At 68.8% G+C, this 56,284-nt stretch carries 55 protein-coding genes, 1 tRNA gene and 1 pseudogene (2 of these 57 cut by a window edge); 28 read left to right on the forward strand and 29 right to left on the reverse strand.

Features of this window, described 5'->3' with window-relative positions:
* A protein-coding gene (locus NRB56_RS21740; RefSeq protein WP_319943327.1) for a metal-dependent hydrolase crosses the window boundary here: on the reverse strand, window positions 1–262 show its beginning. The gene continues 665 nt to the left of window position 1, outside the view; the window shows 262 of its 927 coding nt (coding positions 1–262); its start codon is at window positions 260–262; its stop codon lies off the left edge, out of view.
* Window positions 263–427: 165 nt separating this feature from the next.
* Here NRB56_RS21740 and NRB56_RS21745 point away from each other — a divergent pair, with 165 nt between their 5' ends.
* Window positions 428–1,042, forward strand: coding sequence for a TetR/AcrR family transcriptional regulator (locus tag NRB56_RS21745; RefSeq protein ID WP_319943328.1), 615 nt, complete (start codon window positions 428–430; stop codon window positions 1,040–1,042).
* 6 nt (window positions 1,043–1,048) lie between these two features.
* Here NRB56_RS21745 and NRB56_RS21750 read toward each other — a convergent pair whose 3' ends face one another.
* Complete coding sequence (locus tag NRB56_RS21750) at window positions 1,049–2,773, reverse strand: class I adenylate-forming enzyme family protein (protein ID WP_153344981.1); 1,725 nt, start codon at window positions 2,771–2,773, stop codon at window positions 1,049–1,051.
* A 152-nt stretch (window positions 2,774–2,925) separates the two neighbouring features.
* A complete protein-coding gene (locus tag NRB56_RS21755) occupies window positions 2,926–3,528 on the reverse strand; it encodes a TetR/AcrR family transcriptional regulator (RefSeq protein ID WP_153344983.1) in 603 nt (200 codons plus the stop codon).
* A 136-nt stretch (window positions 3,529–3,664) separates the two neighbouring features.
* On the opposite strand from NRB56_RS21755, the gene NRB56_RS21760 reads away from it, so the two are divergent.
* The 10 genes from NRB56_RS21760 to NRB56_RS21805 all read left to right on the forward strand — a co-directional run bounded on the left by NRB56_RS21760 (window position 3,665) and on the right by NRB56_RS21805 (window position 13,908).
* Window positions 3,665–5,032 carry a flavin-containing monooxygenase gene (locus NRB56_RS21760; RefSeq protein ID WP_153344985.1) on the forward strand — a complete coding sequence of 456 codons (1,368 nt, stop codon included), beginning with the start codon at window positions 3,665–3,667 and terminating at the stop codon, window positions 5,030–5,032.
* The gene (locus tag NRB56_RS21765; RefSeq protein WP_319943329.1) at window positions 5,029–5,958 is read left to right on the forward strand and encodes an alpha/beta hydrolase; all 930 of its coding nucleotides are present in this window, start codon (window positions 5,029–5,031) and stop codon (window positions 5,956–5,958) included. Before NRB56_RS21760 ends, NRB56_RS21765 begins: the two co-directional genes overlap by 4 nt.
* Entirely contained in the window at window positions 5,955–6,728 is a 774-nt protein-coding gene (locus tag NRB56_RS21770) for an SDR family NAD(P)-dependent oxidoreductase (RefSeq protein WP_153344986.1), read from the forward strand. The genes NRB56_RS21765 and NRB56_RS21770 overlap by 4 nt, the downstream gene beginning before the upstream one ends.
* A 112-nt stretch (window positions 6,729–6,840) precedes the next feature.
* Entirely contained in the window at window positions 6,841–7,887 is a 1,047-nt protein-coding gene (locus NRB56_RS21775) for an NAD(P)-dependent alcohol dehydrogenase (protein ID WP_153345276.1), read from the forward strand.
* Window positions 7,888–8,202: 315 nt separating this feature from the next.
* Window positions 8,203–10,221, forward strand: a complete 2,019-nt coding sequence (locus tag NRB56_RS21780; protein WP_194290926.1) for a hypothetical protein — start codon at window positions 8,203–8,205, stop codon at window positions 10,219–10,221.
* A complete protein-coding gene (locus NRB56_RS21785) occupies window positions 10,218–10,808 on the forward strand; it encodes an ATP-binding protein (RefSeq protein WP_153344990.1) in 591 nt (196 codons plus the stop codon). The genes NRB56_RS21780 and NRB56_RS21785 overlap by 4 nt, the downstream gene beginning before the upstream one ends.
* A complete protein-coding gene (locus NRB56_RS21790) occupies window positions 10,805–11,347 on the forward strand; it encodes a dCTP deaminase (RefSeq protein ID WP_153344992.1) in 543 nt (180 codons plus the stop codon). Before NRB56_RS21785 ends, NRB56_RS21790 begins: the two co-directional genes overlap by 4 nt.
* Window positions 11,344–11,901: a dCTP deaminase gene (dcd, locus tag NRB56_RS21795; RefSeq protein WP_153344994.1), complete on the forward strand. Its 558-nt coding sequence runs from the start codon at window positions 11,344–11,346 to the stop codon at window positions 11,899–11,901. The genes NRB56_RS21790 and dcd (NRB56_RS21795) overlap by 4 nt, the downstream gene beginning before the upstream one ends.
* Entirely contained in the window at window positions 11,888–12,472 is a 585-nt protein-coding gene (gene dcd, locus NRB56_RS21800) for a dCTP deaminase (protein WP_194290927.1), read from the forward strand. Before dcd (NRB56_RS21795) ends, dcd (NRB56_RS21800) begins: the two co-directional genes overlap by 14 nt.
* Before the next feature lie 242 nt (window positions 12,473–12,714).
* Window positions 12,715–13,908, forward strand: coding sequence for a fatty acid desaturase family protein (locus NRB56_RS21805; protein ID WP_153344998.1), 1,194 nt, complete (start codon window positions 12,715–12,717; stop codon window positions 13,906–13,908).
* Between the two features lie 31 nt (window positions 13,909–13,939).
* Here the strand turns inward: NRB56_RS21805 and NRB56_RS21810 are convergent, their stop codons facing one another.
* From NRB56_RS21810 to NRB56_RS21820, 3 genes are all read right to left on the reverse strand, one after another.
* Complete coding sequence (locus NRB56_RS21810) at window positions 13,940–14,077, reverse strand: hypothetical protein (RefSeq protein WP_194290928.1); 138 nt, start codon at window positions 14,075–14,077, stop codon at window positions 13,940–13,942.
* A gap of 138 nt (window positions 14,078–14,215) precedes the next feature.
* Window positions 14,216–15,841 (reverse strand): DEAD/DEAH box helicase, encoded by a 1,626-nt coding sequence (locus NRB56_RS21815; protein ID WP_153345000.1) that lies wholly within the window; start codon window positions 15,839–15,841, stop codon window positions 14,216–14,218.
* A 645-nt stretch (window positions 15,842–16,486) separates the two neighbouring features.
* Window positions 16,487–17,092, reverse strand: coding sequence for a TetR/AcrR family transcriptional regulator (locus NRB56_RS21820; protein ID WP_319943330.1), 606 nt, complete (start codon window positions 17,090–17,092; stop codon window positions 16,487–16,489).
* Window positions 17,093–17,240: 148 nt separating this feature from the next.
* Between NRB56_RS21820 and NRB56_RS21825 the strand changes: the two genes are divergently transcribed.
* Window positions 17,241–18,179: an alpha/beta hydrolase family protein gene (locus NRB56_RS21825; protein WP_153345004.1), complete on the forward strand. Its 939-nt coding sequence runs from the start codon at window positions 17,241–17,243 to the stop codon at window positions 18,177–18,179.
* Here the strand turns inward: NRB56_RS21825 and NRB56_RS21830 are convergent.
* Window positions 18,176–19,072, reverse strand: coding sequence for a LysR family transcriptional regulator (locus tag NRB56_RS21830; protein WP_153345007.1), 897 nt, complete (start codon window positions 19,070–19,072; stop codon window positions 18,176–18,178). The two genes, NRB56_RS21825 and NRB56_RS21830, sit on opposite strands and share 4 nt — an antisense overlap.
* Before the next feature lie 79 nt (window positions 19,073–19,151).
* On the opposite strand from NRB56_RS21830, the gene NRB56_RS21835 reads away from it, so the two are divergent.
* Window positions 19,152–20,360 (forward strand): MFS transporter, encoded by a 1,209-nt coding sequence (locus tag NRB56_RS21835; protein ID WP_153345009.1) that lies wholly within the window; start codon window positions 19,152–19,154, stop codon window positions 20,358–20,360.
* A gap of 431 nt (window positions 20,361–20,791) precedes the next feature.
* Window positions 20,792–21,007, forward strand: a complete 216-nt coding sequence (locus NRB56_RS39175) for a hypothetical protein (protein WP_227838206.1) — start codon at window positions 20,792–20,794, stop codon at window positions 21,005–21,007.
* Window positions 21,008–21,139: 132 nt separating this feature from the next.
* Here NRB56_RS39175 and NRB56_RS40525 read toward each other — a convergent pair.
* From NRB56_RS40525 to NRB56_RS21895, 12 genes and pseudogenes are all read right to left on the reverse strand, one after another.
* Window positions 21,140–21,616: pseudogene (locus tag NRB56_RS40525) on the reverse strand (acyl-homoserine-lactone synthase); the annotation flags it as partial.
* Between the two features lie 276 nt (window positions 21,617–21,892).
* Window positions 21,893–22,285 (reverse strand): hypothetical protein, encoded by a 393-nt coding sequence (locus NRB56_RS21845; protein ID WP_153345013.1) that lies wholly within the window; start codon window positions 22,283–22,285, stop codon window positions 21,893–21,895.
* Between the two features lie 52 nt (window positions 22,286–22,337).
* Window positions 22,338–23,150 (reverse strand): alpha/beta fold hydrolase, encoded by an 813-nt coding sequence (locus NRB56_RS21850; protein ID WP_153345014.1) that lies wholly within the window; start codon window positions 23,148–23,150, stop codon window positions 22,338–22,340.
* Between the two features lie 154 nt (window positions 23,151–23,304).
* Window positions 23,305–23,844: an AAA family ATPase gene (locus NRB56_RS21855; protein WP_153345016.1), complete on the reverse strand. Its 540-nt coding sequence runs from the start codon at window positions 23,842–23,844 to the stop codon at window positions 23,305–23,307.
* Between the two features lie 44 nt (window positions 23,845–23,888).
* Window positions 23,889–25,712 (reverse strand): tetratricopeptide repeat protein, encoded by a 1,824-nt coding sequence (locus NRB56_RS21860; RefSeq protein WP_227838183.1) that lies wholly within the window; start codon window positions 25,710–25,712, stop codon window positions 23,889–23,891.
* A gap of 266 nt (window positions 25,713–25,978) precedes the next feature.
* Complete coding sequence (locus NRB56_RS21865) at window positions 25,979–26,425, reverse strand: chromosome partitioning protein (RefSeq protein ID WP_153345020.1); 447 nt, start codon at window positions 26,423–26,425, stop codon at window positions 25,979–25,981.
* A gap of 65 nt (window positions 26,426–26,490) precedes the next feature.
* On the reverse strand, window positions 26,491–26,964 hold the full coding sequence (locus tag NRB56_RS21870; RefSeq protein ID WP_319943331.1) for a MarR family winged helix-turn-helix transcriptional regulator: 474 nt from the start codon (window positions 26,962–26,964) through the stop codon (window positions 26,491–26,493).
* A 79-nt stretch (window positions 26,965–27,043) separates the two neighbouring features.
* Complete coding sequence (locus NRB56_RS21875; RefSeq protein WP_153345024.1) at window positions 27,044–27,409, reverse strand: DoxX family protein; 366 nt, start codon at window positions 27,407–27,409, stop codon at window positions 27,044–27,046.
* A 20-nt stretch (window positions 27,410–27,429) separates the two neighbouring features.
* Window positions 27,430–27,873, reverse strand: a complete 444-nt coding sequence (locus NRB56_RS21880) for a nitroreductase family deazaflavin-dependent oxidoreductase (protein WP_153345026.1) — start codon at window positions 27,871–27,873, stop codon at window positions 27,430–27,432.
* Between the two features lie 740 nt (window positions 27,874–28,613).
* Window positions 28,614–28,814 (reverse strand): sigma factor, encoded by a 201-nt coding sequence (locus tag NRB56_RS21885; protein WP_153345028.1) that lies wholly within the window; start codon window positions 28,812–28,814, stop codon window positions 28,614–28,616.
* A 133-nt stretch (window positions 28,815–28,947) separates the two neighbouring features.
* Window positions 28,948–29,316, reverse strand: coding sequence for a histone-like nucleoid-structuring protein Lsr2 (locus NRB56_RS21890; RefSeq protein ID WP_153345030.1), 369 nt, complete (start codon window positions 29,314–29,316; stop codon window positions 28,948–28,950).
* A 360-nt stretch (window positions 29,317–29,676) separates the two neighbouring features.
* The gene (locus NRB56_RS21895) at window positions 29,677–30,411 is read right to left on the reverse strand and encodes an alpha/beta fold hydrolase (protein ID WP_319943332.1); all 735 of its coding nucleotides are present in this window, start codon (window positions 30,409–30,411) and stop codon (window positions 29,677–29,679) included.
* A gap of 46 nt (window positions 30,412–30,457) precedes the next feature.
* Between NRB56_RS21895 and NRB56_RS40530 the strand changes: the two genes are divergently transcribed.
* Window positions 30,458–31,123 carry a DUF2199 domain-containing protein gene (locus tag NRB56_RS40530; protein ID WP_406603514.1) on the forward strand — a complete coding sequence of 222 codons (666 nt, stop codon included), beginning with the start codon at window positions 30,458–30,460 and terminating at the stop codon, window positions 31,121–31,123.
* Here NRB56_RS40530 and NRB56_RS38405 read toward each other — a convergent pair.
* Window positions 31,025–31,573 (reverse strand): nuclear transport factor 2 family protein, encoded by a 549-nt coding sequence (locus tag NRB56_RS38405; protein WP_194290942.1) that lies wholly within the window; start codon window positions 31,571–31,573, stop codon window positions 31,025–31,027. The genes NRB56_RS40530 and NRB56_RS38405 overlap by 99 nt on opposite strands.
* Between NRB56_RS38405 and NRB56_RS40535 the strand changes: the two genes are divergently transcribed.
* Entirely contained in the window at window positions 31,528–32,034 is a 507-nt protein-coding gene (locus NRB56_RS40535) for a LysR substrate-binding domain-containing protein (RefSeq protein ID WP_194290930.1), read from the forward strand. The two genes, NRB56_RS38405 and NRB56_RS40535, sit on opposite strands and share 46 nt — an antisense overlap.
* Window positions 32,035–32,465: 431 nt before the next feature.
* Here NRB56_RS40535 and NRB56_RS21910 read toward each other — a convergent pair whose 3' ends face one another.
* Together NRB56_RS21910 and NRB56_RS21915 are read right to left on the reverse strand one after the other, a co-directional pair.
* Window positions 32,466–32,954: a hypothetical protein gene (locus NRB56_RS21910; RefSeq protein WP_227838108.1), complete on the reverse strand. Its 489-nt coding sequence runs from the start codon at window positions 32,952–32,954 to the stop codon at window positions 32,466–32,468.
* Between the two features lie 228 nt (window positions 32,955–33,182).
* Window positions 33,183–33,267 (reverse strand) — tRNA-Leu (locus tag NRB56_RS21915).
* Between the two features lie 384 nt (window positions 33,268–33,651).
* Between NRB56_RS21915 and NRB56_RS21920 the strand changes: the two genes are divergently transcribed.
* On the forward strand, window positions 33,652–42,999 hold the full coding sequence (locus tag NRB56_RS21920) for a type I polyketide synthase (protein WP_153345034.1): 9,348 nt from the start codon (window positions 33,652–33,654) through the stop codon (window positions 42,997–42,999).
* Between the two features lie 138 nt (window positions 43,000–43,137).
* Entirely contained in the window at window positions 43,138–43,560 is a 423-nt protein-coding gene (gene acpS / locus NRB56_RS21925; protein ID WP_319943333.1) for a holo-ACP synthase AcpS, read from the forward strand.
* Between the two features lie 71 nt (window positions 43,561–43,631).
* Here acpS and NRB56_RS21930 read toward each other — a convergent pair whose 3' ends face one another.
* Window positions 43,632–44,258: a TetR family transcriptional regulator gene (locus NRB56_RS21930; protein ID WP_227838190.1), complete on the reverse strand. Its 627-nt coding sequence runs from the start codon at window positions 44,256–44,258 to the stop codon at window positions 43,632–43,634.
* A 230-nt stretch (window positions 44,259–44,488) separates the two neighbouring features.
* On the opposite strand from NRB56_RS21930, the gene NRB56_RS21935 reads away from it, so the two are divergent.
* Window positions 44,489–45,808: a hypothetical protein gene (locus NRB56_RS21935; protein ID WP_153345038.1), complete on the forward strand. Its 1,320-nt coding sequence runs from the start codon at window positions 44,489–44,491 to the stop codon at window positions 45,806–45,808.
* Window positions 45,809–45,844: 36 nt separating this feature from the next.
* Here the strand turns inward: NRB56_RS21935 and bcp are convergent, their stop codons facing one another.
* Window positions 45,845–46,318, reverse strand: coding sequence for a thioredoxin-dependent thiol peroxidase (bcp, locus tag NRB56_RS21940; RefSeq protein WP_153345040.1), 474 nt, complete (start codon window positions 46,316–46,318; stop codon window positions 45,845–45,847).
* Between the two features lie 122 nt (window positions 46,319–46,440).
* On the opposite strand from bcp, the gene NRB56_RS21945 reads away from it, so the two are divergent.
* Window positions 46,441–46,665: a DUF3618 domain-containing protein gene (locus tag NRB56_RS21945; protein WP_319943334.1), complete on the forward strand. Its 225-nt coding sequence runs from the start codon at window positions 46,441–46,443 to the stop codon at window positions 46,663–46,665.
* A gap of 80 nt (window positions 46,666–46,745) precedes the next feature.
* On the opposite strand, the gene NRB56_RS21950 is transcribed toward NRB56_RS21945, so the two are convergent.
* Both NRB56_RS21950 and NRB56_RS21955 read right to left on the reverse strand, forming a co-directional pair.
* Complete coding sequence (locus tag NRB56_RS21950) at window positions 46,746–47,057, reverse strand: excalibur calcium-binding domain-containing protein (protein WP_153345042.1); 312 nt, start codon at window positions 47,055–47,057, stop codon at window positions 46,746–46,748.
* A 186-nt stretch (window positions 47,058–47,243) separates the two neighbouring features.
* Window positions 47,244–48,221, reverse strand: coding sequence for a pirin family protein (locus NRB56_RS21955; protein ID WP_153345044.1), 978 nt, complete (start codon window positions 48,219–48,221; stop codon window positions 47,244–47,246).
* A 59-nt stretch (window positions 48,222–48,280) separates the two neighbouring features.
* Between NRB56_RS21955 and NRB56_RS21960 the strand changes: the two genes are divergently transcribed.
* Window positions 48,281–48,742, forward strand: coding sequence for a MarR family winged helix-turn-helix transcriptional regulator (locus NRB56_RS21960; protein ID WP_153345046.1), 462 nt, complete (start codon window positions 48,281–48,283; stop codon window positions 48,740–48,742).
* Between the two features lie 263 nt (window positions 48,743–49,005).
* Here the strand turns inward: NRB56_RS21960 and NRB56_RS21965 are convergent, their stop codons facing one another.
* Window positions 49,006–49,344: a hypothetical protein gene (locus NRB56_RS21965; protein ID WP_227838110.1), complete on the reverse strand. Its 339-nt coding sequence runs from the start codon at window positions 49,342–49,344 to the stop codon at window positions 49,006–49,008.
* 68 nt (window positions 49,345–49,412) lie between these two features.
* On the reverse strand, window positions 49,413–49,859 hold the full coding sequence (locus tag NRB56_RS21970; protein WP_194290931.1) for a MarR family winged helix-turn-helix transcriptional regulator: 447 nt from the start codon (window positions 49,857–49,859) through the stop codon (window positions 49,413–49,415).
* A gap of 81 nt (window positions 49,860–49,940) precedes the next feature.
* Between NRB56_RS21970 and NRB56_RS21975 the strand changes: the two genes are divergently transcribed.
* The 3 genes from NRB56_RS21975 to NRB56_RS21985 all read left to right on the forward strand — a co-directional run bounded on the left by NRB56_RS21975 (window position 49,941) and on the right by NRB56_RS21985 (window position 52,160).
* On the forward strand, window positions 49,941–50,315 hold the full coding sequence (locus NRB56_RS21975; protein ID WP_153345049.1) for a cupin domain-containing protein: 375 nt from the start codon (window positions 49,941–49,943) through the stop codon (window positions 50,313–50,315).
* An 83-nt stretch (window positions 50,316–50,398) separates the two neighbouring features.
* Entirely contained in the window at window positions 50,399–50,992 is a 594-nt protein-coding gene (locus tag NRB56_RS21980; RefSeq protein ID WP_153345051.1) for an RNA polymerase sigma factor, read from the forward strand.
* A gap of 457 nt (window positions 50,993–51,449) precedes the next feature.
* Entirely contained in the window at window positions 51,450–52,160 is a 711-nt protein-coding gene (locus NRB56_RS21985) for a Rieske (2Fe-2S) protein (RefSeq protein WP_319943335.1), read from the forward strand.
* 173 nt (window positions 52,161–52,333) lie between these two features.
* Here NRB56_RS21985 and NRB56_RS38415 read toward each other — a convergent pair whose 3' ends face one another.
* Window positions 52,334–52,663 (reverse strand): hypothetical protein, encoded by a 330-nt coding sequence (locus NRB56_RS38415; protein ID WP_194290943.1) that lies wholly within the window; start codon window positions 52,661–52,663, stop codon window positions 52,334–52,336.
* On the opposite strand from NRB56_RS38415, the gene NRB56_RS21990 reads away from it, so the two are divergent.
* The 4 genes from NRB56_RS21990 to NRB56_RS22005 form a co-directional block, all read left to right on the forward strand.
* Entirely contained in the window at window positions 52,656–52,895 is a 240-nt protein-coding gene (locus NRB56_RS21990) for a cupredoxin domain-containing protein (RefSeq protein ID WP_319943336.1), read from the forward strand. The two genes, NRB56_RS38415 and NRB56_RS21990, sit on opposite strands and share 8 nt — an antisense overlap.
* 14 nt (window positions 52,896–52,909) lie before the next feature.
* Window positions 52,910–53,818 carry a metallophosphoesterase family protein gene (locus NRB56_RS21995; RefSeq protein ID WP_153345290.1) on the forward strand — a complete coding sequence of 303 codons (909 nt, stop codon included), beginning with the start codon at window positions 52,910–52,912 and terminating at the stop codon, window positions 53,816–53,818.
* A gap of 123 nt (window positions 53,819–53,941) precedes the next feature.
* Window positions 53,942–55,195, forward strand: coding sequence for an amidohydrolase family protein (locus NRB56_RS22000; protein WP_319943337.1), 1,254 nt, complete (start codon window positions 53,942–53,944; stop codon window positions 55,193–55,195).
* Window positions 55,196–55,213: 18 nt separating this feature from the next.
* Window positions 55,214–56,284, forward strand: partial view of an NADH-ubiquinone oxidoreductase-F iron-sulfur binding region domain-containing protein gene (locus tag NRB56_RS22005; RefSeq protein WP_153345053.1) — the 5' portion only. Its footprint extends 219 nt past the window's final position; only the first 1,071 of its 1,290 coding nucleotides appear in the window; its start codon is at window positions 55,214–55,216; its stop codon lies off the right edge, out of view.

Below are 56,284 nucleotides of genomic sequence, written 5' to 3' on the forward strand. Positions count from 1 at the left end.
GCCCGGCGACGTGCTGGCGATGCGCGGTCGAATGCTGACCCTCCTGACGCACGAACGCCTCGGCCTCCTCGGCGATCGCCGGATCGGTGAAGCGCGGCTTCGCCTCGCGGATCATCTGCACGATCATCTTCTCGAATCCGATGGCCAGGAACGACACCGCGTTGGCCATCGAGGAGAACGCGGGATTTTCCTCGTTCCACCGGAACGGAACGTCGTGGTCCGCGAAGGCGAAGCGCATCTTCCGGATTTGCAAATCGGTCACCCTGCTGTACCTCCCTCGGCCCGGCCTGCACCGCCGGTCGAGACGATCATACAGACAGATGTATGTTCGTATGATCGCTTCCGCGATCCGGCCCATCCGGCGGCGGCATGCGGCGATCCGGCCGTAAGATCCCTGCGGGGGCAGCCGATCCGAGGAAGCAGGCACGTGGCACGACGACGGGGTTGGGGCGGAAGCCCGCCGGGCAGCGACGAGGAGGCCTCCCGTCGCATCGTCGCGGCCGCCGTCGACCAGATCGCGCGGACCGGCTCGGAGGTCAATGTCGCCGAGGTGGCCGAGTCGCTCGGCGTCATCCGGCAGACGGTGTACCGGTATTTCCCCAGTTCGGATGCCCTGATGCGCGCGGCCGCGCTGGCCTCGGTGGACGAATTCCTCGATCGCCTGACCGAGCGGGTCGCCGGGATCACCGATCCCGCCGACGCGATGACCCAGGGCGTCGTCTACACCCTGAACGAGGTGACCCGGATCCCGCATCTCGGAATCCTGTTGTCCCGCAGCTATTCCGATCGCCTGCCGGACGGCCTCACCTCCGACGAGGCCCGCGCGTTCGGCCTGACCATGATCCGGCGGTTCGACGTCGACTGGGAGCGGTACGGCTACGACGACGCGGCACTGGCCGAACTCGTCGAATTCCTGCTGCGCATCATGCAGTCGTTCCTCCTCTCCCCGGGTGATCCGCCGCGCACCGACGCGGAACTCGAACGGTATCTCCGCCGCTGGATGGGCACCGCGATCCTCGCCCAGGCCGGCTACGACGCCTGACATCGCTCAGGACGCGGTATCGCGGGCCAAGTAGCGTGCGCGCAGTTCGCGTTTGAGCAGCTTCCCGGTGGCGTTGCGCGGCAAGGGACTCAGGTCGAAGCGGATCTCGGTGGGGAGCTTGTAGGCGGGCAGGCTGCGCCGGGCCGACTCCACAATCTCCGCCGCGGTGCGGGATACGCCCGCGCGCAGCGTGACCGCGGCGACCACGCGTTCGCCGAGCCGCCGGTCCGGCACCCCGAACACCGCCACCTCGGCGAACTCGTCGGTCGCGGCCAGCACGGATTCGACCTCGAGGCAGGAGATGTTCTCGCCCGCCGCGATGATGATGTCCTTGCTGCGATCCACGATGTAGACCAGCTCGTATTCGTCGAGGTAGCCGAGATCGCCGGTACGCAGCCAATGGTCGTGGAACACCGCGGAATCCGCGCCGGGCCCGAGGTATTCGGCCGCGACCAGCCCACCGTGCAGTTCGAGTTCGCCGATCTCCCCGGCCGGCACCGGGATTCCGGCGGCGTCGACGACCCGCACGTCCATCGTCGGGCTCATCGGGCCGAGCGTGTCCGGGAACGCGGCGAGCAGCACGCCCCCGGCCGTGCACACGCTGCCGCCCGTCTCGGTCATGCCCCAGCCGACGCTGCGTTGCGCGGCGGGCAGGACGGTCGCGATCCGCCGGGACACGTTCGGCGGATTGGCCTGACCGCCCGGCGCCAGGTTCACCAGCGACGACAACCGTTGCGCCGCATCGGGTTGGGCGAGCAGTTCGTCGACGGCCATCGGCGGGCCCGCCGCCAGGGTCAGCCGATACCGCTCGACCAGTTCGGCGGCGTGCGCCGGATCCCATCGGGCCATGGTGACGATCCGCCCGCCGGTGCTCATCCCGATGAGCAGCCCGGCCAGCCCGGACACGTGGAAGAGCGGGAAGACCAGCAGCGGGGACATCGCGGGCATGAAGCTCCGCAGATCGTCCACCTCGATGCCGTACTGCCGGGACGCGAACCGAATGTTGCACTCGGACACGAACTTCATGTTGAGCACGACGTTGCCGATGTTGCGATGGGTCAGCGCCACGCCCTTGGCCCGGCCGGAGGTGCCGGAGGTGAACAGCACCAGGCAGATCGAATCCGGGTCGGCCGGGCGGTGCGCGCCGGGGTCGCCGCCGTCCGCGAGCAGCTCGTCGACGGCCGGAACATCCTCCGGCCCCGCCGGATCGGTGCACACCAATCGCGCCGGCGCCGCGACTGCGCGCAGGATCTCGACGCGTTTCGGGTCGGCGACGACGACGGCGCTGGGGACGTCGGCGATCGCGTCGGCGATTTCCGTTGCGCTGGAACGACTGTTGTAGAGCACGGCCACGGCCCCGAGGCGCGCCACCGCGAAGAGCGTGACCGGATACTCCGCTCGATTCGCCATCATGATGCCGACGCGATCGCCGGGACCGATGCCGTACCGGTCGCGCAGCGCGGCCGCCAATCGACCGGCCCGGTCGAGGATCTCGTGGTAGGTCCGGCTGCCGGTCTCGTCGGTCACCAGGACGTGATCGCCGAATCGGTCCCCGAATTCCGCGACGGCCGTGTAGAAGTCCGGTGCGGCACGGCGATAGCTGCGCACGGTGTCGCCGGCCACGTCGACCGGCACGGTCTCGAAGGGCGCGCCGGCGGTGGTCAACTCGCGCTCGATCTCCCGATAGCACGCCATGACGTCGGCGGGATCCGACAGGTTGCTCTGCTGCATGCGACTTCCTTGTGACATACATGGTCGCGAAAACCCAAGGGGCGGCGTGATTTCGCGCGCCCCCAACCGGTTCGGGACATGAGCTTGGACAGCTGTCTGGAAGATAGCACGGGTATACCCGCCGGACAACGGATTCGCCCGGAAGGCCGGATTCAGCGCCGCGGATCCGCCTGCAGGCCGGGCAGCACGTAGCGCCGGATCTGGCGCAACAGGTCCCGATGGTCGTCGGGGTCGACGGTGTCGCCGGGCACCGTGCCGAGGCTGATCAGCACGCGCGCCACCCATTCCGCGACCTCGGTCGTGTCGTGCCCGGGGTGGATCTCGCCGCGGGCGGCCGCGGCCGCCACATAGGGCCGCCAGAAGCCCGCGAGTTCCGGGACCATGCCCGAGACGCCCGCGCCGGCGCAGGCCGCGAACTCCGCCGGTTCGGTGCGGCGCAACCGCATCAGGAGGGTGCCGGGGTCGTCGAACGCGCGCCGGCCGATCCGCACGCCGGCCACCAGTTGCTCGGCGAAGGTGTCGAAGGCGTCCAGTTCGGCCCGTGCGTCGGCGGACATCCGGTCGGCCAGGCGCACGATGGCCGCGCCGAGCAGTGTTGCCTTGTCCGGGAAGTGGCGGTACAACCAGGCGCGCGACATCCCGGCCTCCTCGGCCACCTCGCTGACGGTGGTCGCGCGAATTCCCTTGCGCGCCAGCAACGTCTGGGCGGCCGTCACCAGCCGATCGGTCACATCGGTGGCCGATGCCTCGGTCATGCGCCTCGCTTCCGGGCCGGTGCGCCCACTGTCCGGCGCATTTTCGCGAAAACCTGTCGATGACCGACGGTATCTGACATCCTGGCCGCAGTAGACAGATTTGCAAACCTGTCTACAGCCTGGAAAGGATCCATGGATGTATCAACCGCGCACCGCGGTGATCGGCGCCGGAATCAGTGGCCTGACCGCGGGCAAGATGCTCGCGGACTACGGTGTCCCGTACGTCTGCTTCGAATCGTCCGACCGCGTGGGCGGTAACTGGGCGTTCGGCAATCCCAACGGGCACAGCAGCGCGTACCGGTCGCTGCACATCGACACCTCGAAGCACCAGCTGTCGTTCCGCGACTTCCCGATGCCCGAGGACTATCCCGACTTCCCGCACCACACCCAGATCAAGCAGTATCTCGACTCCTATTGCGAGGCTTTCGATCTCGGCGGGGCGATCGAGTTCGGCAACGGCGTCACCGCCGCGCGCCGGCTGCCCGGCGGCGGCTGGGAGCTCGAGACCCAGCGCGGCGAGGTGCGGCGGTTCGACCTGCTGGTGGTCGCCAACGGGCACCACTGGGATCCGCGCTACCCGGAATTCCCCGGCGAGTTCACCGGCGAGACCCTGCACGCGCACCACTACATCGATCCGGGCACGCCGCTGGACTTCCGGAACCGGCGCATCCTCGTGGTCGGCCTCGGCAACAGCGCCGCCGACATCGCGGTCGAGCTGTCGTCGAAGGCGCTGGGCAACACGCTGACCCTGTCGACGCGGTCCGGCGCCTGGATCGTGCCGAAGTACATCGCGGGCCGCCCGGCCGACAAGTACTACCGGACCACGCCGTATCTGCCGCTGTCCTGGCAGCGCAAGTTCGTGCAGTGGGCCTCGCCGCTGACCTCCGGACGGCCGGAGAACTACGGCCTGCCCACGCCGAATCACAAACTGTTCGAAGCGCATCCGACCCAGTCGGTCGAGCTGCCGCTGCGACTGGGCTCCGGCGATGTGGTGCCGAAACCGGACATCGCCCGGTTCGAGGGCCGCACAGCGCATTTCACCGACGGCACCAGTGACGAGTTCGACATCGTGGTCTACGCCACGGGATACAACATCACCTTCCCGTTCTTCGATCCGGCGTTCATCAGCGCCCCGGGCAACCGGATCGACCTGTACAAGCGAATGTTCCTGCCCGGCATCGAGGATCTGGTGTTCGCCGGTTTCGCGCAGGCCACGCCGACGCTGTTCCCGTTCGTCGAATGTCAGGCGCGGCTCATCGGCGCCTACGCGGTCGGCCACTACCGGCTGCCGTCCGAGGACGAGATGCGCCGCGTCATCGTCTCCGATCAGCAGCGCTACACCGGCCACATGCTGGATCGGCCGCGGCACACCCAGCAGGTCGACTACTTCATCTACGAGCACGACATGCGGACTCGGGAGATTCCGGCCGGCGCGCGCCGGGCCCGGGACCGGGGCGCGCCGGACTGGGCCGGGGTCGCCGCCGAGACGGGAGCCCCCGCGTGACCGAGCATCGGCAACTCTCCTTCACCAGCCACGGAACGACCTGCGACGCCTGGTTCTTCGAACCCGACGCGCCGGGCGGGGACGGTGCGCCCGTCGTGGTGATGGCACACGGCTTCGGCGGCACCAAGGATTCCGGACTGGCGCCGTTCGCCCGCGCCCTCCGCGACGCCGGGCTGGCGGTCCTGGCCTTCGACTACCGCGGCTTCGGCGCCTCGGAAGGTGAACCGCGGCAACGTGTCTCGGTGGCCGACCAACTCGCCGACTACCGGGCGGCGGTCGCGGCGGCGGCCCGGCAGCCCGGCGTCGATCCCGCCCGGATCGTGCTGTGGGGCATCTCGATGGGCGCCGGGCACGTGCTGAACATCGCCGCCGAGCGCACCGACATCCGTGCCGTCGTCGCGATGGTGCCGCTCGTCAGCGGTCCGGCCGCGGGCCGGGTCGCGTTGGCGCAGAACGGATCCGGCGCGCTCGCGCGATCCGCGGTGACCGCGGCGCGCAGCGCGGTCGCGGGCCGGTTCGGCGGCCGCCCCACGATGATCCCGCTGGTCGGCCGGCCCGGCGAGGACGCGGCGCTCACCGCGCCGGGCTACTACGAGGACTACCTCGCGCTGGCCGGGCCCACCTGGCGCAACGAGGTCGACGCCGCGGTCGGCCTGGAACTGGGCGGTTTCCGCGCCGATCGGCACGCCGACCGGATCCAGGCGGCGGTGCTGATGCAGATCGCCGACTTCGATCAGGCCGCGCCGCCGCACGCCGCAGCCAGGGCGGCATTCAAGGCGCGGGCCGAGGTCCGGCACTATCCGTGCGACCACTTCGGCCTGTTCGCGGGCAATCCGTACTTCGAAACCGCTGTGCGCCATCAGATCCGGTTCCTGCGGCGACATGTCGTCGAGACGGCGGCCGTGACCACGAAGGGGACGAGATGAGTACCGGCGAATCCACCGCCGTCGTGGTCGGCGGGGCCTCCGGGATCGGCCTGGCGACCGTGCGGGCGCTGCTGGCCGAGGACCACCGGGTCGTCCTCGCCGATGTGAATGCCGAAGGCGCGCAACGTATCGCGGCCGAACTCGGCGACCGGGTCACCCCGGCGGTGCTGGACGTCACCGACGAGGCTTCCGTGGCAGCCGTTTTCGAGGCGGCCGCCGGCGCGCGGACGGTGGTCAACTGCGCGGGCCTGTCGCTGCCCGGCCCGATCGTCGACCTGGAACTGTCGAATTGGCGTACCACCGTGGACGTCTGCCTGACGGGCACGTTCCTGGTCCTCAAACACGCGGGCCGGCACGTCGCCGACGGTGCGAGCATCGTCTGCATCGCCTCGCTCAACGGCCGCCAGCCCGGCACCGGCCTGGCCGGATACTGTGCCGCGAAGGCGGGTGTCCTCATGCTCGTCGAGGTCGCCGCGCTGGAGCTGGCCGAGCGCGGCATCCGCGTCAACGCCATCTCCCCGGGGCTGGTGGACACCCCGCTGGTGGCCGGGATCTCCCTGGTCCCGGGCCTGACCGCGGAGTATCTGGAGAACACGCCGCTGCGCCGCAGCGGGCGGGCCGAGGAGATCGCCGACGCCGCCGTCTACCTGTCCTCGCCGAAGGCCGGGTGGATGACCGGATCGACCCTCGACCTGAACGGCGGCGCCCACCTGCGCCGCTATCCCGACGTCCTGGCCCGGGTGCGCGCGATGGCCGAGCCGCCGGCGTAATCCGTTGCGCCGCACTGTGTGACGCTGCCGTGGCCGATGACGATCCGCGCGGCCACCCCGAGAAGTGAGCGCGGTTCCGCCCGGGACCGCGAGAAGGTGGATTGTCGTGACGATGCGTGCGCTGCAACTGGTCGGCCCCGGGACTCTGGAGATGCGGGAGGTGCCGGTGCCCGAGATCGGCCCGGATGACCTGCTGCTGCGGGTCGGGGCGGTGGGTATCTGCCACTCCGATTCCTATGTGCTGAGTCTCCCGTTCCAGCTGCGGGAGGATCCGCTGACGATGGGCCACGAGATCGCCGGCACCGTCGAGGCGGTCGGCGCCGAGGTCACCGACCGGAGCGTGGGCGAGCGCGGCCTGGTGTACCTGTGCTGGTCCTGCGGCGAGTGCCGGGAATGCCTGCGCGGCAACGAGAATGTCTGCCTGGCCGCCGGCCGGGTCGCCATGCCGCCCTGCCCGGGTCTGGGTCCCGACGGTGGAATGGCCGAATACGTTCGGATTCCGGCGAATTCGTTCGTCCCGATCGGTGATCTGGACTTCGTCACCGCGGCCCCGCTGGCCGACGCCGCGATGACCCCGTACCACGCCGTCGGCGGCACCCTCGATCAGCTGTGGCCGGGTGCGACGGCGGTCGCCATCGGCATCGGCGGCCTGGGTCACGTCGCGGTGCAGATCCTGAAGGCAGTGGCCGACATTCGGGTGATCGCGGTCGACATCGCCCCGGACAAACTGGAACTCGCCACCCACTGCGGCGCGGACCTCGGCCTGCGAGCCGGTCCCGATACCGCCGCCGAGATCCTCGAACTGACCGGCGGCCGGGGCGCGGAGGCGGTCTTCGACTTCGTCGGCACCGACGCCACCGCCCGCCTGGCCGTCGACGCGGTGGCCCCGAACGGCGCGTACCGGATCGTCGGCCTCGGTGGCGGCACCGTCCCCCTCGACGCCGGTCCGGCGGGCGGCCCCGGCCTGCCGTGGGGCGCGACGGTCCGCAAGTCCTACGGCGGCACCCGGTCCGACCTCCTGGCGTCGGTGGCCCTGGCACAGGCGGGCCGAATCCGGGTCGAGGTGGAACAGTTCCCGCTGGAAGCGGGCCCCGAGGCCTTCGAACGCCTGGATCGCGGCGCCATCCGCGGTCGCGCGGTGCTGCTACCCCATCGATGATCGGCTCAGCAACTGAACGACGTCCGATGAATCGTCGGCCGCGCGAGTGCGGAAGTATCAGTACCCAGCCTGACCGGTCCGGTTCCGTTCTCGTGCGGAAATGGACGACCTGCTCGTAGAGGGAAAATTCCCGGCAACAAATTCGAGATATCCGGCGAAAGTCCCGAAAAGAAAACCGAGTGGTCGCCATCTGTCGGATGCCGGGTTCCTCGGTCGCTCCTTCCGAATATTTACGGTAAGCTCCGGGCACGTCGCATCGGTGGGGTACAGACGCTTGTCGATCGACGGCACAGGCCGAGACCGATGGGGATCAGAATGCATGCCGGACCGGAGGGGATGCCCGAGGGCGCCGCCGCCTTGCAGCATGTTTACGACGCTGTACACGGAACGATCGACACGCGAGATACGTACATTCTGGGCGAACGTTCGACGATTGCACATCTCCTCGTTTCGCCCGCACTTCAGCGTATGCGCAGGATTAAACAACTCGACTTCGCTTCGCAGACATTCTCGGCTGCCGACCATTCTCGATTCGCACACGCCATCGGCACCATGCATGTCATGCGAAAGATGCTCGACCGTCTCGTCGATACGGGAGAGAACTTCGAAAGACAGCTGCAGTACCTGCGGAAGAGCAATGCCCGGCTGTTCGACGGTGATGTGGCTGCCGATAGACCGAAACTGTTTCAGCACATGCTTCTCGCCGGACTGCTGCAAGATATCGGCGAACTGCCCTATGCGCAGGCAACTCGGCACGTCTACCGCCCCAACCTCGAGATGCGAAAGCATGTGTCCCGATGCACCGGCATCCGCGAAGATCGCCTCAACAACAAACAGATATTCACGTTGGCCGGGATCTTCGACGAGAAAATCGCGGAGAAACTCGCTTTGGTGGATATGGGGTTGCTCGCCTATCTCATCACAGGCCTGTCGCCCGACGAGGAAGCCGAATTAGCATTGCGGCCGCTTCGGCACATGGTGGACGGAACGCTGGATGCAGATCGGCTGGACTATGTGTTCCGAGATGCCTATCACACGCTCGGTGCGGTCGGTGACGCAAATTCTGTCATCGATACGATCCTCTACTACGACGACGTCGGCCCAGTGGTCACCGAGGCGGGTCCGGTGGCAAATCTGCTCGTCGCCCGGGCGCGCTTGTATTCATCCGTCTACCTTTCGCCGGCCAACCGATTCAGGCTTCTGTTGCTCTTGACGGCATTGCGTGGAATCAGAGATGATGTCGAATGTTCGAAAGAGTTCTTCGGGCCGAGTGCTGTCGATATATCTCTTGATGATTTCTTCGATCTGGACGAGATGTCCTTGAACTCTCGGCTGTACGACATCACCCGTAGTCCGACGGTCCGGCGACTCGACAAGAAGTCACGCAATGCTCTCGAAATCTATACCGGAAAATATATTGACTACCAACATTTCTGGATAGCTCCCGTCAGTGAGCGGAACGCGGCTCCGGCGGTGAATCTGGTGCTGCCGGATGATTTGTATTTCGACACCCTCAGTGATCAGCAACGGCCAATCTATTACACCGGGTCCGTCCGGGTGAAAAACGAGAGTTTGAGCCATATCGCCGACTCCGTCCCGCTCGAGCACTGTGCCGGGCCCTATTCGGCTATGCTGCAGTCGCCGGTATCGACGCAACCCATGAAGGACAGTATTCTCGTCTTTCTTCCGGCGGTTCACCGCGGGCGGGCGTGGGCTGAGTTCGACGCGGCTCTCGCATCTCGGAATCTGTATGATGTGCTCTTGGAGAACGACCCGGTCAGCGTCATCGATTTTCCGACCGATACAAGGAACGCTCCGGGCTTCGTCGGGCCGGCGGTATTCATTTCGTTCGCAGCGCCCGATATTCAGCTGGTTCGTCGTATCGCGGCGGTCCTGGTGTCTGCCCGGCGACGCTACTTCTTCTATGGTGGGCGATTTCAGGGTATCGGTGCAACGGCCCGGGACAACAGTGTCAACGCTGTGCGAGAGGCGGACGCGGTGATCATGGTTGCCTCGACGAGCTACGCGGCCCGGTTCAAACAAGAGCCCGACGGTTATGTCGCATCGGAGATTTTTGCGATAAGTGCACGCCGGGAACGGGACGCCGACTTCTCATTGGTTGTGCTTACGGCCGAGGACAAGAGCACAGTGCTCGACAACCTGCCATGGCGCTCCGCTTTCGGTTTCGGTGAACCGCCGTTCTTCGGTCGGCCACTGCGCTCGGCAAACTCGGCGGACTTCGATTCCGCAGTACACGCCGCGATCCAGGCGATTGACGCCGTCGTGACCGTCTCCCGTGACAGCGGCTACAGCGGAGAGACGAGAAGTTCATGACCGAACCCCACATCGTCAGAATTGCGTTGTTCGGCCCGTCGGGCGCGGGTAAATCGACAACGAGTCATCTGATCTCAGCACACTGCGAGACGTCGGGTGTGAAGTGTTCTCGGCTCGCGCTGGCGGAGCCGCTCTATAAGGCACAAGCGGAGTTGTACAAGATAGCCCGTCGCCCGCTGGCCGACCCTGAAGTCCAGGATGGTGAGCTGCTCGCACTACTGGGTCGTCAGCTGCGGCGCATCAATCCAACGGTCCTGACCGACGATTTTTCGGCACGCCTGCACGATCTGATTACGGACATTTCACTGGAGAAATACGATCGGTATGTCGTCGTGTGCGATGACATGCGATATCCGGACTGGGCAGCACTCGGCCGTCTCGAGTTCGTACCGGTTCGAATCTACGCGACGGAAGACGACTGCGACATCCGCCGCCGATTGCGTGGCGATATCAATATGGTCAGCAGTGCGTCATGGACCGAACACGGTCTCGACATGATTCCGTACGTACATACGCTGAACAATACCGGTACCATCGCGGATCTCGCGATGGCCGTTACTGGTCTGCTAGAGGAGTTGTCGGCATGATATTGACCAGAGAAGCGATACGGCAATCTGTGGCAACGGGAAGTATCGTTATCCAGCCGTTCGACGAGGAACTGCTCAACCCCAACAGTTATAATTACCGGCTCGGACGTTTTCTCAAGATCTCTCCGCGGAGCGTTCTCGACCCGTTGGCCGCAGTAGAATGGGACGAGATCGAGATACCGGAGGACGGCGTGCTCCTGGAGCCGGGCCGGCTGTACCTGGGGCACACGATGGAACGAATCGGAAGCAAATCGTTCGTCACTTCCTTGATCGGGCGCTCCTCGATCGGCCGGCTCGGCGTGTTCCTACAGATTTCTGCGGATCTGGGTCATCAAGGTGCGATACACTCCTGGACGTTGGAATTGACGGCGGTTCAGCCGACCAGGGTCTATGCGGGGATGCGTATCGGACAGGTCAGTTTCTGGGTGCCGACGGGTGAACCGCGCGAATATCAGGGTCGATACGGCAGTGAAGCCAAGCCTCGCGAATATATTCTCGGCCGGGACGAAATTCTCCGAACTGCCAGGGCTATTCGATGATACTGACCGGCGATGAGATAATGCGTGAACACAATTCTGCGCGGATCGATATACGACCGTTCAATCCGGATCAGGTCAACCCGAACAGCTATGACTTTCGGCTGGGTTCCGTACTCAAGACATATGTCGATCATGTCCTCGATGCCCGTCTTCCCAACAGTGTCACCACGACGCGAATTCCAGAAGATGGGCTGGTGTTGACGCCGGGCAGGATCTATTTGGGACACACGCTGGAGATAATGGGGAGTGACCATTATGTGCCTATCATTCGTGGAAAGTCCTCGACAGCGCGCCTCGGGCTGTTTGTGCATGTTACCGCGGACATAATCGACATCGGCAGTCACAATCAATGGACGCTTCAATTGTACCCGGTTCAACCCGTACGGATCTATCCTGGTATGCTCGTCGGCCAGGTGACGTTCTGGAAAACTCTGGGTGAAGTGACGCTGTATTCCGGGAAATATCAAGGCTCGATGGGGCCGGTCGAATCATTGGTTCATCTCGACTTCCACGCCGAATCGATACGAGAGGATGAAAAGATTGATTCTGTCTAAGCCGACCATCCAGCGCTATTTGGAGAACGGCTCTATATCTGTGCGCCCTGCTTCCGGTGCCGGCAGTATCAGGCCATTCGGCATCCGGATTCATCTGTCGGATGAAATCCTGCGTCCGCGATCGAAGGTGATCGACCTCGGCGACCCAGCTCAGATGGACGATCTCTACGAGCGTGAATCGATCGCCGAATCGCCTTTGGTACTGGAGCCCGGTGACTTCGTTCTCGGTGCTACTGTCGAGGCATTCAAAGTCGACCCGCATCTGGCCTGCAAGTTGGATGGGCGTAGTACCCTCGCCAGGCTCGGCTTGATGATTCACTGCACGGCCGACACGATCGACAACAACACGGGGTCCCACCGTGCTGTCGTTCTGGAACTCAAGAACATATCCTCCTTCACCATGAAAATTCCGTTCGGCTACGGGATAGGTATGCTGACCTTTTTTCGCGGATCCGAACCTGTGGATCCCGAGGACGAACAATCGCAGTACGACGATCAGTTGAAAGTGACAGGTCCGAACCTCGCTTTTCCGGCCCCGTTGCTGGGTCGGGAGTATCTTGTACAGTCATGATCGACCGGGTGTCTGCCCGAAGTCCCTGCGAACACAATCCCCCATTTGTGGTACGTCACAGGTGCGGCCGGACCTGTGTCAGGTGCACCTGTGGAGCCGGTCCGGCCGCCCGCACAAGGATCGGTTCGCTGCGACATCAGTAGCCTCGCGGTGCTGATACCCTGAGCGGCAGTCGTCGGCGAGCTTTCTCGGGCACGGGTCCGGTTCTCTGTCGCATCGAACCACCTTGGGGAAGGGAACGCATGGCCATCGCCCAGGTCGCGGCCTACGCACGTCTCAGTGACGCCCAGATCGCCGCGCTCGGCAGTGAGCTCGATGCGATTCGCGGCGATGTCCTGGACGCGCGGGGCTCGCGGGACGCGGTCTACATCCGCCGGACGATCGCCTTCCAGCGCACCCTCGACGTGGCGGCGCGGCTGCTGATCGCGATGAGCCGGGGCAAACTCGGCTGGGCGGTCGGCACGGCCGGGCTCGCGGTGGCGAAGATCGTCGAGAACATGGAGATCGGCCACAACGTCAGCCACGGCCAGTGGGACTGGATGAACGATCCCGAAATCCATTCCAGCACTTGGGAATGGGATATGGCGGCGCTGTCCGCCCAGTGGCGGTACGCGCACAACTACCGGCACCACGTCTACACGAACGTGCTCGACATGGACGACGACATCGGTTTCGGCGTGATGCGCATGTCCCGGGATCAGCAGTGGCGGCCGTACATGGCGCTGCAACCGTTGCAGAATCTGGTCCTGGCGCTGACCTTCGAATGGGGGATCGCGCTGCACGGGCTCTACTCCGAATTCGAGCGCAGCGGCCCGGCCGCCCGGGCCGCGCACACGAAGGCGTTCCTCGGCAAGGCGGTCCGGCAGATCGGCAAGGACTATCTGCTGTTCCCGGCGATCAGCGGGCGGCGCTGGCGGCGGACCCTCGGCGCGGCTGCCACCGCCAACATCGTGCGCAACGTGTGGGCCCACACGGTGATCTTCTGCGGCCATTTCCCCGACGGCGCGGAGAAATTCACCGCCGGCGTGGTCGAGGAGGAGACCGAGCACGAGTGGTATCTGCGGCAGTTGCTGGGCAGCGCGAACTTCACGGCCGGACCGGTGCTCGCCTTCCTCAGCGGCAATCTGTGCTACCAGATCGAGCACCACCTGTTCCCGGAGCTGCCCAGCAACCGCTATGCCGGTGTCGCCGTGCGGGTTCGGGAGCTGTGCGAGAAGTACGACCTGCCGTACACCAGCGGTTCGCTTCCGCGCCAATACCTTTCGGCGATGCGGACCCTGCACAAACTGGCCGTCCCGAACCGCTGGCTGCGCGCGACCTGTGACGATGCCCCCGAAACCGCCTCCGAGCTTCGCGGGACGGCGCCGGGGGATCGTAAACCGTCGCGGCGGAACAATGTACGTACCGCGTGGCGCCGGGTGCGCGCCCTGGCCTAGTCGGCGCGGGCCTGCTGCCACAGTTCCGCGATCAGGACGCCGAAGTTCTCGTAGCGGAATCGGTCTGCCCGGCCATGCGCCGCATGAACGTCGAATCGCGGAATTCGGCGCTGTAGGCCCGAAGGAATTCGTGCCATTCCAAGGCGGTCGACGGCGGGACGACGCTCATGTCCGGCTCCTCATGACGGCGTACGGCAACGCTCACACCGTAACTCGGGGCTGTGGACGAGCTTGCCGCTGCGGACACTCGGGCCCGAGCGGCATGCTCCTCTGCCGCGGATGAGGTCGGCAGCCCGCACCTGTGGCGCTAGCGGCTGCGTGCCTTGTTGCCGGTGCGTGAGAACCCCGCCCGGCCGCCGGTGCTGCCCGCGGGCACGACGCCGTGCCCGCGAGCACTGCGCCGACCGGTGGAATTGCCACCTTCGGTGCGCGGCCGGCCCGCGGAGGTGCCACCCTCGGTGCGCGGCCGGCCCGTGGAGCCGTTGCCCTCGGTGTGTCGTCGGCTCGTGACGCCGGTACCTTCGGTGCGCCGGCGGCCGTTGGAGCCTTCGGTATGCCGCCGCGTCCCGGAACCGCCGCCGTCCTCGATTCGCCGCTGGCCGGCGCCGTTGCCTTCGGTGCGCCGGCGGCCGGTGGGCCCGTCGGTCTCGGGCCGGCGGCGCGCGCCGTTCGACCGGCTGCCGGCGCCGCCGCCCGATCCGTTCTGCCTCGAGCGGCCCGGAGCCGCCGGTTCCGCGGCGACCGGCGCGGCGGCGACGAGCGGGGCGACCTCGCCCACGAGCCGCGTCACCACCGGCGAATCCACCGGAACACGCTGTGGCGCGGCGTCGATCCCGGCCTTGCGCAGCAGCGCCGTGACATCGCCGCGCTCGGCGGGCAACATCAGCGTGACGACGTCACCGGTGCCGCCGGCGCGGGCGGTGCGGCCCGAACGGTGCAGGTACGCCTTGTGTTCCGCGGGCGGATCGACGTGCACGACCAGTTCGACGTTCTCCACGTGCACGCCCCGGGCGGCGACGTCGGTGGCGACCAGCACCCGCGCGGTACCGGCCGAGAACATCGCCAGGTTCCGATCGCGGGCGTTCTGGGCGAGGTTGCCGTGCAGATCGACGGCGGGAATGCCCGCCGCGGTCAGTTGCTTCGCCAGCTTGCGCGCCTGATGTTTGGTGCGGGTGAACAGGATTCGCCGGCCGGACCCGGAGGCCAGGCGTTGCACGAGCACCTTCTTGGAGGTGGCGTCGGCGGTCTCCAGGACATGATGGGTCATCGTCGCGACCGGCACGTCCGCCTCGCCCGCCGAATGCCGGACGGCGTTCGGCAGGAAGCGGGTGACGAGCCGGTTGACGCTCTTGTCCAGCGTGGCCGAGAACAGCAGCCGCTGGCCGCCCGCCGGGGTGGCCGTCAGGATCCGGGTGACCGCGGGCAGGAAGCCGAGATCGGCCATGTGGTCGGCCTCGTCGATCACCGTGATCGCGACGTCGTCCAGCGACACCAGCCGCTGTCCGATGAGGTCCTCGAGGCGGCCCGGGCACGCGACGACGATGTCGACACCGCGCCGCAGCGCGCGCACCTGCCGGGACTGCGGCACTCCACCGAAAATTGTGGCGACCGTCATACCGAATTCCTCGGCCAGCGGCTCCAGCGCCGTGGCGATCTGCACGGCAAGTTCGCGGGTCGGTGCCAGCACCAGACCGATCGGCCGGTTCGGTGCGGCCCGCCCGGCGTCGGCGAGGCGGTCGATCATCGGGATACTGAAGGCGAGCGTCTTACCGCTGCCGGTGCGGCCGCGGCCGAGCAGGTCCCGGCCGGCCAGCGAATCGGGCAGGGTATCGGACTGGATCGGGAAGGGGGCCGTGATACCCGTGCGTTCGAGGGCCCGAACCAAGGGTGCGCGGACGCCGAGCACGGCGAACGAGGGGGAATCTGAGTCCATGTCTGTGGGTAGTGCCTTTCGGGCATCGGGTGGTGCCACCGCCGGCCGCGGACGCGGGTCCGCGCCGGGGGCACGAGAGGGCGAGATTGCCGGAGGGCAAAATCGATCGCCGTAGGAAACGCGCTGCAGTGACAGCTCAGCGAACCATCGTGTTGCGTGTAGCTTACCGCACCGGGGCCGGTACGGCCTGTGTGGGCCCGCCCCGGCCATGTCGTCCAGGCTCCGATCCGCCCGTGCCCCGCCGGTCACCGGGCCGAATCGGCCGTCCGCCGCCGCCCAGGCGTCTCATGTTTCACCGGCGCGATAGCCCTTGCCGGCATCGAGACGGCCGTGCACTACGGCGATCGACCGCCCGATGGATTCGTGTGCGCCGGCCGGTATCCGGCGCGGAGCAGGTGGCCCGCCACCGGCCTGTTCCAGAAGTCGCCGACCATGCCGAACCTGCGGATCGAGATGGGCACCTACAACAGCACTCCCGCGCTGGCCGCCCAACTCGAAGGCGTCTGTCTGATGGAGATCACCGACGGTAGGATCGCGACCTTCCACGCCATCCGCAACTCGGACAAACTGGTCGCGTCGGCGGTGCCGCGCCGAATCGGCAGGTGGCGCGGAAAGCGCTGGGCGAGTGACACTTTCGGCGGCAGGCTACGTTCCGGCGGCTGTCGGGTCCCGGCGCAGCCCGGCCAGCATCAGGCCGACCACGCGGCGGACGTCGTAGCGCGGGTCCTTGCCCGCGCCGACGCAGAGGTTGCCGACCGCGTACATGAGCTCGAAGGCCGTTGTGCCGGAACCGATCTCACCGGAGGCGGCGGCCGCGTCGAGCAGGTCGGCGCAGACCGGCGCCAGGCGTTCCAGGAACCAGCGGTGCAGGTCCGCGAAGGTCGCGTCGTCGGAGTGCAGTGCCGCGGCGAGGCCGTGTTTGGTGACGAGGAAATCGACGAACAGATCGATCCACCGGACCAGCGCGGCGTACGGGGAGTCGCCGGCCGCGAGCAGCGCGGGGCCGGCCGCGGCGCATTCCTCGACCTGATGCCGGTAGACGGCGACGATCAGCTCGGCTCGGGTCGGGAAGGCGCGGTAGATCGTGCCGACGCCGACACCGGCGCGGGCCGCGATATCGCGCACCGGCGCGTCGACGCCGGAGGCCACGAAGGCCGCGGCGGCGGCCTTCAGCAGCGTTTCGTCGTTGCGGCGGGCGTCGACGCGCTTGCGTGCGCGTGCCCCGGCCGTTCCGCTCTCCGTGTCCGCCACCGTTGTGTTACCTCCATCACGCCGTCGACAATCCGGAACTGTGTTCCGTATTATCAATTTCGGAACATGGTTCCGTTTCAAGGATCGCACATCCGGCCCCGCCCGTCGGGGCGTGGATGACCGACCAGTCCTGTTCGAGGAGAATCCCATGAATCAGTCCGATGGTGTCATCGTCTCGGTGCGCCCGGTGCCGCTGCCCGCCTCCGGTCGCGGCACCGAGTTGCGCGTCCGGATCTCGGCCCCGGTCGGCGGCACCGACCTGCCGATCCTGTTGTTCTCGCACGGTTTCGGCCAGTCCCTGGACAGCTATGCGCCGCTCGCGGACTTCTGGGCCGCGCACGGCTTCGTCGTCGTGCAGCCCACCCACCTCGATTCGGCGACGCTGGGCCTGACCCCCGACGATCCCCGCTATCCGGACATCTGGCGGATCCGGGTGCGTGACCTCGGCGCGATCCTCGACCGGCTGGACCTCGTCGAGGCCGCGGTACCGGGCCTGGCGGGGCGGGTGGATCGGGATCGGGTCGTCGCGGCCGGGCACTCCTGGGGCGCTCAGACGGTGAGCATGCTGCTCGGCGCGCGTGTGCTCGACGCGGCGGGCGTGGCCGGCGAGTCCGTGCGCGATCCCCGGATCCGGGCCGGTGTCCTGCTCGCCGTGCCGGGTACGGGCGGGGACGACCTGACCCCGTTCGCCGCCGAGAACTTCCCGTTCATGAGCCCGGACTTCACCGGGATGACCACGCCCGCGCTGGTGGTCGCGGGCGACGCGGATCAGTCGCAGCTCAGCGTGCGCGGTCCGGACTGGTTCACCGACGCCTACCGCCTGAGCCCCGGCACCGAAAGCCTGCTCACCCTGTTCGGTGCGGAGCACTCGCTGGGCGGGATCAGCGGTTACGCCGTCACCGAGACCACGGACGAGAACCCGGACCGGGTCGCCCTGATCCAGCGCCTCACCCTGGCCTACCTGCGCAGCGCGATCGATCCCGCCGACGCGGGATGGGCGGTGGCGCAGCATGATCCGGCGAGCATCGCCGCACTGGGCCGGATCGAATCGAAGCGGCCCGCCGCTACCGTTGGCTCGGTGCGCTAGCGAACCCGTTGCGCCCCCGCGTCTTCCGGGCCGCCGACCAGTTGGAGGAAGGCCGCGGCCGCGGGGGAGGGGCGGCGTTCGCTCCAGATCAGATGCTCCACCCGGGTGGGTGGGTCGCGCAGCGGGATCGGTTGCACGCCGGGCAGTTCGGCGGCGAACGAGGCCGGCAGCATGCCGACGCCCAGCCCCAGCCGGACCAACTGTGCGATCAGCTCCGGGGCCGACACCTCGAAGGCGACCTCACGGGCGACCCCGGCTGCGGCGAACGCCTCGTCCGACTGGGCCCGCCCGGCCGCACCGGCCGGGAAGTCGACGAGCATCTCCCGCGACAGCCGCCGCAGATCCACGTCGGGCTCGTCGGCGAGCGGATGACCGGGGGCGACCACCGCGATCAACTCGCCCCACGCCAGCACCCGGCCGCTCACCCCCTTCGGCCGGCCGCTGCGCGGTAGCCCGAGGAATCCGATGTCCAGCTCGCCCTGGCGCACCCGCTCGATCAGCTCGTCGCTGGACCCGGCCCGCAACGTCACCCGGACCTGCGGGTGCCGGGAGTGGAAGTCCCGCAACAGGTTCGGGATGTCGACCGCGGTGACGGTCGGGATCGCGCCGATCGCCAGCCGGCCGCGGATCTCCCCGGAAACCGCAGCCACCTCGGCCCGGGCCCGATCCGCGGCGTCCAGCGCCTGCCGGGCCGCGGGCAGGAACGCCGCACCGGCCGGCGTGAGCCGCACCCATCGGCTGGTGCGATCGAACAGCCGCACCCCGAGTTCCCTTTCCAGCCGGGCGATCTGATGGCTCAGCGCGGACTGGACCACCCGGCAGCGCTCGGCCGCGCGGGTGAAATTCGCCGTCTCCGCGACCGCGACCACATAGCGCATCTGCTGCAGCTCCATCCGGCAATCGTGAATCACGATCGTTGAGCTGACAAATATGCGTTGGACTCATGGATCCGGCGGCCGGAGGCTGAGGGGCATGACCGCGACTACCACCACCGAACCGAATCCTTCGAGTGTCCGGGCCTGGCTCGGCGTCGCCGCACTGACCGCGAGCCTGTTCGTCTTCCTCACCACCGAATTGATGCCCGTGGGCATCCTCACCCCGATCGGATCCAGTCTCGGCATCTCGGTCGGCACGGCCGGCTGGATGGTCACCCTCTACGGGGTCTCGGCCGGGCTGGGCGTGCCGTTCGTAGTGGCCTGGACCCGGCGCCTCGACCGGCGGGTGCTGCTGTCCGCGCTGCTGGCGATCCTGACCCTGGGCAACCTGATCACCTCGATCGCGCCAACCTTCCCGCTGGTATTGGCCACACGACTGGTCATGGGATTCGCCAACGGCGCGTTCTGGGCCATCGGCGTGAGCATCGCGATGCGCATCGTGCCGCCGCGGCAGTCCGGCCGGGCGGCCGCGGTCGTGATGTCCGGCATCTCCATCGCGACGGTCGCGGGTATTCCGTTGGGCGCCTTCATCGAGAACCTCATCGGCTGGCGCCTCACCTTCCTCCTCTGGAGCGGTCTGTCCGCGCTGGTCCTCGTGACGGTCGCGGTGCTGCTGCCGGCGCTGCCCTCGGACAACGCGGTACCCGTGCGGGAGGTCTTCGGCCTGGCCGTGCGCAATGTGCCACTGCGACTGGTGATGATCACCATCGTGCTGTTCGTGCTCGGGCAGTTCGGGGCGTACACGTTCATCCGCCCGTTCCTGGAGCACCGGGCGGCCGCGGGACCCGGTTATGTCACCGCCGCGCTGATGGTCTACGGCGCCGGCGGCGCGATCGGCAATTTCGTCGCCGGGCACACCCTGACAACCCACCTGCGCGCCAGTTTCGTCGCCGCCTGCTGCGGGCTGGTGGTGTCGCTGTCGCTGCTGCTCGCGATCGGGCACGGCCGGATCGTGCCGATGGTCCTGTTGTTCGGCTGGGGTGTCGCGTTCGGCGCCTGGCAGTTGTGCCAGGTGAACATCACGCTCGCCGCGGCGCCGGAGACCTTCGAGGCCGCGATGTCGTTGAACACGTTGGCGTACAACACATCCATCGCGGCCGGCGCGTTCGCCGGTGGGCTGTTCGCGGACCGGCTGGGTGTCACGGCTGTGCTGTGGTTCGGCGTGGTCCTGACCACGGCCGCGTTGCTGCTCATCCTCGGCACCGGCCGGTGGGCTCCGTCGCGGCAGCGGCCCGCGAACGCGTGACCGGCGGAAGTCGCAGGCGCCCTGCGCTGTTCGGCCTCGCCCGCACCCCGATCCGCGAGGATGCCGGCCCGGTCGGTAGCCGTGGTATCGCTGACCGGCGCGTACCGCCCCGCCCGTGCGGCACCGCGGTCGTCGGCCGGGGAACGCTTCGCCCGACTTCTTCCCAAGTACGCCAACGTAATTGCCCGAAATGGCGGGTATCACGGGATCGTGCAACGAGACTCGCCCAAAATTTGCCATGGACGGATACCCGCGCACTAGAGTGACGGATGCCGCTGCACCCGAGGGTTTGCGGGTGGGCAGTCCCCTCGGGGCAGCGGCATTGTCCGGGGCGGGAGGCCCGTGTTCCAGATCGGCGCTTCCTCGCTCGTGTTCGGTGCGGGGCCGTACGCGGGTCGTGCGGTGCCGGAATGGGATGAGGGAGAACGGGAATGGGGTCGCGCAGAGCGATATTCCGTTTCGCGGAGGAGGTTACGGTTCGCTACGGATCGCTGGAGGCCTTCTACCTCCGGCTGCACGCCGCGGTGGACACCGAACCGACCGTGATACTGCCGGTGGTCGACGATCCGCTGGCCCGGCCGATGGCCTATTCGGCGCTCGAGCGGCCCGGCCCGGCGCCGGTGTCGTTCGCCGGGAGGTGGCGATGATTCACCGGCAGCGCGGCGCCGTAATCGTATAAGCCGTGCAGAGTTCGGACTCCATCGTGATCGGGGGCGCCAGGCGGACGACGGAAATCCGGTCGCCGCGGCCTTGCGCTCAACCCCGAGATGCGAGAAGGCCAGCGATGTGCAGACCCCTTGTGCCGCCGCGTAATTCAGCGCGCCGGTGAGCAGCATGGTCGCGATCGGCCCCAGTCGGGTACCGGCGAACGGCTGCCCCGGCGAGACGCAGAACCGGGAGACCTCCCACATGTCGACCGCACGGGGTGCCGCACGACTCCCGAGCGCTCGCGTGAACACGTCGCGGAGCATGTACGGTCCGAGGGTCGGTAGCAGCCGGCGGGCTCCCGTCGCCTCGCCGTCGGTGTCGACGGTGACCACGTAATATGATGCGGGAGTGTCGATTTCGTCTCGCTCCCGGCCGTCGGTCGAGTCGACCCGCCAGCCCGGCCGGTGCGCGAACACCTCGTGTCGCAGCCGGAACACGGCATCGAGTAGATCGGCGGTCATGCCCGGCGCTCCGGGTGGTCCCGCCACGATCGGGATATCGGCTGCATCGCGGTCCGGCCGCAATGTTTCGTGATGGGGCCGCGTCATCGGCAACTTCCTGTTCGAACCGGATCCCGGTATCCGATTGCGCCGATGGAAATCTCACGGCGGTCCGAGCAGCCGGGTCCGGGTCCACCCGGACCGGGATATTCCGGGGACTGCCCTCGCTCGGCCGGCTCGGCATCGATGGGGTGCGCACCGCGGACGCGGACACGACCGATTGTCGCAAATCGACGCGAACCCAGTGGATCCCGCAGCGGCTCGATCGGCCACAGTGGCGGTGCTTTCGGTCCGCACGTCGCTGTGGCCGATCGAGTTTCACGCTCATGCGGCGTCGAGCGCCGCGGTGATCTTGCGGGACATCGCCGCCACCGCGGGGCCTTGGGCCCGCTCGGCGCCGGCTTCCAGGGCGGTCGCGATCGTGGCCCGGAAGTTCTCGGCCTCGGCCGAATCCTGTTCGCGCAGTGTCCGCATCGCGGCGGTGAGGGCGGGCAGGACCCGGTCGGCGAGCTCGGCGACGGATTTGCCGCCCAGATCGCCGACCGGCGACTTCTCGGCGAGCACATGGCCGACGAGGCCGGTCGCGGAGGTCAGCGCGACGCTGCCGGTGGTCGCCACCTTGTGCGGCGCGCCACTCGCGGCGGCCAGCAGCGAGACCGCACCGTAGGCGGCGGTACGCAGGGTGAGCTTGTCCTGGGTGGTGAGGGTGACGGACATGATGGTGTTACTCCTTGTGGATCGAACGGGTTGAAGTGCGGGGGTGTGACGGTCAGCGGGCGGAGAGCTCGGTGACCTCGCGCACGGCGGCGGCGACGGCCGGGAAGTCCTTGCGCAGGATGGTGCTGTGATTGCCGGCGACCTTGGCGCTGACCCGGATGTTCGCGTTGCGCTCGCACACGGCGTCGAGCCCGGTGCGGATCTGCTCCTGCTCGTCGCCGCGGCTGCCGAACGAGGTCCCCGACGCCACCACATAGCGGGTCGGGACGGTGATCGCGTCGAGCACCGGGCCGAGTTCGCCGGTCCGGGACAGTTTGCCGAGTTCGATGTTGCTCTCGGCCTGTTGCGCGGCGCTCATCCGGGGGGTGAGCCCGGTCGGCCGCAGCAGCGGCATGACCCAGTTCAGGCGCTTGAACAGGGTGCGGATCCGCTTCTCCATCGCGTCGTCGAGCCAGTCGTACGGGAAGGCGCCGTCGACCAGCACCGCGCCCAGGGCGCGGCCCGGATTGCGTTCGGCCCAATGGGCGGCGACGACCGCGCCGTAGGACCAGCCGACCACCAGCGCCCGGTCGACGCCACGAGCGGCGAGGACGGCGTCGACGTCCCGGACGGCGACCTCGAAGGAGTAGTCCGCCGACCGCAGCGACTTCCCGCGGGCCCGCTCGTCGAAGGTGATGTGCCGGAAGCCGGTGCCGAGTTCGGCGATGACCCGTCGCCAGTAACCCTGGGTGGCGAACTGGCCGTTGAGGTAGACCACCGGGATTCCGGCGCCGCCGGTGTCGGTGACCGCGAGGGCGGTGTCGTCGACCGGCAGCATCCCGGTCCAGCGGGCGGGGCTCGCGGTGGTGGTGTTGTTGTTCGTCATGGGAATGACTGTCGCGGCACGAGCTGACACCGACCTGTCACGGCGTTGACACGGCACCCGCCGCCGCTGTCGGGGGCATGACAGGACGGCTGTGGCACGGCCGGCGCCGGGCCGCGACCGATTTCGGCTCCCGCGGCACAATTCGTACCCGACCTCATGTGTCCGCATCGAGGATCGAATCACTGTGCAGCCCATGGTGTTCGAGTTTCCGGAGCAGTCGATGCAGTGACCGGCCGGGACTCTCGCCGGCTGTGTCGACGATGACATGGTCGCGATTCCACGGTCGGTAGTCGCGGTCGAGCACCTGCTGCCAATCCGGCAGTGGCAGGCCCGGGATGTCGACCGAACGGGAGATAACGCGGTGCCGATGCTCGGCCGGATCCGAGCAGATCACCTCGATCTCCACCGCTGGGACGCCGGCGTTCCGGGCGGCGTCCAGCCAGCTGTCGCGGGTGATCGGCAACGGGTTCACCGATTCGGCGATGACGGTCAGGCCCTGTCGCAGATGTTCCTCGGCCAGGGCGTATCCGACGACATAGCCGGCATGTCCCAGCGGATGATCCGCCAACCCGGATCGCACGATCGCGTGCTCGATGGTGTCCACACGCAGGTGCACGCCACCGATCCGGGCCGCCAGCAGGCGCGCCAGAGTGGTCTTACCCGTGCCCGGAAGTCCGCCGATGACGATGAGCATGCCGTTCACTCTGCCTGTGAGAGCCGTGTCGTTCGAGTCGGCGGCTAATAGAGCTCGGCCGGTGGAGGGAAGATCGAAGTCGGGGCCGAGCGGAAGTAATCCAGCCGGGCGCGGTCCTTGTGGACGTCGGCGGAATCCGCGCCGTGGACTCGTTCGCGGATCGGGCGCAGTTCCTCCAGTGCCGCGACGGCGGCGGCCGGGTTGCCGGCGAGTCCGGTCCAGAAGGCGAGGCCGACACGGTCCAGGAGGGTTTCGGGGTGTTCGGGGCCGGACAGGGCGGTGCGGTCGGGGACCAGTGCGGTCAGCAGGTCTCGGGCGCGGGCCGGGTCGCCGGCGATGCCCACGAAGTGAATATGGTTGCGGCGGACCACGAGAGCGCCGTGCGAGATCGGGCCGAAGACTCGGATCGCGGTCGGCTCCAGCGCTTCGTAGTGGTCACGGGCGAGGGACGGGTCCCCGGCGTCGCCGATCTGGAACGCCAGATTGCTACGCGCCCACAGGGTTTCGGGATGTTCGGGGCCGGAGACCTGTTCGCGGATCTCGACCAACCGCGCGCTCAGCTCGCAGGCCGCAGCGGCCGCACCGGCCTTGCCGGTCCAGAAGGCGAGGCGGTCCCAGGTGACGAGGGTGTCGGAGTGGTCCCGGCCCTGCACCCGAATACGTTCGGCGAGTACCGCTTCCATGCGGCGTGCGGCCTCCTCGGGTGCGCCGGAACGTCCGACGGCGAAGGCCAGATCGTCGAGGGCCTGTAAGGTGCCGGGGTGGTCGGCGCCGAGCGCGGTGCGCCGCGCGGCGGCCACCTCCTCCAGCAGGATCAGCGCGGTGGCGTAGTCGCCGGCGGCTTCCAGGTAGGTGGTGAATTGCCGCAATTGCTCGGATTCCTGGCCCAGCAACAGCCGGGCGTGCGGCAGCAGGGCCGCATAGACCGGCCAGGATGCTCGCTGATCGGGCGTGCCCGGTAGTGATCCGGTCAGCGCCGCCGCCGCGATCCGGTGCCATGCCGCCCGGGTCGGGGCGTCGAGTTGGTCCAGTACGACGGACCGGACCAGGCGGTGCACGGTGAGGGTGCCGGGAGCCGGTGTACCGATCAGCGAATACTCCCGCAGCGCGGCCGTCGCGTCACCGAGTGCGAGGTCGTCCTGTAGCGGCGCCGCCAGTGCGCGGGCCGGTTCGTCCAGTTCCGCTGCGGGCAGGCCGGTTTCGAGCAACAGCCGGATGGGCACGGGTGCGGGCGCGTAGCACGCCAGCAGCCGGAGCAGGGCGACCGCCTCGGGCTGTTCCGCCGCGAGTCGGTCGAAGGCTATGTTCCATGTGGTCCACACAGTTCGGTCATAACCCCAGGCGCGGCCGCGACTCGAGATCTGCCGGCGCCGTTCGCGCAGCAGGCGCAGATACCGCGCCAATCCGATCCCGGTGGCACGGACGTAGGCGGCGGCCTGTTCGAGTGCCAGTGGGAGACTGCCGAACTCCACCGCGATGGCATCGGCGGCCTTCGGGTCGGCATCCCCGGATCGCGTCATCAGGAAGCCCACGGCGGCCGTGTGCTCGAGCATGCCGACCTCGAGCCCGATCTCCGGGGGCCATTGCCCCGACCGGGAGGTGATCAGCAGATGGCCGTTGCCGACCGCCGGCAGCGCCGAGCGGACCGCCGCGGGTCCGGTGACGTTGTCGAGGATCAGCAGCCACGGGCCCGGCCGGGCGGCGAGTGCGCTGTGCACCTGCGCGACCGGGTCGGTGGTGTCCAGCAGGTCCCGGACGCCGAGAAGGGTGGACAGTTCGGTCATGCCGGCCGATAGGGTGGCCGGCTCCTCCGCCGCGAACTGCCAGATCAGGTCGTATCGGGATTGGTGACGCTGGGCGTATTCCATTGCCACGCTGGTCTTCCCGACGCCACCGAGGCCGTACAGCACCACCGGGTGCGGCAGGGTGGCGGCCGTCGCGAACCGGTCGCGCAGTTCGGCGAGCAGGGTTTCGCGCCCGGCCAGATCGGGCGGTGGCGGGCCGGACAGCCGGACCGGTTTCGCCGTTGCGATCCGATGCTCGTAATGCAGTGTGCCGATGGCGATCCCGCCGCGATCGGCATGAATCGTGTTGTCGCCGAGTTGTCGTGGAGCAGAACTGGCGCCGGGTTCGGTCAGCTCGGAGCCGAACCCGGCGCCGGAGGGGTTCCGGTGGACACCGAACCGTGGATCGTCACCGCGGCGACACCGTGATCGGTTGCCCGGACCGAGATGTCGCCGCCGGCGGCCACACCCTGGCCCTCCGCGTGCACCTCGGCGGCGCGCACACTCGTGACGAGTTTCTCCAGTTCGGCGGCGAAGGCGGCGTCCGCCTCGGCGGCCGCTTCGATCGCCAGGCGCAGGCGTTGCACGGTCCGCTCGGACTCGGTGCCGGATCCCGTCTCCGACTCCAGCTTTCGCAATGCCGGATCGTCGCCCAGTACCCGCCCGATCAGGTCGTGCAGGCGATCCATCCCGGTGTCCAGGGCCCGGTCGACTTCTCGGTCCGCCCGGTGGCCGACGCGGCGAAGTTTCCGGACCAGGTAGGCGACCGCGTACCCGGCCAACAGCTCGATTCCCACAGCCGACCCCCAGCTTTCGATGACCCGAGTCGAGCGTACCGGCTGAGGTGTTGCTCCGCTTCCGGTTACGCGAGTTCTTCGGTGGAGTCGTGCCCCGCTTCGGCGGTGCGGCGCAGGAATCCGGCGATCACCTCGAGTTCGGCCGCGTTGTAGTCACGGCAGAGCTCGTCCATCCGGTGGTTCATGCCGGCGAACATGTCGTAGAGCTCCGAATTGCGTTCGCGGAGCGCGCGGACGGTGACGGCGCGCCGGTCGGGGGAGTGCGGATCGCGTTCGCGGACAACCCAACCGCCGCGTTCGAGCCGGTCGAGGACGCCGGTGAGGGTCGCGGGGTGCAGGCCCGTGCGGCGGGCGAGTTCCTTCGGCGACAGCTGCCCCTGCCGGTTGAGCAGATCCAGGCAGGTCCAGTCGGCGTCCTTCAATTCGACCCGGCCGCCGAACCTGCGGTTGAGCAGGGCCAGCTGGATGTTGAGGTCACGCAGCGCCTCTTTGACAGCGTTGGTCAGCTGCCGGTGCGTGCCTGCGACTCGATCCGTCACGGTACTCATACCTCACGACGCGGCCGAATATTCAATATTCGTATCATACGAGATTGATGCCGTGACGCTCGTGCTGCCGTCAGCGCGTCAGGGCGAGGCTCGCGACGGCCAGCGGGAGGAAGACGCCGACCGCGCCGAAGAACGTCTGCGAATAGTCGCCGACCCGGACATGGGTGTAGGCGGCGCAGACGAAATACAGGATGAGCCCGATCGCGGCCGCTGCCCCGATGATCGGCGCGCCGAGCAGGCCGACGGCCAGCCCGGCCGCGCCGGCCAGTTTCAGGGTGCCGATGGGGAAGACCAGCCAGGTTTGCGGGACTCCGGCGTTCGCCATCGCGGGGGCGAGGACCTTCATGACCGGCCCGAATCGGGTGATCGCGGCGAGGCCGGAGAAGGTGTTCGCGCCGATGGCGACGAGTGTGACGATCAGATGCGCGGTTGACATCGGGACTCCTCGGGTCCTGCTCAGGCCGGTTCGACACGGAAGATCGCGATGCGGTCCGCCGCGGCCGCCATCGCATCCGCGGACGCCGCTTCGGCCTGGCCCGAATTCACGAAGATGTCGGTGACGCGGGCGGGGCTGGTCGCCACCAGGGTGCGCAGCAACGGGCCGCGATCGGCGACCGGGATCTCGACCAGGCGGGCGGCCGAGGACTTCCGGCCCCGGGTCAGCGTCACGGTGTCCGCGGCCCGGACGTTCGCCACCCATGCCGCCTTGGGGAAGGCCTGGAAGATGTACCTCTCGCCGTCCAATTCGTTGACGGCGATCGCGAAGGTACGCGGCTGCCCGCTGCGCCGGCCCGGCACCGTGAGCAGCTGCATCGGCCCGAACGCGATCCCGGTGCGCTGCAACCCGACGATCACCTTGTTGAAGCTGTTGACCATCCTGCGGAAATTCCGTGTCTCCATGCCGTCGATCGTACTCCATATAATATGGAAAGCATATGGTATCTGGGGCGCATCAAGGCGGGATGCCGAGAGTCGCGCGGCGACGCCCTATGCGGTCCTGGGATGAGCGGAACCTGTCGCAGTGATCCGGCCGAGTCCGGGGCCGGGCGCGCACAGGCCGCTCGACCGGTCATTGTGTGGCAGAACGGATTTCACCCGTCGTGGCGTGGTGGCGGCGAGTCGGCATCATCAGCGTCGGGTGGGCGACGCCCCAGGCCGCGCCGGCGTAGATGAAACCCTCGGCACGGGCGGCGGTCCGGCCGGTGAGGGCGGTCGGGGTGGCCTTGTCGTCGGGGTCACCCGCTGGATGATCGCGTCCCGCCGACCGAGGCTGATGCACTGGACGGTGTAGCGAGCGATTTCTGACAGGTGATCCGAGTGAGGTGGGTCACCATGGACCGGCCGCCGGTTCGTGCGGCCCTCCGGTGCGACAGTCGTTCGAGCTTCTCGGGGTTCGCCTGGATCCGGAGCACGGCGATACCGGCGGTCGTCACCTCGGGGCTGTAGACGCCCGCGATCCGTCCGCCGGCCTCGATGAGCAGGGCGGAGCCGTCGTTGACGTCGGTGACATGGAAGACGGGCTTGCCGCCGATGACTCGCTCTTTGACGGTGGTCGGCCGGCCCGGGCCGCACAGGTAGCGAGCGATCGCGGCGGCGCCTTCGACCCGCTGCCGGACCGGCAGGTGGTCGCTTCGAATGCCTCACGCAGCACGTACACCGCGCGTTCGTTGGGCGACAACCGTTCCAGCGCGGTCGGCCGCGTGCCGGCGCAGATAGGTGTCCTGCACCGCGTCCTCCGCGTCGCCGGCCGAGCCCAGCAATCGATACGCGATCGCCTTCAGGCAGCCGCGGGAGTTCTCGAAGACATCGGCCGCACGGGTGACCGGCGAATCATCGCTCATGTCGTCGTGCGGAGAATCGCCGTGCGATGGCGAGAAGGGAAATCCGGCCGGGTGGAACCCGTTGCGGCCGTGAGGGTCCGGCACAACGGGCTCTGCCCCGCCCTTGTCGTGGCGACTGCCGCCCGATTCGAATTCAGTGCTTCCCGTCGCGGTAGGCGCTGATCAGCGCCGCGGACAGCCGGCCGCGAGTGGAGACGGTGTGCCCGGACTTCTGCGCCCACATACGGATCGCGGCGGTCTCCTCCTTGGACAGGCCCCCGCCTTCCCGGCTGGTGGTGCGGGTACGGGCACCGGCCCGCGGCGAGCGGCGCCCGACCCGGCGTGCGGCCTGGATGTACGGCTCGACCTGCCGGAAGAATTCGTCCCGGTTTTTCGCCCCGAGGTCGATCTCGTAGTCGGTACCGTCGAGTGAGAACGTAATGGTCGGCTCCGGAACAAGATTCGGGTCGATCCGCTCACCGCTGATGTCGTCGAATGTTTCGACCATGGTTTTCTGCGCCATGTTCACAAGATAGCACGCCGTGCCGGACGCTTTAACGAAAGATAAAGCGGTTCGGAGTTATTCGATAGCTTCGGTTGCGTAATATTTCGTTGCGCGATCCGAATGCACGTGCGGCGCGGCCGACCCGAACCGGACTTCGGGGCCCGCACCAGCGCAGCGCCCACGGTACCTGCTGGTCACCGGCGTGGGCCGCCGCCGGATACTCGGATCCGGGCTCGACCGGGTGCGCCACCGTCCCGGGACATCCATCCGGTCACGCCGGCGGCCCGGCGAACACCTACCCGAAATGACGATTCCAGGAAAGTGAATCTGCCGACATTGCGTCCACGCCGGATGGTTGTTCCGCGCCGCCGGCACAGTTCATCTGCCGCCGGTGGTGAACTCCCGGACGATCCCGGCCAGTGCGGCGGGATCCTGCAGCATCGGCAGATGCCCGGTCGGCAACTCACGGCGAAATCCGGAACCGAGCTCGGTGGCATACCGGTATTGCAGTGCCGTGGCCATCTGCCGATCCTCGGTGGTGACGACGAAACCGGTGTGTGCCGGAAACGTCCTCGGGGTCACCGCATCCTGATACAGGTGCCGGGATTCCGGCGCGAACTCGGCGACGATGTGGCCGGTGACCTCCTCGTCGAGCCCGGCGCACAACGTCGAACGGATCGCCTTCTCCGGCGGGCGAGTCCCCGCGACCCGCATGATCAGACCCACGAGAACCCGTTGCGGCGCAGGCAAACCCGTCAGGAACGAGGCCCCGGCGGCGGGGAACGACGCGGCGACGCCGAGCACCCCGGTGACCCGCTCGGGCGCGGTGGTGACGATCCGGCTCGCCACGACACCACCGATCGAATGCGCCACGATCGTGAACGAGCCAGCCGGAACCTGTTCCAGCGCCGCGGCCGCGTAATCCGCCGACCGCGCGTCGCCCCGCTTCGGATACGCCGCCACGACCGACTCACCGGGCAGATCCGCGCGCACGTCGTCCCAGATCCAGGCAGGAAGCCCCGCGCCACTGAGGAACAGGATCGGATCCGGGTTCACGTCGTTCTCCTTGCTGTCGTGGAATACGCCCGCCACCGTAGGCGAGGGGTCCGACACGAACCGATCGGCGAATCCGCTGTCCGAGTTCTCCTATGCTGCTGACGTGAGTTCTCCGGGTTTCTGGTGTGGCGCGTGCGGTCTGTATCACGACGGTCTGCCGCTCAGTTACGGCTCGCCCGCCCCGGCCTATTGGCATTCCGATCTGGAAGACCGGCCGGACAGCTTCCTGGCGCAGGAGGAATGCGTCATCGGCGGCGAGCAGTTCTTCCTGCGCGGTCGGGTGGTTCTGCCGGTGGTCGACACCGGACAGGAATTCGATTGGGGTGTCTGGGTTTCGGTCAGCCGTACCAGCTACGAGCGCATCATCGAGATCTGGGACGATCCGCAACGGGTATCGGAGCCGCCGTTCTTCGGCTGGCTGTCGAGCGATATCGACGGATATCAGCCGACGACCCTGAACCTGAAGACCCGCGTGCACACCCAGCGGTCGGCTACCGCCCCACCATCGAACTGGAACCCACCGACCATCCACTGGCGGTGGAACAACGCACCGGGATCACCCTCGCCCGCGTCCGCGCCATCGCGGAATGGAACCTGCACCGGCAGTAGGAACAGTATCGAGGTTCACTGCGTGGTCGTGGCGGCGATGTTCACTCGATTTCCTGTTCTCTCAACGGGTTCGGCTGGCCGGAGCGCGGCAGTAGACGGCGGCGGGGTCGCCGCGATATCGGACGGTGTCGATGTCGATGCGCCGCACCAGCCATCGTGATCCGACACCGACCAGATCGGCGGTGTAGCGGTAGGTCAGCTGTGCGCCGACAGCACGGTCGTCGATCAGTCGATGGCGGACCTCGGCCGGCGCTCCCAGGCGCGCGAGCCCACCGTCGATCACGACACGTGGTGCGATCAGCGTGTGCGTGGTCTCCACCCGGCCGGCGAAGATTCCCATCAGGATGTCCGCGATGGTGTCCTGTCCGATCAGCTGGGGACTGCGCGCCGACCAAGCTTCGGTGGCGCGCCGCGGGTCCAATTCAGCATCGGCGGTCAGCGGCGAAATCAGGCGTTCCCGGTCCCACACCGCCACGCCGTCGGCGAACCGGCGCAACGCCTCGACAACCTGTCCGTCCAGCCGTTGCTCCTCTCGTCGACCGGCACCGTCGCTTCCGAAACCCGTTGTGCCGCTGTGATTCAGCGTGCCCGTGGCCGAACGGCCCATCAAGCGGGCATTATGGAACGATCTTTTTCGGGCACGGCATTCACGGCGTCCTGAGAGTCGGATTCACCGCCGCCTGGAGCGGCACCCTGATCCTGCGCGCCACCGACCGGTTCCGCACCCGGCATCCGGAATGCACCGTCGAACTCCGGGAGGTCACCTACAGCGCCGTCGGCACGGTCCTCCGCAAAGGTGAACTGGACCTCGTCCTCGCAGAAACCGCACTCGCCGAACCGGATTCCGAATTCGTCACCGGCCTCACCGTGTTCTCCAGACCGCAAGTCCTCGCGATTCCCGCGACCCATCCCCTCGCCCGGCAGGCCACCGTATCCGCCGAGGACCTCGCAACCGCACCGCTGATCGTCGCCGAGGGGATGCCGGAAGCCGTTCTCGGCACTCACTTTCCGACTCACACGCGCGTCGGCCGCCCGATCCCACGCGGCCCGATGGCCGCCGGCTGGCCCTGATCGGGTCCTGACCCGCGACACCGCCGCGATGCGCCTCTTCGCCGGAATCATCGACGACCTGGCGAGCGGGCCGGGCCGTCCCGACAGCCGAAATCCTTACCGCGACAGCGACCCTGGTGCCTGATCGGAGGATCGCCGGCGGTCGCTCGTGCTCGCGTACTCCACCGCTGCGTGCTCCGCATGTCGATCGTTGAGTGGATACCGGTCCGATCGACGGATACATACCGTGGAACCCGAGCGGGCATCGCTCGATGATCGTTCTCCGCAACTCGATGAAGGAGAGTTCTCCGATGGTGTGCACGTGCCAATGTATGTACTGCAAGGAAGCTCGTACGAACCAGTACTCGAATCACCGATGCAGCCAGATTCCGAAGTGCCCCAAGACAAAGGCGAACTAGAGTTCCGGTACGAGCTCCAGTTCTTCCGGGGGTCTAACGGTGCGTTTCGGTGAAGACGTCCGCGGCGGCCTCGCGGCGGAGCCGTTCCAGGGTTTCGGCCTGTCGGACCGCTCGTTGTTCGAGGCGATCCAGCGTGTCCGGGGCGAGGCCGTCGATGCGGTCGGCCAGGTCGTGTAGTAGCCGCCAGCCGGCGGCTTTGCCCTCGACAGCCAGGAGCATGGCTTCCAGTTCGATGACGGAGCTCAACGGCGCGCGGCGGATGAGCCGGCCGTTGAGCTTCAGTCGGGCGGCTTTCTCGCCGATCCACCCGCCGATCCGGCGGTAGCGGGCGGGGCGCACATCCAGTTGGGCCATGAGCCGGCGCAGCGCGACGCGGTCGTCGGCGACCTCGGCCGCCAGCTCGCGCAGTGGTGCGCCCGCGCGCTGGTCACGATGGTTTTTCGCGAGGCGGCGAGCCAATTCGACACCGGCGGTGGCGCCGGTGTAATGGTCGGACAGGTAGATGGCCAGAGGTGTGCTCACTGCCGTCGACTACCCCCGATCGGTGCGATCACCGGCGATCGGCACGGCCGCGCGCGGACGACTGGTGCGGTACCAGGGATCGTGCGGTTCCGACAGAGCCGGCCTGGCGGCCGAACCGGCGCATATGTCCGGTATCGTTGCAGGTAGAGCGGCAATTTGCCGGTTTCGATTCCGTCTGAGCTTCCGCTTCGGCGGCCCGCTCCGGGAATTCCCGAGAATGACGAAACCTGGTGCGCGAGGGGGGACTTGAACCCCCACGTCCGAAGACACTGGAACCTAAATCCAGCGCGTCTGCCTATTTCGCCACTCGCGCGTGCTGGTACGACCGTCCAAACTCTACCGGCCTTGACCGAGATCGCGAAGCTCGCCACGAGCGTTTCATACTCGCGAGTAGGTCTACCTGGATTTATAACAATTCGATAACCGGCAATATGAGGAACCCTCAGCTTTCCTTCGCGGGTGTAACCGGGGTCGACCAGCGGGTTCAAACATGAGGGCGGGTCATGTTTGGCGGCATTCTTGTACGAACGTACCGAAATACTCGGCGGTAGCCGGAGGGGCGCGGGGGAAACGTGAGGCTTTCCTCATGATTCTGTGCCACCCTGGCCAGGTATCGGGTCCGCGGGGCCGCGGGTAGTCCACGTTGTCGTGGTCGCCCGGACCAGGGACGAGCCGCCAGAGAAGGAAGTCGAACGTCTTGACGATCAACGAGAGCGCCGGAACGAACGCGAAGGTGGCCCGGGGAGCCGGGCAGAGCTCGAACTCGGGAATCAAGTCGTCACTGCTGGACCGCCTGCTGGCCGGTGAGACCTATGCTCTCGCCTTCGGTGGGCAGGGGGCGCAGTGGCTGCGGGAGCTCGAGGAGATCGGGCGCGACAGCGCGCTGGAGCCCGAGCTGACCAGCCTCGTGAACGACGCCGCTGCCCTGCTGGAGCCGGTCGCGGACCAGTTGCTGGTGGTTCGGCCCGTGGGCTTCGACCCCGTGGCCTGGATGCTGGAGGACGAGATCGCGGACACGGACGCCGGTGAGGTGTCCGCCGCCCCCTCCGAGCAGGTGCTGCGGTCGGCCGCTATCTCCATGCCGGGTGTGTTCCTGACCCAGGTGGCCGCGCTGCGGGCGCTGCGGTTGCAGGGGCTGGATCCCGAGCTGCACGCGCCGGTCGCCATCGTCGGGCATTCGCAGGGGTTGCTCGCCGCCGCGGCCGCCGAGGCCAACGGGGAGCGCGATGTCGAGATGCTCGCGCTGGCCCAGCTGGTCGGCGCCTCCGCGTCGCTGATCGCGCGTCGCCGCGGGTTGATCCCGGTCGGGGACAAGTCGTCGATGGTGGCGGTGTCCAATGTCGATCCCGAGCAGTTGCGCGCGGTCGTTGCCGAGGTGTCCGCGGGGGTCGATCCGCAGGCGGCCGCGGTCGTGTCGATTCGTAACGGGCGGCGGCGGGTCGTGTTGTCCGGCACCGTTGTTCAGCTGGAGCGGGTGCGGCAGCGGTGCGCGGAGATCAACGCCGAGCAGACCCGTGACCGCGAGGCCAAGAAGCGCGGTGGCGCGGTCTTCGCGCCCGTGTTCGAGGACGTCGAGGTCGAGGTCGCGTTCCATCACCCCGCGCTCGCGGAGACCGTGGATCTGGTCACCGGGTGGGCCCGGCAGTGCGGGCTGGACGAGGAGCTCGCGGGCCGGCTGGCCAAGGCGATCCTGGTGGATCCGGTCGACTGGGTCGCCATCGTGGACGAGACCATCGCCGCGGGTGCGCGCTGGATCGTGGACCTCGGTCCCAGTGATCTGCTGAGCCGGCTCACCGTCGGTTCGCTGAAGGGCTCGGGTGTGGGTGTGGTCGCGGCCGCCACCCGGCCGGGGCAGCGCAGCCTGTTCACGCCGGGCGCCGCGCCCGAGGTGGCGGCGCCGTGGGCGTCGTTCGCGCCGCAGCCGATCCGGCTGCCCAACGGGCGGGTGGTCGTCGAGACCTCGTTCACCCGGCTCACCGGGCGGTCGCCGATCCTGCTGGCGGGTATGACCCCGACCACCGTCGACGCGAAAATCGTTGCCGCCGCGGCCAATGCGGGGCACTGGGCCGAGCTGGCCGGTGGCGGTCAGGTGACCGAGCCGATCTTCGCCGATCGAGTCGCCGAGCTGAAGACGCTGCTGCACCGGGGTCGCGCCGTGCAGTTCAACTCGCTGTTCCTGGATCCGTACCTGTGGAAGCTGCAGCTCGGCGGGAAGCGGCTGGTGCAGAAGGCCCGCGCGGCCGGCGCCCCGCTGGACGGTGTCATCGTCACCGCCGGTATCCCGGAGCTGGACGAGGCCGTCGCGCTGATCGAGGAGCTGACCGAGGTCGGCATCAGCCATGTGGCGTTCAAGCCGGGCACCGTCGCGCAGATCCGCGCGGTGCTGCGGATCGCCGACGCCGTGCCGGACTACCCGGTGATCATGCACATCGAGGGCGGCAGGGCCGGCGGGCACCACTCCTGGGAGGACCTGGACGACCTGCTGCTGGAGACCTACGCGGAGCTGCGCAATCGCGGCAACGTGGTGGTCTGCGTCGGCGGCGGTATCGGCACGCCGGAGCGGGCCACCGACTACCTGACCGGTACCTGGTCGACCGTGCACGGATATCCGGAGATGCCGCTGGACGGCGTGCTCGTCGGTACCGCGGCGATGGCGACCCTGGAGGCCACCACCGCGCCCGAGGTCAAGCAGCTGCTGGTCGACACGCCCGGCACTCCGGACTGGGTCGGTGCGGGCACCGCCTCGGCCGGTATGGCCTCCGGCCGTAGCCAGCTCGGCGCCGACATCCACGAGATCGACAACGCCGCCTCGCGCACCGGCCGGCTGCTGGACGAGGTCGCGGGCGACGGCGAGGCGGTCGCGGCTCGTCGCGACGAGATCATCGCCGCGCTCAACGGCACCGCCAAGCCGTATTTCGGCGACGTCCCCACCATGACCTACCGGCAGTGGCTGGAGCGGTACGTGGAACTGGCCGCCTACCTGCCGCATCAGCAGCCGCGCAGCGCGGACTTCGGCAGCGATATCGGCGAGGCCATCGCCGACGCCACCCGTTCGGTGTGGCTGGACATCACCTGGCGGGACCGGTTCGCGGAGATGGTGCGGCGCACCGAATCCCGGTTGAACCCGGCCGATCACGGTGAGATCGCCAGCCTGTTCACCGAGGACAGCGCGTTCGAGCAGCCGGTCGAGGTGCTCGCCACGCTGGCCGAGCGCTATCCGAGCGTCGCCGACACGGTGCTGCACCCGGCCGATGTGCCGTTCTTCGTGTCGCTGTGCAAGATCCCGGGCAAGCCGGTCAACTTCGTGCCGGTCGTCGACGGCGACGTTCGCCGCTGGTGGCGGTCGGATTCGCTGTGGCAGGCCCACGATCCGCGCTACGCCGCCGACGGAGTGTGCATCATCCCGGGCACCGTCTCGGTCGCGGGCATCACCCGCGTCGACGAGCCGGTCGGCGAGCTGCTGGATCGGTTCGAGCAGAGCACCGCCTACACGCTGATCCGTGGTGGGGTCACCCCGAAGGCCGTCGACGGCCGCCGCCGCGCGGATGTCACCCACGGCGCGCTGGACGTCGTGCTGGCCGCTCCCGATGTGCAGTGGTCCGGGCGCACCACCCTCAACCCGATCCACCGCCTCGGCGAGCTGGATCAGTGGATCACCGACGAGAAGGGAGCGATCCATCCGCCCACCGGCGCCACGCTGTCGCCGATCACCGGTCCGGACACCGACAACGCGTACGTCGAGCTGACGGTGCCGTTGTCCGCCCGGGACGCGGTGCGGATCCGGATCACCGTGCCCGCCTCGGTGTACAACGGCGGCGCCCCGGTGATCACCGAGGCCGACGCCGACGCCGCGATGTCGGCGTTGCTGGCCGTCGCGGCCGGTCGTGAACTGCCGGAGATCAAGGACGTCAACGGAACTCCGGTCGCGCACGTCAACCTGGCCTGGACCCCGGATCTGATCGCCGACCACGCCGGTGTCACCGGTTCGGGGCTGCCCGCCGGGCTCAGCACCATCAATCGGATCGTGCCCGACGTGCTGGTCGGCGCCTGCTGGCCCGCCGTGTTCGCGGTGCTCGGCGCGACCCGCACCGGAAACAACGGAAGCGCCGGCAGCAGTGTGATCGAAGGCATGCTGGATCTGGTCCACCTGGACCACCGCATCGAGCTGCTGTCCGAATTGCCCAGTGAGCCCGCGGTTCTCGCGGTCCGCGCCGAATCGGGCGGGGCCACCGACACCGATCTGGGCCGGGTCGTCGAGGTGCGGGTCAGCGTCGGCGCGCTGCGCGATCAGGGCCTGGCGGCCACACCGGTCGCGAACCTGGTGGAGCGCTTCGCCATTCGCGGTCGCAACGGCGCCGGCGAGCTGGCCGATCCGCCGCGCGCCGCCGGGACCGTGTCCGACGCCGCCGTCGACACCCCCCGCCGGCGTCGCCGCGACGTGGTGCTGTCGGCGCCGCGCGCGATGGCCGCCTTCGCCGCCGTCTCCGGTGACCACAACCCGATCCATACCAGCGATTCCGCCGCCAAGCTGGCCGGTCTGGGCAGCCCGATCGTGCACGGCATGTGGCTGTCGGCCGCCGCGCAGCACGCGGTCTCGGCGGTCGATCCGTCGGCCGCGCTGCCGCCGCGCACCGTGACCGCCTGGACCACCCGCTTCCTGGGCATGGTCCGGCCGGGTGCGCAGATCGACGTCCGCGTCGAGCGGATCGCCGTCGACACCGGCACCGAGATCGTCGAGGTGTCCTGCCGGACCCGCGGCGCGGGAAATGGGCAGACCGGTGGCGATCTGGTGATGACCGCCACCGGGCGGCTGGCCGCGCCGAAGACCGTGTACGCGTTCCCGGGCCAGGGCATCCAGACCAAGGGCATGGGCCTCGACGCCCGGTCCCGGTCCAAGGCCGCCAAGGAGGTCTGGGACCGCGCCGACAAGCACACCCGCGAGGCGCTGGGCTTCTCCATCCTCGCGGTGGTGCGCGACAACCCGACCTACCTGCGGGCCCGCGGCGTCGAGTACCGGCACCCGCAGGGCGTGCTGCACCTGACCCAGTTCACCCAGGTCGCGATGGCCACCCTCGGGGTCGCCCAGGTCGCCGAGCTGCGTGAGGCGGGCGCCTTCGTCGAGGGCGCGATGCTGGCCGGCCACTCGGTCGGTGAGTACAACGCGCTGGCCGCCGTCGCCGGAGTGCTGCCGCTGGAAGCGGTGCTGGAGGTCGTGTTCCAGCGCGGATCCGCGATGCACGAGCTCGTACCGCGGGATGCCCAGGGCCGCAGCGACTATCGGATGGCCGCCATCCGCCCGTCGCAGATCGGCCTGCCCGACGCCGAGGTCATCGACTTCGTCGCGAATGTCGGTGCCGCCGCCGGTGAGTTCCTCGAGGTCGTGAACCTGAACCTGCGCGGCTCGCAGTACGCGATCGCCGGCACGGTCGCCGGGCTCGAGGCGCTGGAGGACGAGATCGAGCGCCGCCGTGCGGAATTCGGTGGCAAGCGCGCCTTCGTGCTGGTGCCCGGCATCGACGTGCCGTTCCACTCCACCGTGCTGCGCGAGGGTGTGCCGGAGTTCCGGACCAAGCTCGAGGAGCTGCTGCCGCAGGACGTGCATCCGGAAATCCTTGCCGGACGGTACATTCCGAACCTGGTGCCGCGGCCGTTCTCGCTGGAGCGCGAATTCATCACGGAGATCGCCGATTACGTGCCGTCGCAGCCGCTGCGCGACGTGCTGGCCGACTGGGACGCCTGGACAGCCCGCCCGACCGAGCTGTGCCGCGTCGTGCTGATCGAGCTGCTGGCCTGGCAGTTCGCCAGCCCGGTGCGCTGGATCGAGACCCAGGACCTGCTGTTCGGTGATCTCGGGGTCGAGCGGTTCGTCGAGATCGGTCTGGCCGCGACGCCGACCGTGGCGAACCTGGCCTCGAACACGCTGAAGCTGCCCCAGTTCGCCACCGCCCGGGTCGAGGTGCTCAACATCGAGCGCGAGGCCGGTGTGGTGTTCTCCACCGACACCGATCCCGCACCGGTAGACGAGCCGGAAGAGGTTGTGGCCGAGGCTGCTTCGGCTCCGGCTGCTGCCGCTGCCCCCGTCGCCGCGGCCCCGGTCGCCTCCGGCGGCCCGCGTCCCGACGACATCTCGTTCACCGCGGCCGACGCCACCCGGGTGCTGATCGCGCTGTGGACGAAGCTGCGGCCGGATCAGATCGGCCCGGTGGACACCATCGAGGGCCTGTGCGACGGCGTGTCCTCGCGTCGCAACCAGCTGCTGGTCGACCTCGGTTCCGAACTGTCGCTGGGCGCCATCGACGGCGCCGCCGACGCCGACATGGGCGCCCTGGCGGCGACCGTGCAGCGCCTGGCCCGCACCTACAAGCCGTTCGGCTCGGTGCTGTCCGACGCGATCGGCGATCACCTGCGCAAGGTGTTCGGCCCGTCCGGTAGGCGGCCGGCCGCGATCACCGATCGGGTCAAGAAGGTCTGGCAGCTCGGCGACGGCTGGGCCCACCACGTCACCGCCGAGGTCTCGCTCGGCACCCGCGAGGGCGCCAGCGTCCGCGGTGGCGATCTGGGCGGCCTGGTGTCCGGCGCGCCGGCCGACGGCGGCGCCGTCGACGCCGCGATCGACGCGGCCGTGCAGGCCGTCGCCGCGCGGCGCGGCATCAGCGTGGCGCTGCCCGCGGCCGGCGGTGGCGGCGGCGCCACCGTGGACGCCGCGGCGCTGGGCGAGTTCACCGAGCAGATCACCGGCCGGGACGGCGTACTCGCCACCGCGGCCCGCGTGGTGCTGGAGCAGCTCGGCCTGTCCGATCAGGTCTCCGCGCCGGAGGCCGACGACGATTCGCTGGTCGATCTGGTGTCCGCCGAGCTCGGCAGCGACTGGCCGCGTCTGGTCGCCCCCGCCTTCGACGCCAAGAAGGCCGTGCTGATCGACGACCGCTGGGCCACCGCCCGCGAGGATCTGGCCCGGCTGTGGCTCGGCGACGACGCGGAGATCTCCGACAGCGCCGTGGACGGCTTCCGCGGCGCGGGCGAAGCCGTTGCGGCACAGGCCGGTTGGTGGCGCGAGCGCGCGATGGGCGAGGCCCGTTCGGTGCTCGCCGGCGCCTACGAGCGGATCGCCGCCGCGGCGGTCGAGACCTCGGAGCCGGGCGTCTGGTCGTCCGAGGTGGCCGTGGTCACCGGCGCCAGCAAGGGTTCCATCGCGGCGGCGGTCACCGGGCGGCTGCTCGGCGGCGGCGCGACCGTGGTGGTCACCACCTCCAAGCTGGACGATTCGCGACTGGCCTTCTACAAGCAGCTGTACCGCGACTACGCCCGCCAGGGCGCGGCACTGTGGGTGCTGCCCGCGAACATGGCCTCCTACCAGGACATCGACGCGCTGATCGACTGGGTCGGCACCGAACAGTCCGACAATGCCGGTGGCGCAAAGGTTCTGGTGAAGTCCGCGCTGCAGCCGACGCTGCTGCTCCCGTTCGCCGCCCCCCGGGTGGCGGGCGACCTCTCCGACGCCGGCGCCCGCGCCGAGATGGAGATGCGGGTGCTGCTCTGGTCGGTCGAGCGCCTGATCGGCGGCCTGTCGAAGATCGGCGCCGACCACGACGTCGACGCGAAACTGCATGTGGTGCTTCCGGGTTCGCCCAACCGCGGCATGTTCGGCGGCGACGGCGCCTACGGCGAGTCCAAGGCCGCGCTGGACGCGGTGGTCGGCAAGTGGCGGGTCGAGCGGGCCTGGTCGCAACGGGTCACGCTGGTGCACGCCCTGATCGGCTGGGTGCGCGGCACCCACCTGATGGGCGGCAACGATCCGCTCGTGGGCGCGGTCGAGAAGGCCGGCGTGCACACCTGGTCCACCGGCGAGATGGCCGACGAGCTGCTGAAGTGGGCCGGCGAGCGGGCCCGGCGGGTCACCGCCGACGGGCCGCAGACCATCGACCTCACCGGCGGCCTGGCCAACGTCAAACTGGATCTGCCCGAACTGGCCAAGCAGCGCGCGGACGAGTCCGACGAGGACGAACTCGTGGTGCGGGAGAACCGGAACATCCCGGCGCTGCCGGCCCCGCCGACCCAGTCGTCGGCTCTGCCGGTGCCGCAATGGGGTTCGGTCACCGCCGATCTCACCGACATGGTCGTGATCGTCGGCGCCGGCGAGTTGGGCCCGTGGGGCTCCGCGCGCACCCGCTTCGAATTCGAGGTCGAGGACCGGCTGACCGCCGCGGGCGTGCTGGAACTGGCCTGGACCACCGGCCTGGTGGGCTGGGAGAACGAGCCCAAGGCCGGCTGGTACGACGTCGCCTCCGGCGATTACGTCGACGAGTCCGAGCTGGTGGACCGCTACCACGACATCGTGGTCGAGCGTTGCGGTGTGCGCCGCTACGTGAACGACGGCGCGATGATCGAGAACGCGGCCCCGCTGCTCACCTCGGTGTTCCTCGACAAGGACCTGACCTTCGTGGTCACCAGCGAGGCGGAGGCGCGGTCCTTCCAGTCCGCCGATCCGGAGCACACCGTGATCGCGCCGGTCGCCGATTCGGGCGACTGGCAGGTGACCCGCAAGGCGGGCACCGAGATCCGGGTGCCGCGCCGGGCGAAGCTGTCGCGGACCGTCGGCGGCCAGATCCCCACCGGCTGGGACCCGACCAAGTACGGCATCTCCGCCGACATGGCCGGTTCCATCGACCGGGTGGCGCTGTGGAACATCGTCTGCACCGTGGACGCGTTCCTGTCCTCGGGCTTCACCCCGGCCGAGCTGATGAGCTGGGTGCACCCGGCGCTGGTCGCCAACACCCAGGGCACCGGCATGGGCGGCATGTCCTCCATGCGCTCGCTGTACATCGACAACCTGCTCGGTGAGCCGCGGGCGAACGACATCCTGCAGGAGGCGCTGCCGAACGTGGCGCTGGCGCACGTGGTGCAGTCCTATGTGGGCAGCTACGGCGGCATGATCCACCCGGTCGCGGCCTGCGCGACGGCGGCGGTGTCGGTCGAGGAGGGTGTGGACAAGATCCGCCTCGGCAAGGCCGATGTGGTGGTGGCCGGCGGCTACGACGATCTCGGTATCGAGGGCATCGTCGGCTTCGGTGACATGTCCGCGACCGCCGACTCGGCGGTGATGAGCGCCAAGGGCATCAGCGATCGGTACTTCTCCCGGGCCAACGACCGTCGCCGCGGCGGCTTCGTCGAATCCCAGGGCGGCGGAACGATTCTGCTGGCGCGCGGCGACGTGGCGCTGGCGGCCGGACTGCCGGTGCTCGGTGTGGTGGCCTACGCCCAGTCCTTCGCCGACGGCGTGCACACCTCGATCCCGGCCCCGGGTCTCGGCGCGCTGAGCGCCGGCCGCGGTGGTGCGGAGTCCCGCTTGGCGGCCGCGCTGCGGAAGCTGGGTGTGTCGCCCGACGAGATCGCGGTGGTGTCCAAGCACGACACCTCCACGGCCGCCAACGATCCCAACGAGTCGGAACTGCACGAAAGATTGGCGGACGCACTGCATCGTTCAAAGGGCGCCCCGCTGTTCGTGATCTCGCAGAAGTCGCTGACCGGGCACGCCAAGGGTGGTGCGGCCGCCTTCCAGCTGATCGGCCTGTGCCAGGTGCTGGAGCAGGGCGTCGTCCCGCCGAACCGCAGCCTGGACTGTGTCGACGAGAAGATGCGGCAGTACCCGCACCTGGTGTGGCCGCGGCAGCCGCTGCGGTTCGGGGATCGGTTCGCGCTCAAGGCCGGTCTGGTCACCTCGCTCGGCTTCGGGCACGTGTCCGGTCTGCTCGCGGTCGTGCATCCGCAGGCGTTCATCGAGGCCATCGACCCGGAGCAGCGCGAGGAGTACCAGCGCCGGGCCGAACAGCGGCAGCTGAACGGCCGGCAGCGGTTCGCCGAATCCATGTGCGGCGGCGCCCCGCTGTACGAGCGGCCGGCCGATCGCCGCCTCGGTGGCGAGGGCACCCCGTCGGCGAAGATCCGCCAGCTGGAGGCCGATGTGTTGCTGTCCGACCAGGCGCGGCTGAGCGCGGACGGGGTGTACATCCCGACGGGCTGCACCACCACGCCGACCCCGCGGTAACTGTTCACCGCGGCAAGCGAAACCGCCGTGACAGCGCGACCGGTGCTCCGGCACCGGTCGCGCTGGTATGTTGCTGCCTGGTATGCCCAAGTGCGCGAATGAAGTTCGCCGCCCGAACGACGAGGAGCATCCACCGCTGTGACCATTCTCGGTATCGGCCTGGACCTGGTGACCATCTCCGAGTTCACCGAACAGATCGAACGCACCGGAACCACCATGCTGCGGGAGAGTTTCACCGCCGGTGAGCGCCGCTACTGCGAGGGCCGGGCCGCCGACCGCGCCCGCAGCTACGCCGCCCGCTGGGCCGCCAAGGAGGCGGTGCTGAAGGCATGGGCCTCTTCACGTTTCGCCCGCAGCCCGCAGATCGGTGACAATCCGTATCCGCTGATCGAGGTCGTCAACGACGCCTGGGGCCGGCCCAGTATCAAATTGCACGGTCTCGCAGCGGAATTCCTGCCGCGGGTCCGAGTTCACCTGTCGCTCACCCACGACGGCGACACCGCCGCTGCGATGGTGGTGCTGGAGGATCCGGGCGAACTCGCCGACCTCATCGAGGGATAGCGCTGCACGCGAATTCGGTTGCCCCCTCGGCGGCAGCCGGATTCGCCTCGGCGGCAGCCGAATTCGCGTGCTCAGTCCGTCCGCTGACCGCCCATGCGCGATTCCTTCTCCGCGACCAGCAGATACGCGACCATCAGTCGTTTGAGTTCGGCGACGGCGTCCTCGTGGCTGAGCCCGTCCTGCACCGAGAAGTTCAGCATCGAATAGACCACGTGCACCAGCACCTGCGCCATCATCGAGCGGCGGCCGCTGGGGGTGCGCGGCATCAGCGGGCGCAGCATCTGCGCCACCACTTCGGCGAACTCGTTCAGATGCAGTGCGCCGGTGGCCCGGGTGGACGGCGTGGATTGCATGGCCAGCCACACCTCGCGCCGCGACGGATCGGTCAGCCACAGTCCGGCGAGATGATCGACGAGTTTGTTCATGTGCCGCAGCCAGTCCATCGACGGGACCTCGCCGTGGAATTCCGACAATTCCTGGGTGACGGCCACCAGATCCTGCCGGTTGAGTTCGCAGACGATCACGTACTTGTTGGCGAAGAACTGATACAGCGTGCCGATCGGCACTTCGGCGCGGGCGGCCACTTCCTCGCAGGTGAACGACTCGAATCCGACCTCGACCAGCAATTCCCGGGACGCTTGGAGCAGGGCGTCGAACTTGCGCTTGCTGCGTTCCTGGGTGGGACGGCGACGTGGCATCAACTCCTGCGGATCGTCCTGTAACTCCACTGCGGGGTCCGGACGCCTTTTCTGCTTCGTCGCGTGCACTTCCACCACATTCACCAGGCTAGCGGTAGCGACACACGGATGACACGCGCCGGTGCCGGTGCTATTCCGCTTCGTGCCCGCTCACAGCCCATCCAGCGGGGTATCGGTGACGAACCCCTAGCGAATTTTCCCCGGAATCCACCTTGCGGAAGGCATTTGCTGTGGCTGTATCCGTGTTGACTTTCGGCGTTTCCACCGAACGCGGCACCGTCCACGCGGTGGCCCTGACCTGCCCGGTCGGCCGCGACGGTGCAGGGGCGGGCAAATTGCCCGACCGGGTGGTGGCGCATCGCACCCGGACGTTCGACGAGGCGGCCGAGCTGGGCTCGCTGGTCGGCGTGCTGCTGGACGAACTGGCCACCGAGGTGGGCGCGGGTGCGCGGATCGCCGGCACGGCCGTCGCCTACCGCGATCCCGCGCAGCGCCGCGCGATCGTCACCGGTCTGGCGGACGGGCCGTGGCGCGACACGTCCCTGGTGTCGACCAAGTCCGCGCATCTCGGGCTGGCCCGCGCGCTGGTCTGGGCCGGTGACTTCGAGCATCTGATGATCTGCGAGGTCTCGCCCGGGTATCAGGTGTTCACCGTGGCGTCGCCGGATCGCGACCGGGTCCTGGCGACCATCGGCGCGGCCTGCCCGGTGGTGACGGAGGCGGCGCTGCGCCCGGTCGTGATCGCGGCCCGCGACCAGTTGGAGGAGGCGGGCCTGTGGCCGGACGCGGTCATGCTGGTCGGGTCGGCCGCACCGGAACCGGCGGTCGCGGCGGCGCTGAACGCCGGGTTCGCCGCCCCGGTGATCCGGTCCCGGATGGCCGCGAGCGCGGCGGCGATCGGGGCCGCGCTGGTGGTGGCGCCCGAGCCGGTCGCGGCCGCGGCGACGGAGGAACGCGGCCGGGCGTCGCGCGGTAGTACGGCGTTGTTCGCGGCGGCGAGCGTGCTGGCCGGTGGACTGGTCGCCGGCGGCGTCTACCAGATGTCCGCGACCACGCACGGGACGCCGAAGCCCGCGTCGGCCGATCCGCAGGTGGCGGCGGAGACGCACCACGTACTGCATCCGGCGCCGGAACCGGAACAGCTGCCGGAGGTGCGTCAGGACGGCGATCAGAGCGCCCCTACGGCGGTCCCCGCGCCAGGGCCGGCGATCGGCAACAGCGACACCGGGACGGTCACCGTGGACACCTCGTCGCTGACCTGGAGTCCGGGCCGGAACACCACGGCCACGCCGACGGGATGGCCCGCATCGCTGCAGAAGGAGCCGGCCGGTGCGGACGCTGTCGCGAATGCTCCGGGCGGCGCGAGCAACGCGGACGCGATGGTGCCGATCCTCCTGACGGAGGCCGAAGCCCCCGACGCCTCCGCGAACACGCCACTGTTCCCCGGCGACGCGGTGCCGCCGTTGAACGAGGCGGAGTTCGGCCGGTGGCTGGACAACCACTGGCGGACGACGATGGACTGGGTGCTCAGCACGATGCCGCGCACCTGACAGTCCGCCTCGGATGATCGGGACCCGCGGCCGTCCCTACACCGACAGCTCGCGGCGCAACTTCGCGACGTGGCCGGTGGCCCGGACGTTGTACTGGGCCAGCGCGATCTTGCCCTCCTCGTCGACGAGGAAGGTCGAACGGATCACGCCGGTGACGGTCTTGCCGTACATGGTCTTCTCGCCGAAGGCGCCCCACGCCATGAGCACCGAGCGGTCGGGATCCGACAGCAGCGGGAACGTGAGTTGTTCCGCGTCACGGAATTTGGCGAGTTTGGCGGGCTTGTCGGGGGAGATGCCGACGACGTCGATGCCCGCGCCACCCAGCTCGGCGAGACTGTCGCGGAAGTCGCAGGCCTGCTTGGTGCAACCGGGGGTGCTCGCGGCCGGGTAGAAGTACACGATCACCTTGCGGCCGTGGTAGTCGGCCAGCGACACCGGTTTCCCGTCGGCGTCGGGCAGGGTGAACGCCGGGGCGGTGTCACCGGCGGTCAGGCGGTGGTTCTCGGTCATGCCTGAGCACGGTAGCCGACGGCGGTGACAATCACGCAGGCCCGCCGCGACACCCCGGCGTGCGGATGCGCGCGGCTAGACTCGCGTGTCGACGGCAGCAAACGAGAACAACAGGAGACGACGTGGCGAGGGATACCGAGAGTATCGAGCGGGAGATCGAAGCCGCACGCAACCGGCTGGCGAACACACTCGACGAGCTCGCGGTGCGCGCCGACCCGGAGCGGATCGCCGGCAACGCCAAGAAGGCGATCTTCGCGAAACTGAACCAGCCGCAGGTGAAATACAGCCTGATCGGCGCCGGTGCGCTGGTCGTACTGGTGACCGCGGTCCGGATCTTCCGGCGCTGACCGCAGCCGTCCGAACACGGAACACCCGGTGCGGAGATTATCCGCACCGGGTGTTCTCGTTTCGGCGGCCGTCGAATGAATCAGGCGGTCGGGCAGGCCATTCCGGTGCCGTCGGGGTCCAGGTGCGGGGAGTACCCGGGCTCGCCGCGGAACAGCGGCGCCCGCCCGGCCGCGCGGGCCTCGTCGCAATTCTTGAACGTGCCACCCGCCGAACCGGTCTGGGTGAGTCCGGACGAGCCGGTCGACCCGACGAGATCATCGATACCGGACGAGCCGGTGCCCGCGGAGCCGGTGATGATGTCGTCCGCGAGTGCGGTCGGAGCGGTGAATGCGAGCGGGGCTGCGAGGGTGATCAGTCCCGCGCCGGTCACGATGAGCCTGCGAACGTTCATGTATTCCTCGATGTGTTGCGGTAGGTACGGGCGAGTCGACCGGCGCTCCCCGTTGCGCCCGCCGCCTCGGAGCTGACTGGGTCCGGCGACTGCTGGACAGCGGCCCGGCCGCGGGCCGCCGAGTCCACCTTTCTGATGGGCCGCGTCGTTGTCAACTCGGGCGGCCGGAACGCGCTTACCGGTGAGTCACTCGCCGAGCCGGTGCGCCGCGAGGTGTTCGGCGGGAATCGTGCCCATCCGCCCGGCCTCGAAATCCTCGATGGCTTCGATGATCTCCTGCCGCGAATTCATCACGAACGGCCCGTACTGCACGACCGGTTCCCGGATCGGCTCGCCGCCGAGCAGCAGGATCTCGAGGTTGCCGGTCGGGGTGTCCTGCCGCGCGTCCGCGGTCACCGTCAGCGCGTCGCCGTGGCCGAGGACGGCCAGTTGCCCGGCGGTGACCGGCCGGCCCTCCGCTCCGGCCGTGCCGCTGCCGGACAGCACGTAGACCATCGACGAGAAGTGCTGTGGCCAGGGCATTTCCAGTCGCGCGCCGGGGGCGATCGAGGCGTGCGCGTAGGCGATCGGAGTGTAGGTGGACCCCGGACCCTCGAACCCGTCGATCGTGCCGGCGATGATCCGCACCAGCGCGCCGCCGTCGTGGGAGCTGACCAGGGTGAGTTCGCTCGCGCGCAGGTCCTGGTAGCGCGGCGGGGCCATCTTGAGCGCGCGCGGCAGGTTCACCCACAGCTGGATGCCGTGGAAGGTGCCGCCGGAGATCACCAGCGGTTCGTCCGGCAGTTCGTCGTGCAGGATGCCGGAGCCGGCGGTCATCCACTGGGTGTCGCCCTCGCTGATGACGCCACCGCCGCCGTTGGAGTCGTGATGGACCATGGTCCCGTCGAGCATGTAGGTGACGGTCTCGAAACCGCGATGCGGATGCCAGGGCGCTCCCTTGGCCTCGTACGGCTGATAAGCGACCGGGCCCATCTGGTCGAGCAGGATGAACGGATCGGCCGAGCGCAGCTCCGGGCCGGGGAACGGCCGGGTGACCAGGAATCCGGCGCCCTCGCGCTGGGTTCGCCCGGTGACCACGGCCTGTACCGGCCGCTGCCGCTGGGTCTCGGCGGGACGGGACAGCCGCGGCAGCACCAGGATGTCGTCGACGGTGATGGCGGGCATGAGGACCTCCTCGGACAGTTGGTGTCCATGTCAACCAAAAGCTGACTAGGATCATTCCCATGGTGCGATGGCTGACCGCCGAGGAGCAGACGACCTGGTCGGCGTACATCCGGATGCGGCAGCGGCTGGAAGCCGCGATGGCGGCGGGCCTCGCCCGCGACGGCCTGTCGATGCCGGACTACGAGATCATGGTCGCGCTGTCGGCGGCCCCCGGCGGCCGGCTGCGGGCCCGCGACCTGGCCGCGGAGATCTGCTGGGACAAGAGCCGGTTGTCGAAACACCTGGCCCGCATGGACACTCGTGGGCTGATCGAGCGGGCCCCCGCCGCCGACGACGCGCGCGGCATCTCGGTCTGCCTGACCGAGCGCGGGCGGGAGGCGTTGCGGCGGGCGGCTCCCAATCATGTCGAACTCGTCCGGCAGCTGTTCGTGGACGAACTGACCCCCGACGAGTCGACGTTGTTGCGCACGTTGTCCGATCGGGTCGCCACCGCGGCCGAGGAGCTGGGCGGTATCGACTGAGCGGCTGGTCTCCGCCGTTCGGGCCCGTTTCGCAGCCCCGGCCGCCGTGGTGGTCGCAGCCGTCGTTCGCCGAGTGGTGATCGCTGTGGACGCTGCGCGAGGTCGCGACGGTCGTCGCGACCGGGACGCGGGTGGCCGGGCCGGGGCGGACGACGTGGATCCCTGAATGTTTCGGCGGTACAGCTGTTTCGGCGCATGCGGGCGCGGTCCGGTGAATCCGCGGCCTCGACGTCGCCGGCCGATCGGGTGGCTTCGGGCGCCGCTCAGGGTCCGGCGGTCCACGGGCGGACCGGTGGTTTGACCCAGAGGATCTTCTCGTCGGCGTGCTCGCGCCGGGCGGCGGGATGCTGGGGGTTGCGGGCGGCCCAGGCGTCCTTCTCGTTCAGCAGGTCGGCGACCAGGGTCCAGGTCTCGTCGGTGCTGGGCGGGTTGATCCCGGCGGCCCGGGCGAGCTTGCGGCGGGCGGGGTCGGGCAGCTCGAGGAGGTCGGCGCCGGTGATGTCGCGCTGCCAGACGTAACCGGCCAGCCGGCGGGCCTTCTCGGCGCGTTCCTTCGAGGCGTGCCCGGTGTGGGCCCAGTCGGTGTTGTCCTTGTCGGTCATGGCGAACGTCATCCTGGGCGGCGGGTGCGGGGGATCGGCGAGGCCGTGGTTCGAGCGTAGTGGTCCGCTCACCAGGCGGTGGGCCGGACCCGGCCCGGCCGGACCACCCGGGTCAGCCGGTCGCGCAGCTCGGCGACGGCGGGCCCGCCCAGGACGGCCGCCCAGCGGGCCGTGAAGTCGTTCGCGGCGGCGTCCGCCGCGCGGGTGACGGCCCAGCCGCGGTCGGTGAGGGTGATCAGCCGGGCGCGGGCGTCGCGTGGATGCGGGTTGCGGACCGCGTAGCCCTTCGTCACGAGTTCCTCGACCAGCTGGCTGGCGGCCTGTTTGGTGACGCCGAGGTGGTCGGCGATCTCGCCGACGGTCGCGCCGTCGGGGGCCATGCGGACGAACGCGAAACCGTGGGTGGGCCGGAGGTCGGTGAACCCGGCCGCCGTCACGCCGGCATGGATGGCGTCGGTGACCTCCGCGGCCGCCGCCAGCAGGATCAACGGGAGGTCGGACGCGGGTGCGGGCATGGCTACATGGTGGCACTTGACAGATTGGTCAACAAGCTTGACTATATGGACAAGCTACTTGTCTATCTGAGGAGTTGTCCGATGCCCGTCATCCACGCCGCCGACGCCGAGGTCCACGCCATGCACAACGCCACCTTCACCTCCTATGTCCGGCCGAGTACCGGGAGCAAGGAGATCTGCCTGTGGCGGCTGGAGGTCGAACCCGGCACCGTCGGCCAGGGCCACCGCGTCCTGCGGGAGGAGGTGTTCCTGATGCTCTCCGGCACCGCCGAACTCACCGTCGACGACGAGACCACCACCCTGGTCGCGGGCGACGCGGCCGTCGTGCCCGCCGGATCGGTTCTGCGCGTGGACAATCCGAGCACGACGCCGGCGGCGTTCGCGGTGGTGGTGCCGGTCGGGTTCAGCGCCGAACTGGCGGACGGCACCCCGATCACCCCGCGCTGGGTGAGCTGAACCGAATTCGCGCGTAACCCGTTGCGCTATCTACACGCGGGGCGTATCGAGACGCCCGCGAAATCGCAACGGGAGGGCGGCACATGGCCGGACGACCTGGGTCCGAGTACCGGGCTGCCCGGCCGCGCGCACCCGAACTGCGGTTGGTGCCCGCGAACGGTTACGCCGATTGGGATTCGGTCTACCGGGACAACGTGTCCTGGGTGTACGGGCTGCTGTTCGGCAAGGTCGGCAACCGGCCCGACGCCGAGGATCTGACCGCCGAGGTGTTCACCACGGCCCTCCCGCCGCTACGGCTCGACGCGACCATCCCGGAGGTACGCGCCTATCTGCGGGCCACCGCCCGGACCGTGCTCGCGGCGCACTGGAAGGCCCGGCTCGGCCGGGAGATCACCACGATCGATCCGGATGACATCGATTCCGGCGCATTGGGTTCCGGTGCGCTCGCGGCGGAACCACTGCCGGAACCCGAGGCGGGCGGCGCGGAACGGCGAGCTCGCGCCCTGCTCGACCGATTGCCGCCGAGATACCGGCGCATACTGGAACTCCGTTTCCTCCAGGGATTGTCGGTGCGTGACGCCGCCGCAGAGCTGGAGGTCACGGTCGCGAACGCGAAGGTGTTGCAGCACAGGGCCATACAGATGGCGGCCCGAGCGGATGAGGAGGACCGGGCATGACCGCGGCATCGCCCGAACGCATCCCTGTGCCCGCTCCGCGCCATGCGGTGGCGCCTCCGCGCACCGGACTCATCTCGCCCCGGGCGATGCCGGTGCCGCCGCGGGTGACAACTTCTCCGTCTCCGACGACTTCGGCTCCGTCCCGGTCGGCGGTGACTCCCGTCCCGGCGGTCACGGTACCGGCTTCGGCGAAAGCGTCTGTATGCCGGGTGATTTCGCCGGGATCGGTACCGGGAGTTTCGCTGCCTGCGACGGCTCCGGCTTCGCGCCGGCAGACGACGTCGCTGTGCCCGGCGACTCCGGTGTCGTATCCGGCGAGAACCTCCTTGCGAGCGATCATTTCGGTGCCGTTTTCGGCGACCGCTCCGTTGCGCCATGCGATATGGGTATCGGATCCAGCGGTGTTGTGGTCGCCCCCTGAGCAGAGGTTGTCAGCGGCCGGGAGCGAGGTGACGACGTGAGCGACAGAGATGTCGAGCGCTACGTCGAGGATCTGCTTGCCGGTCGACGGCCGCGGCCGTGGCAGCCGACCGACGAGGAGGCGGAGCGCCTGCGCACCGCCATCACCATGCGGGCCGGACGTCCCGGCGGCGATGTGCCCACCGAGGAGTTCCGCACCGATCTGCGCCGCCGGCTGGCCGCCGAACTCGGCGAGCCGGGTGCCGAAGACTCACCGGCGACCGAGGGCGACAACCCGATTCGACGGCGATGGCTGCTCGGCGCCTCGGCCGCGGCCGTCACCGCCGCGGCCGCAGGGGTGGGGGTGGGGGTGGGGGCGGTCGCCGAGCACGCCGCCTCCGGGGGCGGGCAGTCGACACCGCAGGCCGACCCGGTCATCGTGCCCACCGAGGGCGAATGGCATACGGTGGCCGCATCCGCCGATCTGGCCGACGGGGGCACGATCTCGTTCGACACGGGCTCGATGCGCGGATTCGTCTGCCGCCGTGGTGATCTCGTGTACGCCCTGTCGGGTATCTGCACCCATCAGGGCTGTGCGCTGTGGTTCGACGCGCCGGTACTGCGCTGTCCCTGCCATCGCACCTCCTTCGACACGGCGGGGCAGGTGGTCACCCATCAGCTGCCGCGGTCGCCGGCTCCGTTGCCGCGTATCCGGGTGCGCGAGAACAACGGCGCGATAGAAATTTTCGCGCCGAATCGCCCAGCTTGAGCCGCCCGGCTTGAGTCGGCCGGGGTGGACGCGGCTGAGGTGGACGCGGCTGGGGTGGACGCGGCCGGGGCGGACGCGGCCGGGGTAGCGTGGTCGACCTGCCTGGTCGCGCTCGTCGCGGACCGGAACATGTTCGGCCGGTCGACGTGCCTGTAACCCGGTTCGCTATCTCCTCACGACGGCATCGCACCGCCCGGTGATGATCGAATGCCGTTGTCCTGGAGGAGATCACGAATGAGATCCGCTACCGCAAGAAGGCGCTCGCCGATCGGCGTGCTGGCCGTGGCCGCCTGCGCCGCCGCCGTGACGGCCTGCGGCACAACGACTTCGACCGGCACGCCGGCGGCCCCCACGCCGGTGTTCGCCCCCGGCTCGGAAACTCCGGGCTTCCCCGCCCACGGCACCCCGATGCCGGACATGCCCGGCATGTCGATGCCGCCCGTCACCACCGCGGCCACATCGGCACCCGCCACTGTCCCCACCGGAACCCCGGCGGTGACCATCGACAACTTCGCGTTCGCCCCGGCCGCACTCACGGTCCGGGTCGGCAGCACGGTCACCTGGACCAACCGCGACGAGGAACCACATACCGTGGTCAGCGCGGACGGCACCCTGCACTCGCCCGGAATGGGTACCGGCGCAACGTATTCCTTCACCTTCACCAAGGCGGGCACCGTCGACTACGTGTGTTCCATCCACCCGTTCATGCACGGCACCGTGGTGGTGACGCCGTGACCGGGCAGGAGGGGATGAGTCGTCGCGAACTGCTCCGGCACTCCGCGTGGTTCGGGGCTGCGGTCGGCCTGTCGGTCGCCGGCGGTGCGGTGGTCGCACAGGTCGCCGGGCCACCGGCGGCGCGTGCCGAGACGGCCCGTCCGGATCTGCGATTCGTGCAACTGTCGGACAGTCATCTCGGCTTCCAGGGCCCGGCCAACGCCGATGTGACCGCCAGTTTCGCGGAGGCGATCGGCCGGGTGAACGCGCTCGGTTACGCCCCGGATTTCGTGATCCACACCGGCGATCTGACCCACCTGTCCACACCCGACCAGTTCGACCAGGTGAAGCAGATGCTGCTCGGTCTGAACACGCCGCACGTGTTCACCGTGCCCGGCGAGCACGATTCGGTGGACGACGCGGGCCAGAAGTACCGGGCGGTCTTCGGCCACGGCACCCGCGGCGACGGCTGGTACAGCTTCGACATCGCCGGCGTCCACGTGATCGCCCTGGTCAACACCCTGAATCTGCAGAGTCTCGGCCATCTGGGCACCGATCAGGTGGACTTCGTCCGCAAGGACGTCGCGGGCCTGCGCTCGGACACCCCGATCGTCGTGTTCAGTCACATCCCGCTGTTCGCGATGTATCCCCAGTGGGGCTGGGGGACCGACGACGCGATGCAGGTACTGAGCCTGCTGAGCCGCTTCGACTCGGTGACCTGCCTCAACGGCCACGTGCACCAGCTGTTCAGCAAGACCGAGGACAAGGTCACCTTCCACAGCGCCACGACGACCGCGTATCCACTACCGCATCCGGGTGACGGCCCGGCTCCGAAACCGGTGACGCTCCCGCCGGGGCAACTGCACGCGGCCCTCGGTGTCCGTGAGGTCAGCTACCGGAAGGGGCAGCGGTCCCTGGCGGTCACGGATACGCCGCTGCCCTGATCGCGGGGGAATTCGCCGCTTCCACTCCCGTCGGAGAGTGTTATTCTCCGATAAAGAGATGACCAATCTCCAGGGATGTAGTCGGGGTCCCACGCGTGATCCCGGGAGCAGTGAGGTGTCAGGGTGAACATCGACGACATGATCTTGGTGAGCATCGATGACCATGTGGTCGAGCCGATCGACATGTTCGAAGGCCGCGTCCCGTCGAAGTGGGTGGACCTGGCTCCCAAGGTCGTCGTCGACGACAAGGGCATCGACCGCTGGATCTACCGGGGCCGCCCGACCGGCGTCGCGGGCCTGAACGCGGTCGTCACCTGGCCGGCCGAGGAGTGGGACCGCGACCCGGCGGGCTACGCCGAGATGCGCCCGGCGGTCTACGACATCCACGAGCGCGTGCGGGACATGAACGTCAACGGCGTGTTCGGCTCCATGTGCTTCCCCACCTTCACCGGATTCTCGGCCGGGCACCTGACCCACCTCAAGGACGAGATCACCGTCGGCATGATCTCCATCTACAACGACTGGCACATCGACGAGTGGGCCGGCGCCTACCCGGACCGGTTCATCTCGATCGCCATTCTGCCGCTGTGGGATCCGCAGCTGGCCGTCGCCGAGATCGAGCGGGTCGCCGCGCGCGGGGTGCGCGCGGTGACCATGCCCGAGCTGCCGCACATCGACGGCCTGCCCAGCTACTTCGACATCGAGTACTGGGGCCCGGTCTTCCAGGCGCTGCAGGACCACGACGTGGTGATGTGCCTGCACATCGGCCAGGGCTTCGGCGCGCTGCGGCTGGCTCCCGACGCCCCGATCGACAACCTGATGGTGCTGGCGCCCAGCGTGTCCCAGCTGGCCATCCAGGATCTGCTGTGGGGCCCCGCGCTGCGCACCTATCCGGGCCTGAAGATCGCGCTGTCCGAGGGCGGCATCGGCTGGATCCCGTTCTACCTCGACCGCTCCGATCGCCACTACACCAACCAGAAGTGGCTGCGCCGCGACTTCGGCGGCAAGCTGCCCAGCGACGTCTTCCGCGAGCACGTGCTGGCCTGCTATGTCACCGACAAGACCACGCTGAAGTTGCGGCACGACATCGGTATCGAGAACATCGCGTGGGAATGCGACTACCCGCACTCGGATTCGTACTGGCCGGACGCGCCGGAGCTGGTGCTCTCGGAGCTGCAGGCCGTCGGCGCCGACGATTCCGACATCGACAAGATCACCTGGCAGAACGCGTGCACGTTCTTCGGCTGGGATCCGTTCGCCCGCACCGCGCGTGAGCAGACCACCGTCGGCGCACTGCGGGCGCAGGCCACCGACGTGGACGTCTCGACCCGCACCCGCGCCGAGTACGCCCGGCTGTACGCCGAGCGCGTGGCCTGATCCCGTCCCCCCGCCGAGATGGAAGACCTGATGACCGGACAATTGAATGTCGGTGTGGCCGAGGGCTGTACGCCCCGGCTGCTGCGCGAGCTCAACGATACGGAGTCGCTGGACGCCTACCGGGGCACCGGCGGTTACGCCGCGCTGCCCGATCCCGAGACGTTCGTGACCACCGTCACCGACGGCGGCCTGCTCGGCCGTGGCGGCGCGGCGTTCCCGTTGGGCCGCAAGCTGTCCACCGTGCGCAACGCGGGGGTGCGGCCGGTGGTCCTCGCCAATGGTGAAGAGGGCGAACCGGCTTCGGTGAAGGACCGCTGGCTGCTGCGTTACCGGCCGCATCTGGTGCTGGACGGCCTGCGGCTGGCCGCGCACACCGTCGGCGCCGGTCGGGCCGTGCTGTACGTGTCGGATCCCGCCGGAGCGCGGGCCGTGGCGGCCGCGATCGCCGATTTCGACGGCGTATTGGGCGGCGCCGCACTGGAACTGGTCACCGTCGAGCCCGGCTACGTGGCGGGGGAGGAGACCGCGGCGGTGCGCGCGGTCAACGGCGGTCCGGCGAAGCCGACGGACAAGCCGCCGCGGCCGTTCCAGGAGGGCGTCGACGGCCGCCCCACCCTGGTGAGCAATGTGGAAACGCTTGCGCACCTGCCGTTCCTGCTGGCGCACGGCGCCGCGGAATACCGGTCGGTGGGCACCCCCGGTTCGCCGGGCACCTTCCTGTCCACCGTCACCGGCGCCGGCGCGCCCGTGACCTACGAGCTCGCGCACGGCACCCCGGTGCCGGAACTGCTTGCCCGGCACGGTGTTTCCACCGACCGGGTGACCGGTCTGCTGCTCGGCGGTTACTTCAACGGCCTGATCAACCGGCGCGTGCTCGACGCGAGCATGGATCACGAGACGCTGCGCGGTCTCGGCGCGGGCCTGGGCTGCGGCGCCATCGCGGTCCTCACCGAGGAGACCTGCCCGGTCGCGGTCGCCGCGGCCGTACTGCGCTACTTCGATCGGGAGAACGCCGGGCAGTGCGGCTCGTGCTTCAACGGCACGGCCGCCATGGCCGCCGCCGCCGAGGCGCTGCGCGACGGCCTCGCC

It is taken from the genome of Nocardia aurantia, from assembly GCF_009604425.1.
Classification (GTDB): Bacteria; Actinomycetota; Actinomycetes; order Mycobacteriales; family Mycobacteriaceae; genus Nocardia; species Nocardia aurantia.

Bases quoted from the DNA above. Each gene is read 5' to 3' on its own strand.
- NRB56_RS21750 (WP_153344981.1), bottom strand. From the start codon at position 2,773: ATGCAGCAGAGCAACCTGTCGGATCCCGCCGACGTCATGGCGTGCTAT.
- NRB56_RS21755 (WP_153344983.1), bottom strand. From the start codon at position 3,528: ATGACCGAGGCATCGGCCACCGATGTGACCGATCGGCTGGTGACGGCC.
- NRB56_RS21760 (WP_153344985.1), top strand. From the start codon at position 3,665: ATGTATCAACCGCGCACCGCGGTGATCGGCGCCGGAATCAGTGGCCTG.
- NRB56_RS21770 (WP_153344986.1), top strand. From the start codon at position 5,955: ATGAGTACCGGCGAATCCACCGCCGTCGTGGTCGGCGGGGCCTCCGGG.
- NRB56_RS21775 (WP_153345276.1), top strand. From the start codon at position 6,841: ATGCGTGCGCTGCAACTGGTCGGCCCCGGGACTCTGGAGATGCGGGAG.
- NRB56_RS21780 (WP_194290926.1), top strand. From the start codon at position 8,203: ATGCATGCCGGACCGGAGGGGATGCCCGAGGGCGCCGCCGCCTTGCAG.
- NRB56_RS21785 (WP_153344990.1), top strand. From the start codon at position 10,218: ATGACCGAACCCCACATCGTCAGAATTGCGTTGTTCGGCCCGTCGGGC.
- NRB56_RS21790 (WP_153344992.1), top strand. From the start codon at position 10,805: ATGATATTGACCAGAGAAGCGATACGGCAATCTGTGGCAACGGGAAGT.
- dcd (WP_153344994.1), top strand. From the start codon at position 11,344: ATGATACTGACCGGCGATGAGATAATGCGTGAACACAATTCTGCGCGG.
- NRB56_RS21805 (WP_153344998.1), top strand. From the start codon at position 12,715: ATGGCCATCGCCCAGGTCGCGGCCTACGCACGTCTCAGTGACGCCCAG.
- NRB56_RS21810 (WP_194290928.1), bottom strand. From the start codon at position 14,077: ATGAGCGTCGTCCCGCCGTCGACCGCCTTGGAATGGCACGAATTCCTT.
- NRB56_RS21815 (WP_153345000.1), bottom strand. From the start codon at position 15,841: ATGGACTCAGATTCCCCCTCGTTCGCCGTGCTCGGCGTCCGCGCACCC.
- NRB56_RS21825 (WP_153345004.1), top strand. From the start codon at position 17,241: ATGAATCAGTCCGATGGTGTCATCGTCTCGGTGCGCCCGGTGCCGCTG.
- NRB56_RS21830 (WP_153345007.1), bottom strand. From the start codon at position 19,072: ATGGAGCTGCAGCAGATGCGCTATGTGGTCGCGGTCGCGGAGACGGCG.
- NRB56_RS21835 (WP_153345009.1), top strand. From the start codon at position 19,152: ATGACCGCGACTACCACCACCGAACCGAATCCTTCGAGTGTCCGGGCC.
- NRB56_RS39175 (WP_227838206.1), top strand. From the start codon at position 20,792: ATGGGGTCGCGCAGAGCGATATTCCGTTTCGCGGAGGAGGTTACGGTT.
- NRB56_RS21845 (WP_153345013.1), bottom strand. From the start codon at position 22,285: ATGTCCGTCACCCTCACCACCCAGGACAAGCTCACCCTGCGTACCGCC.
- NRB56_RS21850 (WP_153345014.1), bottom strand. From the start codon at position 23,150: ATGACGAACAACAACACCACCACCGCGAGCCCCGCCCGCTGGACCGGG.
- NRB56_RS21855 (WP_153345016.1), bottom strand. From the start codon at position 23,844: ATGCTCATCGTCATCGGCGGACTTCCGGGCACGGGTAAGACCACTCTG.
- NRB56_RS21860 (WP_227838183.1), bottom strand. From the start codon at position 25,712: ATGGAATACGCCCAGCGTCACCAATCCCGATACGACCTGATCTGGCAG.
- NRB56_RS21875 (WP_153345024.1), bottom strand. From the start codon at position 27,409: ATGTCAACCGCGCATCTGATCGTCACACTCGTCGCCATCGGCGCGAAC.
- NRB56_RS21880 (WP_153345026.1), bottom strand. From the start codon at position 27,873: ATGGAGACACGGAATTTCCGCAGGATGGTCAACAGCTTCAACAAGGTG.
- NRB56_RS21885 (WP_153345028.1), bottom strand. From the start codon at position 28,814: ATGAGCGATGATTCGCCGGTCACCCGTGCGGCCGATGTCTTCGAGAAC.
- NRB56_RS21890 (WP_153345030.1), bottom strand. From the start codon at position 29,316: ATGGCGCAGAAAACCATGGTCGAAACATTCGACGACATCAGCGGTGAG.
- NRB56_RS21930 (WP_227838190.1), bottom strand. From the start codon at position 44,258: ATGCCACGTCGCCGTCCCACCCAGGAACGCAGCAAGCGCAAGTTCGAC.
- bcp (WP_153345040.1), bottom strand. From the start codon at position 46,318: ATGACCGAGAACCACCGCCTGACCGCCGGTGACACCGCCCCGGCGTTC.
- NRB56_RS21950 (WP_153345042.1), bottom strand. From the start codon at position 47,057: ATGAACGTTCGCAGGCTCATCGTGACCGGCGCGGGACTGATCACCCTC.
- NRB56_RS21955 (WP_153345044.1), bottom strand. From the start codon at position 48,221: ATGCCCGCCATCACCGTCGACGACATCCTGGTGCTGCCGCGGCTGTCC.
- NRB56_RS21960 (WP_153345046.1), top strand. From the start codon at position 48,281: ATGGTGCGATGGCTGACCGCCGAGGAGCAGACGACCTGGTCGGCGTAC.
- NRB56_RS21965 (WP_227838110.1), bottom strand. From the start codon at position 49,344: ATGACCGACAAGGACAACACCGACTGGGCCCACACCGGGCACGCCTCG.
- NRB56_RS21970 (WP_194290931.1), bottom strand. From the start codon at position 49,859: ATGCCCGCACCCGCGTCCGACCTCCCGTTGATCCTGCTGGCGGCGGCC.
- NRB56_RS21975 (WP_153345049.1), top strand. From the start codon at position 49,941: ATGCCCGTCATCCACGCCGCCGACGCCGAGGTCCACGCCATGCACAAC.
- NRB56_RS21980 (WP_153345051.1), top strand. From the start codon at position 50,399: ATGGCCGGACGACCTGGGTCCGAGTACCGGGCTGCCCGGCCGCGCGCA.
- NRB56_RS38415 (WP_194290943.1), bottom strand. From the start codon at position 52,663: ATGGTCACCGCCGGGGTTCCGGTGGGGACAGTGGCGGGTGCCGATGTG.
- NRB56_RS21995 (WP_153345290.1), top strand. From the start codon at position 52,910: ATGAGTCGTCGCGAACTGCTCCGGCACTCCGCGTGGTTCGGGGCTGCG.